Raw genomic sequence first — 55,401 nt, forward strand, 5'->3', positions numbered from 1 at the left:
CAAAGGCGAATACCATCACCGAGGGCACCTGGTCGGTGGGCACCGACATCGCCGCGGGAACCTACCGCACCACCGGCGAGGTCGGGTCGTCCTGCTACTGGGCGATCCTCGCAGGGGGCACCAACGGCTCGGACATTCTTGAAAACGATATTCCCGGCGGAGGGCGCCCCATGGTGACCCTCGCCGAGGGCCAGGACTTCAACACGAAGCGCTGTGGCTCCTGGCAGAAGCAGTAACCGCTGCCGCAGTCCGGCCCTGACCGGTCCTGCTGCGGGAACCGACGGCGGGAGGCACCTGGGGTGCCTCCCGCCGTTGTCTTTTGAGGATCCGTTGGCTTTCTGGGATCCCGTGTCGATACGGGATGTGTCGTTCATTCGGGGTTCGATGCCCGTCGGGGAGCCGTTGCCGCGGAGGGATTCTGGGGCAGCGTCCCAAGATAGGCAAGAATCGCCTCCACCCCCGCTTCGAACCCGAGGTCGGAGCGCGGTCCATCGAGGCAGGCCTGCGCAAACGCTCCATGCAGGGCGGGCTGGGAGGCGGGATCGGCAAGCCAGGCGGCCTCCGGGGACGCCGAATCCAGCGCTGAGCCGAGCATGAAGCTGTCGAGGACCGTCACCGCCACTACCACATCGTTTGCGGTGAAACCCGCCCCCACGAACAGGTCAGCGAGGTGTTCGTAGATCTCGAGGGTGGCCTTGTCCGTAACCACTTCGCCGACGAGCAGCGGTATGGCTTTCGCGTGCTGGCCCAGTGCGCTGCGGTAACTGCGGGCCCACGCCGCCGCCCGGTCCTGCCAGGCAGGGCCAGCCGTGAAGAAATCGCCTGCCGCGAGCGCATCCGATCCGATCACCGAACGGATCCCATTGATGATTTCCGAACGCCCCTGCACATGGTGGTAGATGGACGACGGGCTGACCGAAAGCCGTTGAGCCAGTCCCGGCAGGGTGAAGTCCCCGAACTCATCGACCAGCTCGAGGGCTGCCCGGTAGATCTTTTCCGGCGACAGAATCGCCTGGCGAGGACGCCCCATTTTCCCCCTGTCGTGAACCGCGCTGCGGCACTCTTGTCCTTGCCGCGGACGCGGCATACCTGTCTTCACCGTCCTGCGGCGGCTTCCGGTCGACCTTTCCGTCCGAACCTTCAGCCGGCTAGAACACGATCACGCTGCGGGCACGCTCGCCCCGGCGCATCGCCTCGAACGCGTCGTTGACGTCGTCAAGTCCGATCCGATGGGAGATGAGCCGGTCGACCGGCAGCCGTCCCGCGAGGTAGAGCTCGGCAAGGCGTGGGAAGTCCCGCCCCGGGACCGTCGAACCGTAGTTCGAGCCTATGAGCGACTTGCCGCTCTCGGCCAACGCGAGGGCGTCGATCGAGACCGGAGAATCTTCGGGGGGCAGGCCGACGATGATGGCCTTCCCGCCCGCCGCGAGCAGGGAGGGGAGGGATTCGATAGTCTCCACCCGCCCGATGGCCTCAAACGCGTAGGCGGCGCCGCCTCCCGTCAACCCGCGGATCTCCTCCGCCAGGCCGGGGGAGGGCGTGAGCGTGTGCGTGGCGCCGAAGCCTTTCGCCGCGGCGAGCTTTTCCTCGCTCAGGTCGACGGCGATGATCGGGTTCGCTCCGACGAGCTCCAGCGCCATGATGATTGAGAGCCCGACACCGCCGGATCCAACCACCACGGCGGAGGTTCCGGCCTCCACTCCCGCGTCGTTCACCACCGCCCCGAAACCCGTTGCGACCGAGCAGCCGATGAGGCTCGCGACGTCGAACGGCACGTCTCGGGGGATGCGGATGGCACCGGCCTCGGGGACCACAGCGTATTCGCTCATCGATCCGACGCTGAGGTAGGGGAATGCGTCCCCGCCGTCGATCGAGAGCGGTGTGCTTCCGTCGGGCAGCAGGCACTCCTCGGACCGGCTGCCCGTGCACACGTAGGACTTGCCCGAGACGCAGGCGGTGCAGCGCCGGCAGGGGTAGAACCAGGAGAGAATCACGTGGTCGCCCACAGCCACATCGGTGACGCCGTCGCCGATCGCCTCGACGGTGCCGGCCCCTTCATGGCCCATCACCGTGGGCGAGGGCAGCGTCCAGTCGCCGTCGAGCACGTGCCGGTCCGATCCGCAGACCCCCGAGGCGCCCATGCGCACAAGGACCGTCCCCGGGATCGGATCGGCAACGGCAACGGTCGTCAGGTCGAGGCTCCGTGAGCCGGCCCGGTGCAGTGCGGCCCGCGAGAGGCGGCTCATGCGCGCCCCTCAACCTTCTCCGCGGCGGGAGCATAGCCGCCGATGCCGCGGCGGACATAGAGGACCCGGGCGAGCACGTAGTAGACCAGCGCTCCGACGATCGCCGAGGGGAGGGATGCAGTGATGTAGCTGAAGACCGGCAGGGTGGTCAGGGTGACCGGGTTGTAAATGGCAAGGTAGAAGACGGCCCCGGCCGCGACGGCGCCGAGCCCGGCCCAGTTGATTCCTCCATGGAAGTGGTAGGCGCTGTCACCGCGGTGGCGGTAGAGGTCCTCCAGGGCGACGCGCTGGCGGCGCAGCACGAAGTAGTCGGCGATGATCGCCCCGCACATCGGGGCAAGGAAGGCGCCGCTGAGGGTCACGAAGGTCATGAACCGCAGGTACATGAAGCCAGGGAAGAACGCGAGGATGGCCGGCAGGACGAAGAACGCGGCGCAGAGCCAGGCCCACCTGACCCGCGAGAGCAGGTTGCCGCTCGCCTGCCGGATGGCAAGCACCGTCGAGTAGACGATTGAGGATGTGCTGGTGATGTTGGCGAAGGCGATGAACAGCAGGATGAACGCCCCGAGCACGGGGCCGCCGAACGGCAGCATCCACACCGTCGGATCCGAATCCCCGAGCGTCAGGGCAGCGGCCATGCCGACGATCTGCGCGATCAGGGTGGCTCCGAGCAGCCCGCCGTAGGAGGGCCACAGGGCCGCCCGCGGCGTCTTGGTCAGCCGGGCCAGCGAGCCCATCACCGGGTACCAGGAGACACCCACCCCAGCGTTGAACTCCACGGCCAGGGCGAAGTTGAGCCGTTCGTCCTCGAACGGCGCGAGCGGAGCGGCGGTGAACAGCGTGTCCCAGGAGGTGTTGATGACGAGGAAGACCATCAGGAACAGCGTCACGACGATCAGGCCCGGAGCAATGAATTTGTTGAACCGGCCGATCGTGACCGGCCCGCGGGAGAGGATCCACCAGGAGACAGCGATTGCGACAAGGGCGAAGAACGTCACCATGAGGCTTTCGGGCCCGAACTCGGTGCCGAAGGTCGAGTTCGACACCTGCGTGACGGCGCGGCCGACCATGATCGCCAGCAGCGACGACCAGCCCATTTCGGTGATCAGGATGACGGTGAAGACAAGGATGCCGACGCCCACAAGCCCGAAGACCGGACGGAGGATTGTGTACTGCTCCACCCCGTAGCGCTGGCTCGCGACGACGCTCGCAAGGATCATGAAGCCCAGGCCGATCGCGTTGCCGATGACCATAGCGGCAATGCCCTGCTGGAAGCCCACGAGCAGTGCCGTCGATCCGCCGACGAGGAACGCCCAGGTGGCGATGGCGAGGCTGATGTTGACCCCGGTGAAGTCGGCGCCGTTCCAGATCCGTTCCCTGCGGAGCAGGGGGAGCGAACCGAGCGATCCGCCGCTCTCGGTTGCGGCTTCGGGAGCACCGCGCTCGCCGCGTGCGGTGCTCACAGGGCCAGTACCAGGAAGCCGAGCAGGGTGATGCCCAGCGTCACCGCCGTGAACAGGCCGAGGTCCCGACCCGAGAGGGCCCTGCGGGAGGTGTCGCCCTGCTCGTGGGCCGAGATTTCGGTGAGCCGCCGTTTCAGCTCGGCGGCCGTCGTGGTGTCAGCAGAATCCATTGTTCCCGTTCTCCAATAATCGAATCTCATTCGGTTTTGGATCAATAGTTGTGCCTATCATGGGGGCTGTCAATGGATTTTCCGTTGAAGTTGCGCAAGAGGCGCCTCCACCGGCGGCCGCCTCGGGAGGAGGAGCCGTGCCCGGAATGGCAGTACTGCAGGCAGCGGGGGCGGTCAACGCCGTCGGCGAGAACCTGCGTCGCCTCGAGGGGTACGCGGCGCGCGCCGCGGAGCAGGGGGCGGACCTCCTGGTGACCCCCGAACTCTTCGCAACCGGCTACGCTCCCGAGCGGGTTGTCGGTTCCGACGGGCAGGGCATCCGGGCAGAACTGGCGGACATCGCCCGCCGGCACCGCATCGCGCTCGTCGGATCGACAGTCGAGGCAGCAGCGGGCGGCCCCCACATCAGCGCCTCACTGTTCGATGCGCAGGGAGCGGAGCTGACCCGGTATCGGAAGTCGCATCTGTTCGGGCCCGAGGAAAAGTCGGTCTTCACCCCGGGAAGCGACCTCCCTGAACTTGTTCCCCTGATGGGCCTCACCGTAGCCCTCGGCATCTGCTACGACATCGAGTTCCCCGAATATTCGCGAAGCGCCGCACGCCGCGGAGCCGACCTGCTGTGCATTCCCACTGCGGTTCCCGCGACGGGAGATGTCGGGGGCCGGCCGCCCGAGCACACCTACAACGCCGAGCGGATATCGACCCTGCTGGTGCCGGCGCGTGCGTTGGAGAACGGCGTCTACATCGCCTACGCCAACCACACGGCCCCCGGGTTCACGGGGCTCAGCAGCATTGCCAGCCCGTATGGAACCTTCCTTGGGCTCGCCGGGGACGGGGAGGAACTGCTCGTCGCCGAGGTTGGGAAGGCGGAGGTGGACCGCGCCCGCTCCCTCAACACCTACCTGACCTGCATGCGCCCGGCGCTCTTCGGCTGAGCCGGCGGAAGGCTCCAGCAAGCAAGGAGGGCGCACATAACGACGGCGGGCGGCCACCTCCCGGTGACCGCCCGCCGTCGTTGGTTTTCCTGCATCAGCCCGAAGGCTACTCGGCGAGTGCCTTGATGACTTCCTTGGCGACTTCCTCGCTTGACTGCGGGTTCTGACCGGTGATGAGGTTTCCGTCGCGCACCATGAAGCTGGTCCACGAATCGGCGCCCTCAACCAGGGCTCCCTTCTCGCGAAGGACGTCCTCAACGAGCCACGGCGTATTCTCGCCGGTTCCGCCCGTCAGTTCCTCCTCGTTGGTGAAGACCGTCAGCCGACGCCCGGCGAAGGCGAAGCTGCCGTCCTCGTTCACGGCGCTGAGCAGGCCGGCAGGCCCATGGCAGAAGGGCGCGATGACCTTGCCCGCATTATTCGTCTCGACCAGGATGCGGCCGAGGTCTTTATTCGCGGCGAGGTCCGCCATGGGGCCGTGGCCGCCTGGCATCACGACGCCGTCGAAGTCGGACGCCGTGACGTGCGCGAGGACCAGCGGCGAGGAAAGCTCGCTGTCGATGTCCTCGAGGTAGCCGCGGAACTCATCGGCCTTCGTCTGGCCCCCGACCTGCTTCGGATCGAGGCTCGCGGCATCGATTGTCGGCTTGACTCCGCCGGGCGAGGCGAGCTGGACCGAGTGGCCGGCTTCGCGGAGGGTGCGGTGGGCGACGACAAGCTCCTCGGCCCAGACACCTGTCGGATGCGAGGTGCCGTCCTTCATGGTGAGGGCATCGGCGGATGAAACAACCATCAGGATTCGAGCCATGGGATTGTGCTCCTTCTCGGGCGCGCCCGTGCGGGTCCGCCCTCTCTGGGATGTGATGTCCTTATAGTCAGCGACCTGGTGCGTTATTTTATGCCCCCAGGTGATGCCGGGGCTTACCGTGCGGCTTCGAGTTCGTCATAGGTGGCGTCGTCGAGGACGATGTCGAGGGCACGCATGTTCTCTTCGAGGTGGGCGATGGAGCCGGTGCCCGGGATCGGCACCATGACGGGCGAGCGGCGCAGCAGCCATGCCAGGGCCACCTGGGAGGTGCTGGCACCGAGCCGCTTTGCAGCCTCGTCAAGCGGGCCGCCCGGGCGGGCCAGCTCACCGGCGGAGATGGGGGCCCAGGGGATGAACCCGATGCCGTTCTCTGTGGCGTAGGCCAGCACGTCTTCGGAGTTGCGGTCGGTGAGGTTGTAGCGGTTCTGCACCGTGGAGACGGTGAAGTACTTTTCGGCTTCCTTGAGCTGGTCGACCGTGACCTCGGAGAGCCCGAGGGCGCGGACCTTGCCTTCCTGCTGGAGGTCGCGGAGGGTGGAGAACTGTTCTTCGACATCAACCTTCGGATCGATGCGGTGGAGCTGGAGCAGATCCAGGCTGTCCACCTTGAGCTTGCGGAGGCTCAGCTCGGTCTGCTGGCGCAGGTATTCCGCGCGCCCAACGGCCACCCACCGGGTGGGCGCGGGACGGGTGAAGCCGACCTTCGTGGCAATGCGCAGGCCATCCGGGTAGGGGTGGAGGGCCTCAACGATGATCTCTTCGCTGACGTTGGGCCCGTAGGAGTCCGCGGTGTCGATGAAGTCAACGCCCAATTCAACAGCGCGGCGGACAACCTCGATGGAGGTGCCCCGGTTGGCCGGTTCGCCCCAGACGTTCTCGCCCACGATGCGCATTGCACCGAAGCCAAGGCGGTTGACGGTGCCGAGATCCTTCAGGTTAATCGTGGGAGAGAGATGTGAAGTCGCCTGATCATTGTTGGTCATACTGCGGCAACCTACCGCTTTCCGGCGTTATTCCGATAGCCCTGGCGATACCGGTCGACGGACAGGCGGCGAGAGGCGGGTCCCGCAGGCGCGGCCCCGGCGCATCGGCACCGGGGCCGCGGATGCGGTCCAGCAGGGATCCGCTCAGCTCCGGGCGGAGCTCCGCCGGCGCCACGCGGTTGCGCCGCCAGCGAGGGTTCCGGCCGCGAGAAGCAACGCCCCGGCTGCAAGCGGCAGCGCGGCCTGCCCGTCCTCGGCCGCCTGGATTCCCTCGACGCCGGTGTCGGCGCCGCCTTCGGGAACGGCGCCTGCCATCTGCGCTGCGACAATCTCGCCGCACGCGGCGGGCAGGGTTGCAGCAAGGGGCAGCGACGGATCAAGGGTGCTCTGCTGCTGCTGCGCAGCAGCGGGAAGCCGAGCCGGGTCGACGCCGTGAACCTCGACGATGGCGGCACCTGACTGGATCGCCTGGACCGTTGCCGGGTCAAGGGTGATTGTGCGCTGGTACGTGTAGGCACCGCCGGCGGGGAGCCGGTCAAGGGCCAGCGCCGACGCCGGGCTTGTGTCACCCGAGAGCGAAAGCGTTGTGCTGATTGCGCCTTCGATCGGCTCACCTTCGGGCGAGTCGACGACACCGTCGCCGTTGGCATCAGCCTCGGGACCCGCACAGCGTCCCTGACCGCCGATGTGGATGTGCTGGGCGTGGACGAACGGCATGTCCATCAGGACGGGCGCCGCCCCGGCGATGTTCATTGTGATCGTGGCCTGGCTGCCCTGCAGCTGGATCATGGCCTGGCCCGATGTCCCGCTGTTGTTCGAGGGGGCAAGTGTTGCGGAGTAGGACGTTGCGCCGGTCTGCGCGGCAACCGGTCCGGCCGTGAGGGCCAGTGCGGTGAGCGCGAGGGTGGGGGCAACAAAAAATGCTGACGTACGCATCGATTCAACCTTCCAAACAGTAAGGAGACCTCTCTGTGGTACATCAAAATGTTATCGAGGGGCCGGATGGGCTGTCCGGCTCGAGGGCTGTTTGAAACCTGAGAAATGAGGGGTTAGCATACCCGGCTTGCCGTGGGCTCAGACTGGCCGTCGCATCACACACTCAGGTCGAGAACCGGCATCCCCTCGCGCAGCTCCTTGAGCCGCAGCGCGTGCCTGTGCAGTGCCTTGTCCTCCTCGGTGACCGGTTCGTACGCGGGCACCGGCACGGTGCGGCCCTCGCCGTCGAGCGCAACGAAAACGCTAAGGCACTGCGCGGAAAGGCCCATCACCTGATCGCGCGGGTCGGCCGAGCGCACCCTGAGCCCAATGTGCATGCTCGAGGTACCCGTCAGCAGCAGCCGGGCCTCGATCTCGAGGATGTGCCCCACCGGGATGGGCCGGTGGAAGTGGATTCCGCCCGAGTAGACGGCGACTGTGTGCTGCCTGCTCCACCCGGTCGCACAGGCGTAGGCCGTTTCGTCGATCCAGGCCATGACGGTGCCGCCGTGCGTCTTTCCGCTCCAGTTGGCGTCAGTGGGTGCCGAAAGGAACCGGAAGGTCATCTGCGGCGCGGATCCCGCCGCGGTGTAGGAGTGGCGGGCAACCTCCTCCTTGATCTGGGCGCGGATGGGAATCCGCGCATGCGCCGCCGACTGGAAGGCCTTCTCGACGTCGGTCGTCGGAAGCCACTCGGGCACCCGGCGGGGCGAGCCGGAGTCGTCAACGGCGACGAAAACAAGGAGGCACTCCGTTGCCTCGACATACTTCGCCGAGCGGGGGTTCGCCGAAAGGACACTCACGAGGATGTGCATGCTGGTGCGGCCGGTGTAGACGAGCTTGGCGTGGACCTCAATAAGGCTGCCGGCGGGGATCGGCCGGGTGAACCGGACGTCGCCGACATAGGCGGTGACGCAGTACCCGCCACTCCAGCCGACGGCACAGGCGAAGCCGGCCTTGTCGATCCATTCGAGGACGCGGCCCGCCTGAATGGTTCCACCGCTGACCGCGACATCGGTCGGGGCGGCCATGAAGCGCAGCACCATTGTGTCGCGGTTCCCTGTGGTCTCGTCCATCGAGGAAGCTCAATTCTGCTGCGGGCGGCGTGATGGTGCCCATGGTCTCACGAAGCCTGCGCTCCCGGGCGGGAGGTGACGGATTAGGTCAGTTCCTCCACCCGCCTCCGCGCCCGGTCAAGGGAGCGGCGGGCAGCTTCGGCCTCCCTCGCGGCCTCCTTCCGGCTCCGCTCAGCGTCCACGGACTCCTCCGTGATGACCTCGAGTTCGCGGCGCAGGGCGCGCAGCCGCTCCTCAAGGTCCTCGACGGAAGCCTCCAGCCCTTCGCGCCGGACCGAGACGCGGTGCGCCCGGTGCTCGGCCCGTGCCACCGTTGCCTCGGCTTCCCGGGCTTCAGCCTCGGACTCCCCAAGGGCAGCGCGTGCCTCATCGAGGAGCCGCGCTGCCCGTCCGCCCTGCTCCGCGCCGTCCTCCGGCGCCGAGGCCCGTCCCCGTGCGGCGCCGGCCGGCACGGGTGCGGCCGCATCGAACGGCCCGCCGACGGCGCCGGCGAGATCGACCGGGTCCCACCCCGACGCCTCAAGCGGGCGCAGCAGCCGACCGCTCAGCACGGCGGCCGCCGCCGCGGGATCGGTCATCGCGGCGCGGAGGGTCTTCTCGACGTCGGGGAGCGCCGCCACGCCGACCTCGTGCCCCAATTCCGCGGCAAGGTCACGGCTCTGCCGGGCCACTGCCGCCACGAGGCGTTGCCGCTGCTGGCCCAGGGCGTTCAACGTGGCGCGGTCGAGGCCCTCCTGTGCTTCCCGCAGCGCCTGGCCCAGTTCGAGGATCTGCTCAACCTCCCCCGACCGGTGGTGGACAAGCATGTTCACCAGCCAGGCCGCCGCCGATGCCTTCTTGAGCTTCCGGATCTCGGCGCCGAGGGCCTTGTCCCCGGCGCTGGCGACCGCCTTCGCCTGCTCGTCGCGGGCACCCGTGAACTCCTCAAGCGGCAGTGCGTAGAGGCTCTTGGCAGCAGAAACAAGGTCCATGGAATTGTTCGCCCCCGGTAGGAATTCAGAACGTTGAAGGCAACACTGGCAAATACCGGCGGCCGAAGCAAAGGCGTGCCCGCGGCAGCCGCTCAGGGCCGCGCCGAAGAGGGCTATCGCGCTTGGTGAAGTACTTCTATGATTGGCCTGATCCGCTGATCGCTGCGGAGCACAATGGGGGATAAGCCTTCCTGTGCATGCCTGGTCCTTTGAGAAGGGTTAGCAATGATGAACGAGGAAGACCTCCGCCGTATCCGGGTTGCCGCCGCAGACAAAGAAGCCGCGGCATTTGAATTGGACCATGCAGCCCTCAGCCTTGAAGAGGCTGTCGCAACGGCGCTGCGCCACGGCGAAAGTCCCGCCGACATAGCGGATGCGGCGGACCTTCCAGAACCGGACGTCCGGCGGATCGATCCGTTCGTGGTGAGCCCCGAGGCCTGGCCGCCCGCCTGACCCGTGCGGACCACGCCGGGCAGGAATAACTTGTTAGATGTTCTAACTATATGCTTTCCTAGTGGGGAATCCCGGGCGAAACTCCTCTGGTGACAGCCCGACGGTAAGGTATTCAACAAGTCCCGCCGCGTAGACAGAGCAAGAGACATGTACACAAACAGCAAGCTGACCGCCGAGGACCCGTTTCCCGAGGACCTGAGCGTTCTGGGCACTGAGGCAGTCGAGATGCTGAACAGCAAGGTGCACCGCGCGGTCGACGCCGAGGTTGATGAGCTGGGCATGGTTGAGCCGGAGACGGAGTTCCGGCTCGAGGAAATCAATTCGGAACTGGACCTGCGCGACCTGCAGCAGGCAGCGGAGGAACCGGAGGAAGCCGAAGCCTGAGCCGAATCCCGGAGCGGGCGCCAACGCTGCTGTAACGCAGCGCCCGCCGGTGATTCAGGCGCTTCCCGAGCCTGCCCGGGCCTCGGCAATGACACGGCTGTAGGCGATTCCGCTGTCCTTGACCGTCCTGGCCAGCGTCTCATAATCGACCCGGACGATGCCGAACCGCTTGCCATAGCCCCAGGACCACTCGAAGTTATCGAGCAGCGACCAGACGAAGTAGCCGCGCACGTCGGCCCCTTCTGAGATGGCACGGCTGACCGCATCGATATGGTCGAGGATGAACTGGGTGCGTTCGGTGTCGTGGACGGCGCCGTCGGCGCTGACCTCGTCGTCGTAGGCCGCACCGTTCTCGGTGACATACAGCGGAGGCAGGGTCTCGTATTCCTTCCCGAGGCGCACCAGCAGGTGGCGCAGCCCGTCGGGGTTAACTTCCCAGTTCATCGCGGTGCGCGGAAGGCCCCGGCTGGGAAATGCGATGTGCTCCGCGCCGATCCACGGTGAGGCCGCCGCGCGCTCGGTTCCGCCGGAGTGGCCGTCGCTGCCGGCGTCGTCGGCGTGGCCGCTGATCAGGTCGTCGTGGTAGTGGTTGACGCCCAGGAAATCGAGGGGGGCGCCGATGAGCTCGAGGTCGCCCGGCCGGATGAGCCCGGAAAGCCCGAAGGGCTCGAGGTCGCGCAGCGTGTCCTCGGGGTAGGCGCCGCGCAGGATCGGATCGAGGAAGATCCGGTTCTGCAGCGAATCGAAGAGGCGGGCCGCTTCAAGGTCCGCCGGATCGGCGGGGTCGCGCGGAATCGAATTGCTCAGGTTTAGGGTGATGCCGAGGTTCTGGGCGCCGAGGGAGCGCAGTTCCTTCACGGCCAGGCCGTGTGCGAGATGCTGGTGATGCACTGCGGCAATCGCAGCCCGCGGCTCCTGGCGGCCGGGTGCGTGGACTCCCGATCCGTAGCCCAGCAGCGAGGAGCAGAAGGGCTCGTTGAACGTCGTCCAGTGCTGCACCCTGTCGCCGAGGGCCGAGTGGACGTCGGCCGCGTAGTCGATGAAGCGGTAGGCGGTGTCGCGGTTCGCCCAGCCGCCCTTCTCTTCGAGCGCCTGGGGCAGGTCCCAGTGGGAGAGGGTCAGCCAAGGCAGGATGCCGGCCTCAAGCAGTTCATCGACAAGCCGGGAGTAGAAGTCGAGTCCGACCGGGTTAGCGGCGCGGTCACCGGGCCGCACGCGGGCCCAGCTCGTGGAGAACCGGTAGGACCCCAGGCCCAGCTCCTTCATCAGGCGCACATCTTCGGGCATGCGGTGGTAGTGGTCGACGGCCGTCTCGAGGTTGTCGCCCTTTGCGACCGCGCCCGGAACACGGGCGAAGGCGTCCCAGACCGAATCCTCCTTGCCGCCCTCGTGACCTGCCCCTTCGACCTGGGCCGCGGCTGTGGCCGAACCCCAGAGGAAGCCGGTGGGCCAGTCGGTCCGTTCGTGGTGTTCCTGCGGCATTGACCCTTCACTGCTCCTTGCATGATGTCCTGAAACGAGTTCCTTCCCGGCGGCGGCGAAAAGCACGAGCAGCGAACGAGCAGCGAGCACGGCCCCGGCGAGGATGATCGAATAGCCAACATACCGCGCCAACCGCTGCCGGCTCGGCGCCGTCTGGAGGGCGGGGTGCCCGTGTCGACCACTATGACGGGCGGCAGCTTAACGCCCCCGCTAGGCCCTGCGGCCGGTCACCGCAACTCCGAATCGTTTTGGCGCCGCCGCTCGCACCTGCCCGGGATGGCGTTTAATTGCAGGACCAGCGCGGAGGAGAAATGCAATGAACCCAGTGTGTCCGTCCTGCGGGGCTTCGATGCAGGAACTTCCCGAAAGCCAGTGGCCAGCCGCCGGCCCCGTCCCCGAAGGCGCTATCGCGCTGTACCAGTGCGAAGGGAACCACCGGGTGATCGTCGCCGAACCAGCCATCCAGGGTTAGGCGCCGCACAGGGCGGGGTGATCCGCCCCGCAATGCGCCCGCCGATGCCCGGGCCTCAACTGCGCTCGCGGATGATCCTGTCGATCTCGTCGCGCAGGGCCGTCGCCTCATCAAGGGTCAGCTCAAGTTCGGCGTCCTGCTCAACCCAGCCTATTTTGAGCACCTCGTCGCCGTCCGAACCGGAAAGTCCCACGGCCAGGGCGCGTCCCCGCGGCCGGGTGATGTCGCCGATGATCATTTCCCCGCCGTCGTCCTCAGCGACCGCCATGATGCCCGCCCTTCTGCGGCTGCGCGCCGCAATCCAGTAGGACGGGCACGAGCGCGGCGCTCGCGCCGGCCCCGTTCCGACCGGTTGCTCAGCACCATGCTACTCAGCCCGGCGACCCGCGGGGGAGTGCCGGTGATGGGGAAAAGTCGTGGCCGGGGCCGGGGGCGGAGCCTAGGATGGGAACGTGATCCGCCGACGCACCGTCGGCGGGCGCAGGCGAACAGGGGAGCACGTCATGGGCCTGGGTAACAGAATTCTCAATGCAGCCGGGCGGTTCGCGGGCCGAAGCGGAACCACCTCGGGCACGACCGGCACCCGCCGGCCACGCACCGGTGGCGTCGGCCGCACCGGAGGAACCGGCCGGGGCGGTGTGAGCAGCGGAGGCGGGCTCAGCGGAATCCTGCGCGGCGTCCTTAAGCGCCGGTAGGGTTCACCGCGTCGTCAGCGCCTCCCGGGCGGGGTGGACTTCACCCCGCCCGGGAGGAGCTGACTACCACCGCATCGGCTTCACGGCGGACGGCGCCGGCACCTCGGAGCCGCTCCTGGGAATAGCCGTCAACGTCGTACGTCTGGTGCGCTGAGGCCTTCTGCGCCGAAGCCGGACGGGAGTAGGTTGGTGAAATGCAGACACCCAGCGCAGATTCCCCGAACGCCAACCCCGTATTCGAGCCCGATGCCTGGCAGGAGCAGCCGGAGGCCGCGCTGGTCGGCCTCATCGGCCGGATCGAATCCGAAATCGCCGAGCTGCAGTTTCCGCGGTTCACCCCCGAGGACGCGCTCGCCCTCGGACTCCTGCTGGTCGAGCTTGGCAACGAGCGGAACCTGCCCATAGCCATCGATATCAGCAGGGGCGAGCACGTGGTGTTCCACGTTGCCCTGGCTGGAGCGACTCTCGACAATGACCTGTGGCTGCGGGCGAAGCGCCGCACGGCGGTGCGCTACGGCGAGCCGTCCCTGCTCGTTGGATTGCGCGCCCGCCGCAACGGCGGGCGGATCGACAACAACCCCATGTTCGACCAGGGCGTGTATGCCGCCCACGGCGGCGCCTTCCCCCTTTACGTGCGCGGGGTGGGGCCGGTGGCGACCGTGACGGTGTCGGGACTGCCCCAGATGGATGACCACGATCTGGTGGTCGAGGCGCTGAGGTCCCGGCACGCGGAACTGGACTAACGGCGCCAGGAAGGCTGGTCGGGATCCGATGGTGGCGGACGTGCCCGGGCCCGATTAGCCAGGCGCCGGGCACGGCCACCGGCAGGAACGTCGGTTCCCGGGCTCGCCGCTTCCCCCACGGAGCGGCAAGGACCTAGCCGACGACAAGCGTAAGCGTCAGTGGCACGAATAACAAACCGTCCGACCGGTTTGTCTAGGTCCCTTCGGTAGTGAGTCCGGCTAGGACATTGCTGTCCCCCAGGTGTGCCTCGGCGAGAACCCCCGGCAGGAGGATCGCCCACATCTCTTCAATGCGCCGCATCACATCCTCCCGGGCGGTGAGGATGTTCGAGACCATCTGGACGCCGGTGAATGCGGCAACAAGCAGGCGCGCGAAGACAGCTGCGTCAAGGGAGGGGCGCAGGTAGCCCTCGGTCTGCGCAGTGGCGGAGAGCCGTTCCATGCTGTTCACCCAGTCCTGGTACGGCGCCGCGACGTCGGCCCCGAACGCGGTTGCCTCAAAGGTGAGCCTGACTCCTGCCCGCACGATCGGTTCGTGGAGGAGGTCCTGTCCGAAGCCGCGGGTGATCAGGATCATCGCGACGAGCGCCGGGTGGCCCTGGCTGAGGATCGGTTCGGAGTGCTTCATTGCGAAGGCATGCTGTTCCTCGATGACGGCCTGGGCCAGCGCTTCCTTGGAGGCGAAATGGAAGTACAGTGCGCCCTTTGTCACCCCGGCCTCGTCGGCGACCCGGGCGAGCGAGGTCAGACCGTAGCCCTGAACCTCGAAGACCGACGCCGCCCCCGCGATGATCGCCTGCCGCGTTGCCCTTGCGCGTTCCTGGGTCATCGAATCCTCATGCCGGTCGCCCGGGCGGTACCGGCGGCAGGGTTTCGGGGCGGTCGGCCCATGGCGTGCTCATTCGTCGATCTTCCCAGCCGGGGACCCCGGGTGTCATGTTGGGCCGTCCTGCGAAGTGGTCCATCGAGCCAACCTGGACATTCGAAATAACGTCTTTCCCATCTGTATCACCTGTTGTGCATATACGGCTGAGGGAAATGGGGCTAGCATGCCAATAGCTATCTTGGGGAAAGGCGCAGTGTCGCGCCGCGCGGTGCCGTCTCAACGGGGCAGTGCGTGGATGGACTGCGCTTTGTAGAGGGGGACTACACAGCATGCACTTGCGCCATGGACCGCGCTTTGGCGACGGTGATCTGCCGCACGACCTTTTCATGAGGGCCCTTGAGGCCACCTCCGAACTATCCCTCATCACCGACGCGTCGGAGAAAATCCTCCACGTCACCGACTCCTTCACTCGCATCACCGGCTACACGCGCGGCGACGTCCTGGGACGCAACTGCCGCATGCTCCAGGGGCAGGGAACCGACCCCGACACGAGGGCCGCGATCCGCCTCGCCCTCGCGGCCGGCGAGGTGTTCCAGGGCGAGATCCTCAACTACCGCAAGGACGGTTCGGCGTTCTGGAACATGCTCGCCATCACCCCGCTTCGATCCAAGGGTGGCGGGGTGACCCACTACGTCAGCACCCAGCGGGACATCAACACGAGGATGGCGCTCCACGAACAACTGCGCTTCCAGGCCCTCCACGACCCGGTGACGGGACTGCCGAACCGCGTGGCGATGAACGAGCACCTCGCCGAACTCGTCGCCGGCGGCTCCCGGGCGGAGGTCACCGCCGCCGTCGGCATGATCGACCTCGACGACTTTCGTGCCGTCAACAACACCTTCGGGCATGAGGCGGGCGACCAGCTCCTCAAGGAGTGGGCGGTCCGGATGCAGGCCCAGCTGCGCGACGAGGATTTCCTCGGCCGGATGGGCGGCGACGAGTTCATCGTGGTGCTCGGTGGCATAAGCCGTGCCAGCGCCGAGGAAAGCCTGACGCGCATCCTCGAACGGCTTTCCTACGCCGTCCAGGTTCCCTTCGCAGTCGGAGACCGCAGCGTCACCGTCGGCATGAGCATGGGCCTCGCCCTGTTCCCTCAGGACGGTTTCGATACGGCCACGCTGCTCAGGAGCGCCGACGAATCGTTGTACTGGGTGAAAAAGCGCAAGCGGGAACGGAACCGCTGGTGGGCACTTGCGCCGGAGTCCGGCGCGGTGCCCGTTGGAGTTCCTGCCGGTTCGGGACCTGCCTCCGCCGCGGCAACTCCTTCGAGGACCGCCGCCGCCCCTGCTGCGCCTGAAGAGCCGGCGGCTATTCAGGACCGGGACGAGGAGGACGGCGGAGCGCTCGAGGAATACCGGGCCGCCCTCTATGGAGGCGGGCTGTGCATCAACCTGCAGCCGGTCATCGACCTGCGCGACGGGTCGGTCCACCTCTTCGAAGCCCTTGCGCGCCTCCGGCTCCCGAGCGGGCGGGTACTGCGGCCGGCGGGGTTCCTCCGCTATCTGAGCGACGCCGACCTTGATTTCGTATTCGCGACGGTCCTCGATCAATCGCTCGCCCGCCTCGCCGGCTGGGACGCCGTCGGTCTTTCCTATAACGTGTCGGTCAACCTGCCCCCGACCACCCTGCTCGACCCGGGCTCGCCGGGGCTGATCCGGGCGGCGCTGGAGCGGCACAACATCGCCCCTCACCGGCTGGGCCTTGAGCTGCTCGAATCGCAGACCCTTGAATGGGACATCCAGCGCGACGCGCTGAACCAGCTCGTTGACCTCGGGGTGGGCCTTGCCATGGACGACCTCGGCGGCGGCTACAGCAGCCTCAAACGGCTTTCCTCGCTTCCGTTCAACGCGATCAAGCTCGACCAGGACCTGCTCGCCGAGATCCGCAGGAAACCCACCGAAACCCTTGGCCTCGTCGCGACGCTGATCCAGATGGGCAGGGACTTCGGCATGAACGTGGTGGTCGAGGGCCTTGAGGATGAGGGGATCGCCGAGGCCGTCACCGTGCTGGGAGCACCGCTGGGCCAGGGCTACTACTTCGCGCGGCCGCTGCTTCCGGGCGACGCCGCGGGCTGGGTGGAAAGCTTTGAGCTTCCCGTGCGCATCGACTCCTTCAGGACCTTCCTTGGTGCCCTCGCCTACCACTGGCAGTTTGCGCGCCTCGGTTCGCCCCACCCCCGCGCACTTCCCGAATGCCCGCTGACCGTGTTCCTCTCGGGCATGCAGGTCGGGGCCAACGTGAACCGGTGGCATGCCCAGCAGCACGACGCGAAAGCGGCCTACGCCGGTGCCGGCCGGCTCCTCGTGGACTGGCTGGTGCAGCAGATCCACAGCGGCGTTGGGGAGGCCGGGCGCCTCGAGGCCGCCGCGCAGTACTCCCGCCGCTGACCCAGCGCGCCCGATAGGGCAGGATGAGGGAGGTGACTTCCAACAGCTTCAACGCCGACGAAACGCCGGGGCAGGGTGGGGAGCTTCGCCCGCCGGCCCAGGCGCGCCCGCGCCGCTTCCGCCGGCGCGCCTTCGCGAGCGGTCTCAGCGCGGCCGCCGCGTGGACCGCGCGCGGAATCGTTGTCCTTGCGGGTCTGGTCATCCTCTGGCTCGTCATCCGGGCCCTGTGGTCGGTTGTCCTGCCCGGGCTGCTGGCCCTGCTGCTCGCCTCAATCCTGTGGCCACCGAACCGGATCGCACGGCGGATCCTGCCCAACGCACTCGCCGCCCTCGTCTCCGTGCTGGGGTTCCTCGCCCTCGTCGGCGGGATAGGGCTCCTGGTGGTTCCCTCGGCCGCCTCCGGAACCCGGGAACTCATCATCCTTTCGCGCGGAACCCTTACCGACCTCAGCAAGTTCGTCGCCGGTCCGCCCCTGAACCTTGAGAATGCCGACCTGATCAACGTGTTCGACGCTGCCGTGGACCAGGCGCAGGCCCACACCGGGGAAATCATCACCGGAATCACCTCGGGGCTCGGTACCCTCACCTCCGGGGCGGTCGTGCTCCTGCTGACAATCGTCTTCGCCTTCTTCTGCCTCAAGGACGGCGACCGCTTCCTGGCATGGACAAGCAGGTGGACGAACTCACAGGCCTTCACGCATGCGGCGCACGTCTCCCGCGATTCCTGGCAGACCCTTTCCGTCTTCATCGCGGCACAGGCGGCGGTTGCGCTTGTCGACGCAGTGTTCATCGGCCTCGGCCTTTGGCTGCTCGACATCCCGCTGGCGCTGCCGCTGGCGGTCCTGATTTTCTTTGGCGCGTTCATCCCCATCGTCGGTGCCATCGCCACGGGTCTGCTCGCCACGGTTGTGGCGCTCCTCGCCCACGGCTGGGTCACCGCATTGATCGTCCTGGCGCTGGTGATTGTGGTCCAGCAACTTGAAAGCGTGCTGCTGCAGCCGATGCTGGTCGGCAGGACATTGAAGATCCATCCGGCCGTGGTGCTCGCTTCGGTGACTGCCGGCGGCACCCTCTTCGGGATCGTCGGGGCGTTCCTGGCCGTGCCAACCACTGCCGTGTGCATCGTCGTGCTGCGGTACCTGCGGGATCTGTCCCTCGAGAACCAGCCGGCCACCTCCGGCCGTGCAGACCCGCCGCCCGGGGGCGCCTCACCTGCCGGGCCCGATCCCGCCGCCGTTTAACCGTCCAGCCGGCCGTCCCGGCTCGGCGCCGCTTGGGTGCCGGTGCTGCCCGGGAACTCCCGCGCATGGCGGAGCTGCTCGTTGAGCTCGCTGATCGCCTGATGGTGTGACTCGAGGATCCAGCCCCACGAGCCGGGAGGGGCTGCGGCCGCCGCCTCGAGCAGACCGGCCCCGGGTCCCAGGCCCCACTCCTCGGCAACCCCCGCGAGCTCGATGTCCCGGGCCAGGCGGATCAGCCCAAGCGCCTCGCCTGCTTCGCCGCCTTCTGCCTGGTGCGGGGCGGGATCACCGGCCGGCCGGCCCGCGGCGCCGGACCGGTTCCGTTCCTCGGCTGCGGCGAGAAGCAGTTCAAGGGCCTGGCGCTCACGCCACAGCAGGACCGAAAGCTCGGTTGCGCCCATGGTTCAGCTTCCCTGCCGACGGCAGACGTGCCGGAGCGCGGCCAGTGCGATCAACTGCAGGACCTCCGAAGTGGCGGGACGGGTAATGCGCGGCATCGGGCCTTCCGCTGGGCGGGCGCCCGACTGCCGTGAACTATAGCAGCCGGCCGGTTGGCCGTGGGTGGGCGGCCGTATCCGGCGCGGTCCTCCCGCCGTCGTCGGCAGCGGCGTGTGCGGCGCGGTCCCGGCCTGCGGATTTCGCCTCATAGAGCGCTGCGTCGGCCCGTGCAATGACCGACTCAAGATCGGTTGTCCCCGGTCCGATCTCCGCGATGCCGTAACTCGCGGTGGGCAGCCGGAAGCGCCCCGGCAGCTGCAGAGTGTGGAGGTGGGCGCTGATCTGCGCGGTGAGGGTCTCGGCGCGGTCGGCGGCGGCGCCGGGAAGCAGCAGGACGAACTCCTCTCCGCCGTAGCGGCCAACAAGGTCCGTTGAGCGGACGGTCCGCGTGCAGGCTTCGGCGAAGGACCGGATCGCCTCGTCCCCTGCGGCATGGCCGTAGGTGTCGTTGACCGCCTTGAAGTGGTCGAGGTCGGCGAGGATGAGGGAACCGGTGGTCCCGGCCTGGCGCATCCGCTGAAGGTCGATCTCGGCAAGGTCGAGGAAACACGCACGGTTGAGCAGCCCGGTCAGGCCGTCCTGGGTGGCGCGCAGCTGCAGGGCCCGTGTCGCCTGCTCATTGCTCAGGGCCGTCATGCTGAAGGAGACAACCACAAGCAACGTCAGCGTGATGAGTGTTGTCACGGACGAGCCGAAGTACGTCTGAAAGGTCCTGCCGTCTGCGCCGTCTACAACGAATGCAACACATCGTCCCGAGTAGAAAACGGCAAGGAGGCCCGAACCGACGGCCATGGGCCGCTGGATGGGTTCCCGCGCCAGGGGAGTGCGCCACATTTCCGACGAGGCGAGCCCCATGAGCAGGGCCATGAGGCCCAGGAACACCATCCCTCCGGCCCAGTCGTTCACCGCAGGCTGGTCAAGGGCCGAAGCGACGGCGGCTCCGGCGGGTCCGGCTGCGAGCTGCCAGACCTTCGGCCGGGTTGTCCTCAGGGTGCGCGCGCCGGCCCAGACACTTGCAGCTCCGGCAACGAGCATGCTGTTCGCGGCGGGGTTGGCCCACCACTGGTGGGCCGTGCCGTCCAGGAGGTACAGGGAGGCCCCGGCGAGGAACAGGGCGATCGCCAGACACCACCACGCGCTGTACTTCGACCGGGTGCGGCGGTACGCCAGGAGGTAGAACAGGACAAGCAGGGTGAACGCGACAACGCTGAAAGTGATCCGCAGGGTGGCCGTATCGAGCATCGTTGTTTTGCCTCCCCTTGGCTTCACTTTTCGGAAGAAGCGTAACCCAAGGGTCGAGGAAGACCGGGGAGCGGCGCCGCGCGCCAGGTACGCGTGCGGGGCGGTGGATTGCGGGGAGATGACCGGGAAAATTTCCCGCGGGCGCCCGGTGGATGAAAGACTGGGCGGCGCCGTATCAACCCGCCACCCGAGGAGTTCCGTGCGACTGCGACTGCCGAGTCCCGCCACTCGAAACCGCCGATCTTCGGTATGGCTCTTCTTCGCCCTCATCCATGCCGGCTTCCTTGCCCGCCTGCTGCCCTTCATCCTCACCGGGGGAGTCCTCAGCGACATCAACTTCTACCGGGACTGGGCGTACCAGGGGTTCAATGGCGGAGCATGGGAGGGAATCGACACGGCCTGGGTCTACCCGGTCGGTGCGCTGCTTCCGATGCTCGTGGCAACCGTCTTCGGCCCGTCCCTCTACCAGCTGGCGTGGTTCGGGATGTTCGCCGCGCTCAACGCCGCGGGCACCGCGGCGCTGCTCCGCTACTCCGGCCCCCGCGGGTACACGGCCGCCTACTGGTGGCTCACCGCCACCGCCCTGCTGGGCCCGGTCGCCGTCGGCCGCCTCGACGGCCTGACCGCCCCCCTGGTGATCGTGGGCATGCTGCTCGTTGCCTCCCGCCCCTTCATTGCCTCGCTGATCCTCAGCGCGGCCACCTGGATCAAGGTCTGGCCCGCCGCCGTCGTTCTCACGGCCCTCATCGTCAGCCCGCGGCGGTGGCGGATCCTGCTCGCGGGCACCGCGCTTTCGGCCGCAATCGCGGCGCTCGTCGCCGCTGCGGGGGACCTGCGCAACATCACGGGGTTCCTTCAGGCCCAGGGCGAGCGGGGAATGCAGCTCGAGGCACCCCTGACGACGCCGGGGCTGTGGCAGGCGATCGTCGGCAGCTCGGGCGCGCACGTCTATGACAACGACGCCATCAACACGGCGGAAATCCGCGGGGCGCTCAGCGACACCGTCGCGGCGCTCATGAGCCCGCTTCTGGCCGTCGCCGTCCTGGTCATCGCCGGCCTGGTCATCGCCGCCCAGCGGCGCGGCGCACCTGTCGCGCCCCTGCTCGCCGTCGGGGCCCTGGCGCTCGTGGCGACCCTCGTGGTGTTCAACAAGGTGGGTTCACCCCAGTTCATGCTGTGGATCGCGGCGGTGATCGGGGCGGGGCTGGTCCTCGACGAGCCAAGGAACTGGCGCTACCCGGCCATCGCGATGCTCTTCACCGCCGGGCTCACAACCGTCGTCTACCCGATCTTCTACGACACCCTGCGCTTTGAACTCAATGCCGCCGTGGCCGTCCTGCTCACCCTGCGGAACCTCCTGGTGATCAGCATCTTCGCGTGGTCGGTGCGCGCGCTCTGGGGCCTGGCGCGGGCGAGCGCGGCGCAGCCGGAGCCTCGGCAGGCCGCACGCCGGGGCCTGCTTCCGGGCTAGGCGGCGCTGCGGGCCCGCCACCAGGCGATTGTGGCACGGGCCGCGTCGTCAAGCGGTGTCGGGGCAAGGCCCAGCAGGTCTTCCGTGAACCGCGAGTCCATCACGAAGGGACGCTCGAACTGGTAGAGCATCTCCGCAAGTTCGCGCATCGACGGCTGGAAGCGCCCGATGAGGCGGACCAGCCAGCCGGGAACCGCCCCGAGCCGTGGCGCGGGCACGCCGGCAGCCGCGGCGAAGGCCTCGATCATGCCGCGCTGCGTGAGCGCGGGGAGGGTGGGTGCGTGAAGGACGCTGTTCCATGCGTCCTTCCGTGATGCGGCGGTAATCATCGCCGCCGCAAGATCGGGCACGTAGGTGAAGGAGTGGGGCACATCGAGGCTGCCGATCACAGTGATGCGCCGCCCGGCGAGCACGGAGGGGACAACCCGCTCGCCCATGTGGGAGTTGAGCGCACGGGGCCCGAAGAAGTCCGAAGCGACAACGCTGACCGTCGGGGTCGCTGACGCCTCGCGGGCCTGAAGGAGCCGTGCCCGGACTCCCCGCTTTCCGGTCGACGCATTGCGCGGCCCGGATTCGGTCAACACCTCCTCCGGCCTGTCGTACGAATAGAGGCTTTCGGGGAAGACGACGACGGCGTCCTCCCTGCCCGCGGCTTCAAGCACCACCGCCTCGGCGCGGGGAAGCTCCTTCTCCCACACTGCGGCCGAGTAGGACGAGCCGTGGATGCAGTGGAAGACGGCCGAGGCTCCACCGAGGGCCGGCTCGAGCGCTGCGGGATCGGAGACGTCGACGATGAGGCGCTCGATGAGGGGGTGTTCAGGGCCGCTGCCGGAGCGCGTCAGGATCCGGACCCGCTTGCCGCTTCCGGCGAGGCGCAGCGCCACCGTCGAGCCGACGGGGCCCGCCCCGGTTACTACCTGTACTTCGGCCACGATGGGTTTCCGTTCTGGAGGAAAGGCGAGGGTACTGCCCTCCCTCAAGGATGCTCCCGCGGGATGCTCCCGTCGTCTACTTCTTCCTCCAAGTGTCCGGCCGGTACAGGGCAGGCCTACGGGTGCCTGACGCCCTCTCCGGCAAGCACGGCCCGGTACCCTTCGCGGTACGTGGGGTAGGTGAAGCCGAACCCCGTGGCGCGCAGCAGGGCGCTGCTGCAGCGTTTGTCGCCGCCGCGGGTCGTGCTCGTCGGCCCGGACGAGGGTACGGGGAGCCGCAGTTCTCCGGCGAGGAAGACAAGCACCTCTCCGAGGTCAACGGGCAGTTCATCGGTGCCCAGGTAGATGCGCGCCGGGTCGGACACCGCCGTGGCGAGGTGGACAATTGCCGCTGCCGCGTCGTCGCGGTGGATGCGGTTTGTCCACTGGACGGTCTCGGGAAGCACCGCCCTCCCGCTTCGCACCTGGTCGATCAGCCGGGTGCGTCCGGGCCCGTAGATCCCGGAGAGCCGCAGCACCAGGGCGGCGCGATGGCGTTCGAGCAGGAGCGTCTCTGCTTCCCGGAGGATTTTTCCCGTCGGGCTGCCCGGCTCCGCCGGTGAGTCCTCGGTGACCCACCCGCCGCCGAAGTCTCCGTACACGGCGGTTGAGGAGACGAAGATGATGCGTTCCGGGTTCACCCCGTCGCGCTCCAGCGCGTCGAGGACATTGGCGGTGGCATCGACATAGGCCGCCCGGTAGGCCGCCTCGGTGCGCTCGCCGGCGGCCGTCGCGATGACGACCACGCTTGTGTCCTCCGGAATCGGGGGAAGGGTTCCCGTCAGGTCGACCGCCGCCCCCTCAAGCGCTGCGGGCAGCTTCCCCGGGGAGCGCCTCCAGCCAAGCACCCGGTCCCCGGCGGAGGCGAAGCGCAGCCCGGCCTCGGTGCCGAGGTCACCGCACCCTGCAATGAGCACTGTCATTTTCCGTCTCCTATCCTTCTGCCCGGATCCGCACGGCGGTTTCGCGCAGGTAGAGATCAACCCGGGTGTAGGCGTCGCGGGTGAGGGCCTTCCACAGCTCGACGGCGAGCACGGGGTCCTCCTCCTCGATCCCGCGGATTGCGTCGGCAGTGAGCACTTTCAGCCGGACCTTCCCCAGCGCCTTCACCGTTGTCTCCTGCCGGTCGGCGCTGCCCAGGGCCAGTTCACCGAAGGTCATTCCCGCACTCAGCGTCGTCAGTTTGACGCGTCCGCCCGACGGGCCGGGGACCGAGGATTCGATCTTTCCGGAGAGGATGAAGAACACTCCGCCGAAGCGCTGGCCCACGCGGCGGATGATGTCCCGGTCGGCGTAGGTGCGGTCCTCCATCCGCCGGGCGAGGGCGTCGACGCTCTCGGCGCTGAGCGGGCTCAGGGCCGGGCAGTCGCGGATGTCGACCTCGTCGGGCAGGCAATGCTCGTCGCCGTAGAGCCGGATGAGTTCGTTCTCGCACCACTCGACGGCGGCGGTGCGCGTGTTGAAGGTCGGGACGCTGCGGTCGACGTCCTTGAAGGTCTCAGCGAGATTGCCCTCGGCGTCGATCAGGACCAGTTCCCGGTCCGCGGCCACGAGCGCCTCCCGCGCCTCGGCCAGCAGGCGCAGCGACACCCCGGCCACCTCGTCGACGCGGCGGAGGTCGAGGATCACCAGCGCGACGTCGTCGTCAAGGTTGCTCAGTTCGCGGACCATCGATTCGGTGCCGGCGAAGAGCAGGTCGCCGTTGAGTTCGATGACCCGGACGCGGTGTCCGTGTTCGCGCAGGATGTCCATCGCCTCGTCGTTGCGGCGGATGCCGGAGGGGGCCCCGGTGATGTCGTACGTGGAGCGGATGGCCGAGCGGCCGGTGCGTGCGGCGCGCACGAAGTGCAGTTCCATGTCGCGGGAGAGCCGCTGGCTTGTGGCCATGCCGCGTACGCTGCTTCCGTGCTCGTCCAGCGGCGGGGAGTACACGGCAAGGCCCACCTGCCCGGGCAGCACGGCGATCGTTCCGCCGCCGACGCCGCTCTTGGCCGGCATGCCGACCGTGCTGATCCACGATCCGGCGTCGTCGTACATGCCGCACGTGGTCATGACGGAAAGGACCCGCTCGATTTCCGTGATGTCCAGGACCTGCTTGCCGGAGAGCGGGTTGCGGCCCGCATTGGCGAGCGTTGCGGCCATGATCGAAAGGTCGAGGCAGTTGACCAGGACCGAGCACTGGCGGAAGTAGTCGGCAATCACCGGCGTGGGGTCCGACTCGATGATGTTGAAGGACCGCAGCAGGTAGGCAAGGGCGCGGTTGCGGTGGCCGTGTTCGAGCTCGGACTCGAAGATCTCCTCGTTGACGCTGAGCTGGCGTCCGGCGAAGGCCGAGTAGGTGTTGAGGATGCGCTTGAAGCGGTTGTTCCCGCCGGCGGAGCGCACGAGCGACGTCGCGGTGAGGGCTCCGGCGTTGATCATGGCGTTCGCGGGGCGGCCGGTGCCCTCGGCGAGGGAGATTTCGTTGAAGGAATCCCCGGACGGCTCGACGTCGACCTTGGCGTCGACGGCGTCGAGCCCAAGGTCGGCAAGGGCAAGCCCGTACGTGAACGGCTTGGAGATTGACTGGATGGTGAACTCGTCGCGGGTATCGCCGACCTCGTACGTGTATCCGTCGACGGTGGTGAGGCAGATCCCGAAGTTGTTGGGGTCGACGTTCGCCATGGCCGGGATGGTGCTGTACGGCTTCCCGTCCTTCAGCTCCGCGATCTCCTGGTGGATCCGTTGAAGATAGCTTTCGATCGGCGATTCCATGGTTTCAACCCTATGGCACCGGGCAGCCTGGCCTTGAACGCGCCCGTTTGCGACTGGCGCACCCGGATGCGACGGACGCACCCGATATTCCGGGTGCGCGAGTCGTTTTCCGGTGCGGTGGGCGTCCTCGGGTGGGGCGTCGGTGCTGTGGCCGGTTACCGGCCGCGTTCGGCCAGGCGTTCAAGCAGCCGCTCTTCGGCATGCTCGCCGGGCTCGATGCCCGCGGGGATGCGGAACAGGAAGAACAGTCCGAGCACCCACCACAGGCCAAAGAGGATCCACGGCGGCGGAGTGAGCGAGGCGGGCATGCCGGGCAGATAGAGGCTCAACAACCCGATGCACAGGACGACGGCGGCCCAACCGATGATCAGCCCGCCGGGGCCGTTTCCTCCGACGCGCAGCGGCCGTTCCATTCCCGGGTCCGTGCGGCGGAGAATCACGAAGACGAGCGAGACGAGGATGTACGCAAGGACGATGCTTGGCGAGCCGGAGTCGACGAGCCAGCCGAGCATCTGCTCGCCGAAGAACGGCGCGAGAAACGACAACGCTCCGATGAAGAGCAGGGCGTTGGCGGGCGTCCGGTATTTGGGGTGGAGGACGCCGAACCAGCCCGGAAGCATCCCGGAGCGGGCCATCGAGTACATGAGGCGGGAGGCGCCGAGGAGCAGTGAATTCCAGGAGGTCAGGATTCCGGCAATGCCGCCGGCGATGAGCACCTTGGCCATGAAGTCGGAGCCGAACATCGCGCCCATCGCATCTGCTGTAGCGATGTCGGCGTTGGCGAGGTCTCCGGCCGGCATTGCCGAGGATGTGGTGAGAATGGTCATGACATACCAGATCGTCGCCAGGATTACCGCGATCACGACGAGGCGGCCAATCTGGCGGGCGGGGATTTTCACCTCTTCGGCCGACTGGGGAATCACATCGAAGCCGATGAACAGGAAGGGCACCACGACGAGGACGCCGAAGAACCCGGCGAAGCCCCCGGTGAACAGGGGTTCCATGTTGGCAACAGATCCGCCGGTGAAGGATCCAAGGACGAGGATCGCTCCGATGATCAGCAGGAACAGCACAACGAAGGTCTGGGCGACACCGGCCAGTTTCACCCCGAGGATGTTCACCCCGGTGATCACCACGGCGGCAACCGCGCCGACCAGGGCCCAGGTGAGGTGGACCTGATAGCCCGCGACCTCCCAGAGCGGAATCTGGCTCAGGTTCGGGAAGAGGTACTCGGCGGTGCGTGGAAGCGCCACGGCTTCGAAGGCGACGATTGTGACGTATCCGCCGGTGATCGCCCACGACCCGATGAAGGACCAGCGCGGGCCCATGCCGCGCAGGAGGAAGTTGTGTTCGCCTCCGGCCTTGGGCATCGCGGCGGTCAGTTCGGCGTAGGTGAGACCGACAACGCCCATGATTACCCCGCCGGTCAGCATGGCAAGGACGGCCCCGAGTGTGCCTGCGGAGGTGATCCAGTCCCCGGTGAGGACAACCCAGCCGAAGCCGATCATTGCGCCGAAGCCGAGGGCCAGGGCGTCCCAGTTGCCGAGGACTTTGAGAAGTGAAGCGTCTTCTTGCCCTGCTTGAGGTGCTGCCGACATGTCCGACACCTTCCGTGCGTGGTTTCCGCTCCGCAGCCTTCGCCGAGTGGCAGGGCACCGATCCTATCGAGGGTCGGGTGCGGGCGCCATAGGCAATGCGGCACCAGCCGGGTACCTGCCGGAGAGTTCGAGCGCAGCGGAATACGACGAGCGCGCCCGAATGCGACGGGCGCATCCGGGAAACCGGGCGCGCCCGTCGCAATCGGGCGCGGCGGCCGGGACGGGATGCGGCGTCGGGGCGTTGGGGCCCGTGGCGGGTGCAGGGTGCGGCGTCGGCGCTGGGACCGCCCGCAACTTGCAGCGTCGGGCGTTGGGACGGGGTGCGGATGGCGGCACCGGCGCTGGGCCGGTCGGCGCTTGCAGCTAAACTGCTTCATCCGGCTGCATCAGACCGGAGACCCGCACAAGGAATCCACGCACACCCAATCCCAAGGAACGAAGACGGTATGGCGAAGAGCGCAACCAAGCCCCCACGCATCGACGCCCTGGTGCTTCGCGGCCTGACGGAGGTCGAGGGTGCCCTGCCCGATGCCGGGGACACCCGCGAAGCTGAGCTCTACCGGCGGACGGAGCTGGCCGGCAGGGACCTGACCGGCGTCAGCTTCAGCGAATGCGCCCTCGAAGGGGTCTCCCTGAACGACACCCAGCTGCGCGGCGCCCGATTCCGGGAATGCCGGTTCACCGAGCTGTTCGCCCCGGTCTTCATGGCTTCCCGCAGCAGCTGGCGCGACGTCGTGCTCGAGGGCACCCGCTGGGGATCCGCCGAGCTGTACGACAGCGTCCTTGAATCGGTGCGCATCAGCGGCGGCAAGCTCGACTTCGTCAACCTGCGCGGCTCGACCCTCACCGACGTCGAGATCACCGACTGCATCATCGGCGACCTCGACCTGAGCGAGGTGAAGGGGGTTCGGGTGGCACTGCGCAACTGCCGGATCGGAACGCTCACGCTCTCCGGGAGCCGGCTGCGCGACGTCGACCTCCGCACCACCGACTTCCGGGCCGTCACAGGGATCGAAGGGCTCGGCGGCGTCACAATCGACGAGTACCAGCTCGGAGTCCTCGCGCCCTTCCTCGCCGAAAGCCTTGGCCTCCGCGTCGAAGGCTAAGGTACGGAAGGCTGAGATTCGGAAGGCGCGACGTCAGCTGCCCTTCCAGAGCCGCGCATCCTCGGCGGATTGGGCGCAGCTGGCGGGACGCAGCTGACGGGGCGGAGGTGACCGGCGCACCGAGCACGGCGCGGATCGCGCCCGTGAAGGCACGGGTCAGTACCGGGGACCGCCCGGTTCGAGGTACGTCGGAGCCGGAGTCCACGGCGGCGGGAGGGCCGGGCGGGTGCGTTCGAGGCGCGCGGACATCCGCACCACCACCGCAGCGAAGATCCCCAGTGTGAGCACCGAGACGATCAGGGCCGCAGGGGAGCCCTCCTTGGCGTTGATGTCCACCAACCCCAAGGCGCCGAGCAGGAAGATGAATGAGTTGTTGATGGTGTGGGCCGCAATTGCCGCCTCAAGACCGCCCGTGCGCCAGGTGATCCATCCCGCGAAAATGGCGAACAGGGCGACGTCGGTCTGGCCCAGGGGGTCGTATCCGTGCCCAAGCACGAACAGTGGGACCGGCAGCAGAATGGCGAACGCCGGGTGGCGCAGCCAGCTGCCGATCGTCTGCATCAGGTAGCCGCGGAACACGTATTCTTCGGCTGCCGCCTGGAACGGGACCAGGAAGATGGTCAGCGCGGCCATGAGGGCGAAGCGCGACTGCGAGAACTCTGGTGTGGTCCCGGGCTGTCCCGGCAGCGGCGCAAGGAGGAACGAGAGCCCGAAACTGAGCGCGTAGATCAGCGCCGCAACCGCAAAGCAGCGTCCGAGCCAGCCCCAGCGAAGGCTTCCGCGCACCGACGAGAAGAGCCCGATCGGCCGGGGCCCGGTAATGAGGGCGGCCAGGGCAAGGGCCGGAATCATGAGGACGAGCGAGATGAGGGTAAACGCGAAAACCAGCGGGTCGTTGAGGTCGAGGGCCTCAAGCCGGTCCGCGTAGGGGGCCGGGCCCTCCGGGCGGGTGAAGGCGACAATGATGCCCACAAGGAGCACGAACAGCATGAAGAAGAGGTAGAACACGACCCCGAGCAGGCCCGTGAGCAGGGGCTTCCACCACCGGTAGCCGGCCCAGGAGCGGGTCAGGCGGTGGTAGGGGTAATCGGAAACTGGCTGCTGCATCCCTTAACCGTAGTGCCGCACCGGCTGCTCCCGCGCCGCCGCCCGGGAATCTTTGACGTAACGCACATGGCCGACGATCGTCACGATGCTCGAGAGCAGCGCGGACAGGGCAATGCCGACCCACAGATCGATCGTGAGTGCCGCGGCGCCCGCAACAGCACCCAGGAGGATCAGCACGATGGCGGCGGACCGCCGGGCCCAGTACGGGCTCTTGCCTCCGGCCAGGCGGGAATCGGAGGCCAGCCCGGTGATCGTCGATGTCACGACGACGGTGGTGATCTCGGCGACCTTCAAGCGTTTCGCCGACGCGGCCTGGATGCCCATCAGCAGTCCCAGGACCGAGGTGGTGATGCTGCCGAGGAGTTCGACGGCCTGCACATCGGTGCTTCCGACGAACACCGCGAGCCCGACGGTGCCAAGGGCCACTGCACCGAGGGTGGCGGAGGTGCGCCCGGTCCAGCCTTCGGGCGCGTGGCGCAGCACCCGGCCCGCCAGTGCCGCACCAATCATGAAGAAGATGAGCGCGAGCGCGGGCCGGAGGATGGGCAGTTCCGCCGCTCCAGCGAACGCCATGCCAAGGAGAACCACATTGCCGGTCATGTTGCCCGTGAACACGCGGTCGAGCCCCAGATAGCCCACCGCGTCGATGACACCGGTCGAGAAGGTGAGCACCAGCATCAGCACGAGGTTCAGGCGATCGGTCGACACTGCTGAACGCTTCACCAACACGGCCTCCGGCTGAATCCTTGAACGGAATGTATCCAAAGCATATCGTCGGACGAGCAATGCTCTTTTGAAACTCGAATCGGGGGTGAGCGCTTCCGGCTCCACGCAGGAAGTTGGCGAAATGCCGTACACCCCACCGCCCGCCTTCACCACCCGTCCCACCCTGCAGGGAACCTTCGGGATGAGCGCGTCAACGCACTGGCTGGCGACGGCGTCGGCCCAGGCCGTGCTTGAGCGCGGCGGCAATGCCTTCGACGCAGCGGTGGCCGGCGCCTTCGTCCTCCACGTCGTCGAACCCCACCTCAACGGGCCCGGCGGTGACATGACGGGCATCTTCGCGACGGCAGAGGCGCCGTCGTCCCCCGTGGTGCTGATGGGTCAGGGCCCTGCGCCAGCCGCGGCAACCCGCGGGCACTACCTCGCCGAAGGCCTCGAACTCGTCCCCGGCGCCGGGGCGCTGGCGGCCGCCGTGCCGGGTGCCGTCGACGCGTGGCTGGTGCTGCTTCGGGACCACGGCACCTGGGACCTGGATCAGGTGCTCGCCTTCGCGATCGGCTACGCCCGGGACGGTCACCCCGTGCTGGGGAGGGTCGGGGCAACAATCGCGGCCGTCGCCGAACTGTTCATCGAACACTGGCCCACCTCGGCCGCCCTGTGGCTGCCCCAGGGCAGGCCCCCGGCCGAGGGCGAAATCATGAAGAACGAGGCGTACGCCAGGGTGCTTGAGCGGCTTGCGGCCGCGGGCGACGGCGGAAGGCGTGATCGGATCGATGCGGCCCGCAGGCTGTGGCGGACGGGATTCGTCGCGGAAGCGGCCGTCGAGTTCCTTTCCACACCGCACCGGCATTCCTCCGGAACCGACCATGCCGGGGTGATGAGCCGTGAGGACTTCGCCGGGTTCGAGGCCGGCTTTGAAGCGGCAGTGACGTTCGATTTCCGCGGATACACGCTCGCCAAGACGGGGCCCTGGGGGCAGGGCCCGGCGCTGCTGCAGACCCTCGCGATCCTGAACGGGTTTCCGGACGAGTACCTTGACCCCTCAACAGCTCTCGGCGCCCACACGATCCTCGAAGCCCAGAAGCTCGCATACGCCGACCGGGAGGCCTACTACGGAGACGCGGAGGTCCCGCTGGAGTACCTCCTCTCCGGGGAGTACGCCTCCCAGCGCAGGGCACTGATCGGTGAGCGGGCCTCACACGAGTACCGGCCCGGAACCGTGCCCGGGCAGGTGCCGTTCACGCCGCCGCTGCGCACCTCCTACGCTCCACCCGCCGCGGGAAGGGGCGAAGGTTTCGCGGGGGCGGGGGAGCCAACCGTTTCGCGCAGCGGAGAGACCCGCGGCGACACCTGCCACATCGACGTCGTCGACCGGTGGGGCAACATGGTCTCCGCGACCCCCAGCGGCGGCTGGCTGCAGTCCTCCCCCGCCATTCCCGAGCTGGGTTTCTGCCTCGGCACGCGCCTGCAGATGACCTGGCTCGAGGACGGCGCCCCGTCGACGCTGCGACCGGGCAGGCGCCCGCGCACCACCCTGACGCCCACGCTCGTGCTCCGGGAGGGCCGTGCCGTCGCGGCGCTTGGCTCGCCCGGCGGTGACCAGCAGGACCAGTGGCAGCTGCTCTACCTGCTGCGAACGATCGTCGGCGGCTATTCGCCGCAGGAGGCGATCGACGCCCCGAGCCTCCACACCACATCGCTCCCGGGATCCTTCTGGCCGAGGACCTGGGAGCCCGGCGGCGCGGTCGTCGAGGACCGCCTCGGCGACGCGGTGATTGCCGAGCTCGAACGGCGCGGCCATGTTGTGACGCGGGCGGGAGATTGGGCCCTCGGCCGGCTGTCCTGCGTCGGCGCCGACCCGGTGACGGGGGTGCTCAGCGCAGCGGCGAACCCGCGCGGGAACCAGGGGTATGCCGCAGGACGCTGAGGCCGCCTCCACGGGCAGGGGGGCCAAGCCGCGGAGGCGGCTTCCCTCTGTGGGGAGTGGGGCCTAGAGGAAGGGCCGGAGGGGAGCGAGGATCGTTTCGCTGAACCGGGCCACGAGGTGGCGTGACTCCCATTCCTCGAGTGTCAGCAGGCGGGTGTTCGAACTGTCGATCTCGAAGATGTGTTCCATGGTGCGGGCGAGGTGAGTGTCGAAAATCTCGAGGTTGATCTCGTAGTTGCCGGTCAGGCTGAGCCGGTCGATGTTGGCCGTCCCCACTGTTGACCACTCGCCGTCGACCGTTGCGGTCTTGGCGTGGATCATTGCGTTCTGGTAGAGCAGCACCTGCGCTCCCGCACGCAGCAGGGAGGTGTAGAACCCACGGGAGAGCCAGTCGGAGAGCACATGGTTCGAGTCCTCGGGGAGGATGACGCGCACGTCGACGCCGCGCTTGCTCGCCCGCAGCAGCGCATCGAGAATCTGCTGGTCGGGGATGAAATACGCGGTGGTGATCAGGATCGAGTGCTGCGCCCGGTCGATCGCATCGAGGTACACCCCGCGGATGGGGAACACCAGGTTGGCGGGGATGTTGTTCACAGCACGGATCCGCGGCTCCCAGAACCCGGCGCTGGTGTGCGGCAGTTCGGGGCGCCGGGGGCGGGTCCGGAGGTTCCAGACGCTGATGAACGCCTGGCGCAGTTCCCACACGGACGGGCCGGTGAGCGCCAGGTGGGTGTCGCGCCACTTGGTGGCGTAGAGCGAACCGATGTTGTAACCCCCGATAAACCCGACTGTGTCATCGACGATCAGGAGCTTGCGGTGGTCGAAGCCGGTCCCGCGGATGTTCGTGAACACGATGGAGGGCCGCAGGACGGGGAAGCGGAAAACATTGACGTCGGGGTGGAACGTGTAGAAGGACGGGCGCACCACGAGGTTGGCGAACCCGTCATAGATCACGTAGACCTTCACGCCGCGGGCGGCGGCGTCGTTGAGTGCGTCCCGGAACCGTTGGCCGGTTTCGTCGCCCTTCCAGATATAGGTCTCGAGCAGGATCTGGTGCTGAGCCTTCTCGATCTCCTCGATCATCGCGTTGTAGAGGTCTTCGCCGTACGTGTAGACGGTCGTCAACGACCCGGCGATGGAGCACTCGAAGGTCCCCGGGCGCGGAAACCCTTCACGACGGCTGCGGATACGCTTTTGGAGCGCATCCATTCCCACCAGTGCGGCGATGACCGTGGCTTGGACGCCGAAGAAGGCGAGGACGGCGCGGCGGAGCGTGGTCGTGGCCAGCGCCCAGACGTGCCAGCGGGTCAACAGGTGCATGCCTAGAGCCTAACGCCCCCGCCCGCGGAGCCGCTCGCTCCGAGTCCACCGGCTGGCCTGCCGCCCGGCTCAGTGGCCCCCGACGAGCCGGGCCTCGTGGACCGCCTTCGCAACGCCCCTTGTCCAGACGAACCCGTGCCCGGGCAGCACTGTTCCCGCGCCCGTGTCGGCCAGTGCATCGAGGGACGCGAGCGCTTCCGGCGAGTTGGCCGTCGCGGCTCCCGCGATGATCTGCGGCCCCGAGTTGCCCGTGTAGGGGTCGAGGGTGACGAGGGCGTCCCCGCTGATCAGGGCATCACGGTCAGGAAAGAACAGGGAGCAGTGCCCCTCGGTGTGGCCCGGGGAAGGAACGAGGACCGGCTTTCCCGGCAGCGCCGCAGCGCTCTCCGTTGTCAGCGCCTCGGGGTTCTTCACCCCGCGCACCCAGAGCGCGCCGGCCGCCGTCATGCGCGCGAGCACCGGGACGGCCTTGGGGTACCGCAGCGGGTACCGCAGGGGAGTGCGCTCGCGCTTGTAGCGGTAGGGGTGTTCCGCGATGAAGGCGTCGCCGGGGTGCACATAGATCGGGATGCCGTAGCGCTGGCGCAGGTATTCCGCGAAGCCCACGTGGTCGAAGTGGCCGTGGGTCAGGACCACGGCGCGGACATCGGAAATGGTCCGGCCGAGCGTATCAAGCGCTCGGAAGAATATCTTCCGGGTGCCTGGGAGACCGGAGTCGACGAGCGTCAGCCCGTCGTCGCCCTCAACCAGATAACAGTTGGTGCGGGCGTGCTCTATGCGGTGGATGCCCTCCACAACGTCGCGTGTGAACATGGTTTCCTCCCTGGTGCGCGGGCTTTCCCTGCTGCACAAGCCAAGCAGGCTTACTGTTGGTGCGCAAGGAACTGAAGCTTCCCAAATCAGGGCTTGATCGTTAGGTTTGAAGTGCGTCCCGATTCGTATGTCGGGGTGGCGGCACGGGGCGGCGACAACCGCCTCAAGGGCCTGTTGCCGCGGACCTGTGGTGCCGTCGGCGGTACAGCGGCAGCCTCGGATGATCAGCGAACAAGACCAGCAGCGCCGCACCTGCGCGGCATTCCAGCAGACCAACCTCAGTCTTTACGAGTTGTGGCTGCGGTACTTCAGCGTCGGTGGAAATGCGGGCGAGGAGGAGATCGACGCCTACCTCTACTGCTCGATGCTGCTGCCCGCCTACGAGCGCGATATGCTCTCCCTCGCGGTCAACGAGTTCATCGAGGAGCAGCCGCCCCCACCGCGGGCGGTCTACAGCGACGACGAAACGGCGCCCTCCTGAACCGCGGTGGCCGAGCCGACCGGGCGGCCGCCCGGGCGCCTTGGCCGGAGCCCTGGGCGCCGGGGCCCGCTGCGACAAACACGTAGTACGACACGACTGAAAGGGCGGCAATGTCCGAGTCCAGCTCACCTTCGATCAAGCGGCTCATGACTGCCGCAGCCGATCTTGAGAACGCCGAGTTCGAGTGCGACCGGCTCGCCCTGATCTACCGGGACGTTGTGCTTGATGCATTGGCAAGCGGCGCCGACATCGCCGAGCTCGCCGCTGGAACGAACATCCCCGCCGCCGAGCTGGCACGGATCGCCGCCCTTGTCTCGCCCGAGGAGCGGCTGCGCCGAAGCTCCTCCAGCTGACGCGCCGGCCTTCCCCGGCGCCTCCACCGCCTCCGGTCCGGAACGCGGTGAAGGCGCCCGGGTTCAGCCCTTGTTGCCGGTGGTTGCGATTCCCTCAACGAAGTGCCGCTGGCCAAGGAAGAACAGGATGATCATCGGCACCGTTGTAATGACGCTGGCCGTGACGACGAGCTCCCAGTGCCAGTCTCCGCCGAAGCCGAACTGGTCGAGCAGCGCCTTGAGCCCGCGCGGCACGGTGAATGTCGAGCTGTCGCGCAGGTAGATCAGCGGGCGCATCAGGTCCGTCCATGCCGCCTGGAACTCGAAGAGCAGTGTCACGACGATCGCCGGCTTGCACAGCGGCAGTGCGATCCGGGAAAACATGTGCCAGTTGTTTGCTCCGTCCACCCTTGCCGCTTCGAAGAGCTCCCGCGGCAGGCCGAGGAAGAACTGGCGCAGCAGGAAGATATAGAAGGCGCTGCCGAACAGGTTGCCGGCCCAGAGCGGAGTCAGCGTTCCCACCTGACCGAGGCTGTTCCAGATCAGGAAGGTCGGGATCATCGTCACCGCGCCCGGGAGCATCATCGTGGCGAGTACCAGCCCGAACAGGGCGTTGCGTCCCCGGAACCGGAAAAAGGCGAACCCCCACGCCACCAGTGCGCTGGAAATCGTCACGGTCACCGCCGCGAGCACGGTGACGATGACGGTGTTCGCCATCCACAGGGCCAGGGGCGCTTCCTGCCAGACGGTCAGGTAGTTCTCGAAGGTGAACGTCTCGGGGATGAGCTTGTTGTCGAAGACGTCCGAGCGCGGCTTGAACGAGGCGCTCAGCAGCCACAGCAGCGGGTAGGTGAAGATGACCGTTGCCGCCCCGAGCGCAAGCCAGGTCAGAATCTTGGCCAGCGGATTCCGCCGTGCCCGGGCGTAGGCCGGGCGGGCGGACTCGGGTGGCCGGACGGCGGGAGGTTCACCCGACGTCGGGCCTTCGGTGTCGGCGGTGCGCGGCGGGACGACCGGGGGAAGGTGCGAGGGGCCTACCTGCAGATCAGCCATCGTTGTTTCCGCTCTCGTAGTAGACGAACCTCCGGCTGACGACAACCTGGATCAGTGTCACGATCAGCACGATCACGAACATGATCCATGCCATCGCGGAGGCGTAGCCCATGTGCAGGAACTCGAAGGCCTGCTGGAAGATGTAGATCGCGTAGAACAGTGCCGCATCGTTGCTGTAGGTCGTGTTTCCCGAACCGAAGAACGCCGTGTAGGCCTCGGTGAAGGTCTGGAAGCCGGCAATCGTGTTGATGATGACAAGGAAGAAGAGGCTGCCGCTGATCATCGGCAGCGTGATGCTCCGGGTTGCCTGGAAGCTGTTGGCGCCGTCGACCTTGGCGGAGTCGTAGAGTTCCTGCGGCACGTCGCGAAGCGCCGCGAGGAGGATGATGACTGACGAGCCCAGGGTCCACAGGCTCATGAGGATGAGTCCGGGCTTGATCCAGCTGGGGTCGGTCGTCCACGCGGGGCCGTCGATGCCGAACCAGCCGAGGAACCCGTTGACGAGCCCGTTCTGCCCGTTGAACAGCAGCAGCACCAGAATGCCGATCGCGACCGGGGGCGTCATCTTCGGCAGATAGAACACCGTGCGGAAGAAGCCCGAGGCCCTCCCTGCCCGGTTCAGCAGCAGCGCGAGCAGCAGTGAAACGATCACGTGAACGGGTACGGAGATCACCGTGTAAATGAACGTGTTCCGCAGCGACAACGCGACCTTCGGGTCCTCGACAAGCTCCGCGTAATTCTCAAGCCCGATGAAGGTGGGGCTGTTAATGACGTCGTAGTCGGTGAGCGACAGATATGCGCTGTACAGCACCGGCCAGAGGGTGAAGATCAGGAACCCGGCAATCCACGGGCTGATGAACAGGAGTGCGGCGCGGCGGGTGCGGCGGCGGTTCCGCCGCTGGCCCGGCCGCAGCACCGGCTTGTTCCGCCGGGCGGGCCCTGCCCGCCCGGCGTCCACCGAGGAGGCCACCGCTTACTCCTTGTCCCAGGAGCTCCACGCTTCATCGAGCGCGTTCTGAGCCTCCTCCTGAGCCTGGTCCAGCGCCGCCTTTGGTTCCTGCTGGCCATTGAGCACCCGGTTCACGGCGTCCTGCCAGGCCGTCTCGAATTCGGCGTCGGCGGGGTTCGCCGGGAGGGAGAAACCCGCCTCGTTGGCCTCGTAGGACGCGGTGATCGCGGCGTCCCACTTGGGGTCCTGGCCGGTCTTCACGTACTTCTCGGCGATCTGCTCGTCGGCCGCCTGGTTCCCGGTGAAAAGTCCGGTGAAGGGCTTGCCTTCGGCCTCCCGCGCCTCGGCGCGGGCCGTGGCGGCCTTCATCCAGGTGTCGGCCGCGGTCATGTGCTGGATGAAGCGGCAGGCGGCTTCGGGATTGGCGCTGCCGGTGGGGATCGCCCAGGCGGATCCGCTGGAGTAGCTCAGGGTCTTGCCCTGAGTGTCCTTCACAGTGGTGAAAGCCATCGTCGCCTCGGGGGAGACATCGTTGAGGATGTTCACGTACCACTGCTCCATCGGCATGGCGCCGAGGGTGTCGGAGGCGAACTGGTTGCCCGAGCCGAAGAAGTCGGCGGAGTCGCGGAAGGCCTTGACCGCGCTGAAACCTCCCTGCTGCTCGTACACGTCGGTGGCGAATTCGAGCGCCTCCACGACGGCGGGGTCGTTGAGCTGGGCGGTTCGGCCGTCCGCGGAGAGGATGTCGGCGCCGTTGGCCTTGGCCCAGATGGGAAGGAATTCCGGAAGCTTGGTGTCGTAGCCGATGACGCTGAGCTTGCCCTCGTTCTTTGTCACCTGTCCGGCGGCCTTCTTGATGCCCTCCCAGTCGGAGCCGTCGACGTCCTCGACCGACAGACCCGCCTCGTCAAGAAGGGAAGCGTTCGCCATGAGGATCTGCACCTGATTGAACTCGGGCACACCGTAGATCTTGTCTTCGAAGGTCACCTGGTCCATGGCGGTGGGCCGGAAGTCGTCGACCGGCATTTTCTGCGCTTCGATGCAGTCGTTAAGGGGCATGATCGCACCGCGGGACGCGAAGGTTCCGAGCTGGTCGCGGTTGGCGTAGATCAGTGCGGGGGGTTCGCCAGAGGCGACCGATGAGAGGAACTGCTGAATGTCCAGGTCGCCCTCGACGAGGCTTACCTCAACTCCTTCGAGCGCCGCTTTCGCCGACGTCAGCCGGGTCTCGGCAATCTCGTCGCTGGCTCCGAAGCCCATGATGTTGAGTTCCCCCGAGACCTCGGCGTCAGGATCGAATTCGCTCGAGCCGGTGCCCTGGTTGCCGCCGGTGCCGGTGGCGCAGGCCGACAGGGTCAGCCCAAGGACCGCCGCCATCGTGAGTGACCTTCGAGTTTTCATAGTCTCCCCTTCGTTCATCACGCACGCCCTCCCGCGAGGGCTGGGTGATGTAACCTCCGGGTCGGCGCGCGGTAGCGTGTGGAGTCAGCATAAGCACTTCTCTTGGAAAAACCTAAGGAGGCTTAGTTCCGTGCCGGTCCGCCGTCGGCGACGGCGCGCAGGGGTGCTGCGGCACGGGCTGCGGCCGGCCGCCGGGAGTGACGCAGGGCGTGACGCAGGGGATGAACGGCACGCGCGTGCACGGATGACGGTGCCGCGGTGCCCCTTCAGGACGCGCGCTTGGCCGGTGCCCTCCTGGGCAACCGGTTCGACTGGGCAACCGGTTCGACTGGGCAACCGGTTCGACTGGGCAACCGGTTCGACGAGGTCCGGCCCCTCGTCGCGCGCGAACGTTGGGCCGGACCGGTCTGGGCCGGTCTGGGCCGGACGGGTCAGTGGGACCGCGGTGGGCCCCCGGCCTACTTCTTGGGGTTGTCGAGGGCGAGGCCGAGCCCGATGCCGAGCATCCAGACGTCCTTGGCCACCGGGGTGCCCGCCTGGGTGGGGCGCACGCCGTCGGCCTCCGTCATGCCCTCCGTCCTGAGGTACATGGCGAGCATCCCAGACGCGAACCCGGTCAGAGCCAGGCCCGCGATCCTGCTCGGCACGAAGGGCACCAGCAGGAGCGCTCCGAGGGAGATCTCGACGGTGGAGAGGATCTTGCCGAACAGCACCGGATCCATACGGGAGACCTGCGGAATGGCGACCGAAGCCATCTGCTGCAGGTAGGCGGCGCTTTCCGATTCGAGCCCGCGTTTGCCGATGCCTGCGTTCAGGATGAACGCGCCCGTGGCGATCCGTGGAGGGAGGTGGCTGATCTTGATAACCATGGCTGATCCTTCTTCTCGGTGATCCAGTAATTCAGTAAGTGAATCAAGTGCATGAATCGATTGCCTACACCGAGCCTAAGGGCGGGCAGGGCCTGAATCCAGACTGCGTCGGAACGAGACGCCGATGCGCCCCACAGCCCGTTGGATGCCCGCTTTTCCGGCCTGGAACCGGAGGCAGGGGGTGCTCCGGAATTGGAAACCGCCCCTAAATCGGCCTAGGGTAGAGGCCGCCCTTTCAGAAAGAAGCGGCTGGCTCTTTGCGAATGCGCCGCAACCGAGGTGAAGAAGGGGTTCGATGTGATCGATTTTGTTTCAGGGCGGTTCGAGCAGATCTTGTACTCGAGCCTTCAGCATTTTTCCCTTGTGGTGCAGTGCCTCCTGCTGGCCACCGTCGCAGCAGTGGTTCTCGCGGCACTTGTCTACCGCAGCCGCCCGCTGACCGCCCTTGCCAACAGCGTTTCGGCAATCGGCCTCACTATTCCCGCCTTCGCGTTGATCGGGCTCCTGATCGCGCCGTTCGGTTTCGGGGTCCTTCCCGCGGTGATCGTCGTCGCCTTCTTCGCGGCGCTTCCGATCCTGCGCAACGCCGTCGTCGGTCTCACAGGCATCGACCAGTCCCTCGTTGAGGCGGCCCGCGGGATCGGCATGAGCAGGTTCCGCACCCTCACCCGCGTGGAGCTGCCGCTGGCCTGACCGGTGATCCTGACCGGGATCCGTGTCTCGGCCCAGATGGTGATGGGCATTGCCGCAATCACCGCCTACGCCTTGGGGCCGGGCCTCGGCGGGCTGATCTTCTCGGGCCTGTCCCGCCTCGGCGGTGCCAATTCCTTCGAATCGGTGGCCACCGGCGTGATCGCCGTTATCGTTCTTGCTTTTGTCCTTGATCTGCTGCTTGTCGGCCTGGGCCGGCTCACAACCCCGCGAGGTATCCGTGTCTGAAATCACAATCCCATCCGACGACGCCGGAGCCCCGCCCCGGCCGGTCACCGGAGCCGGCATCCTCCTGGACCAGGTGACCAAGCGGTACCCGGGACAGGAGAAGCCGGCCGTTGACGGCCTGACGCTCGAGATCCCCGCCGGAAAGATCGTGATGCTCGTGGGCCCGTCGGGCTGCGGCAAGACGACGACCCTGAAGATGATCAACCGCCTCATCGAACCCAGCGAAGGCAGGATCGTCCTCAACGGCGACGACGTCACGAAGATCGACGGTGACTCCCTGCGCCGGCGCATCGGATATGTGATCCAGGCCGGCGGACTGTTCCCGCACATGAGCGTCGCCGCCAACATCGGCATCGTTCCCAAGATGCTGGGCTGGAGCAAGGAACGCATCGCCGAACGCGTCGACGAGCTCCTTGAGCTCGTCTCGCTCGACCCGGCCCGCTACCGCGACCGGTTCCCCCGCGAACTCTCCGGCGGCCAGCAGCAGCGCGTCGGCGTGGCCCGCGCGCTCGCCGCCGACCCGCCCGTGCTGCTCATGGACGAGCCCTTCGGCGCCGTTGACCCAATCACCCGGCAGCGCCTGCAGGACGAGCTGCTGAACATCCAGAGCGAACTGCAGAAGACGATCGTCTGCGTGACCCACGACTTCGACGAGGCGGTGAAGCTCGGGGACTGGATCGCGATCTTCACCGAGGGCGCCCACCTTGTCCAGTACGACACCCCCGAGCGGATCCTCGCCGAGCCCGCCAACGAATTCGTTGAGAACTTCATCGGTTCAGGGGCCGGGCTCAAGCAGCTGACCCTGACGCGCGTCAACCAGGTAGAACTCGCCGAAGCGGTCACTGCCCGCCCCGGCGACCTCGCCACCGACGTCCTCTCCCGCCTCGACGAGGTCCAGCACAACCACGCCGTGATCGTCGACGCGCGGAACCGGCCCCTGCAGTGGCTCTCCCGCCGGCAGCTGAGCCGCCTCGAGCGGATCGGCCACGACCGCGACGCGCGGCTGCCGGTGGTCGGCGACCGCGCCACCCTCAACGACGCGCTCGACACGATGCTCGTCTCGAGCGTCGGTGCCTCCCTCGTGACCGGGCCGCGCGACACCTTCCTTGGGGTGATCGACGTCGACACCGTCATGGACGCCATCGGGCGGGCCCACAAGCACGCCCGCACGGCGCACGCGCAGGGCCGGCCTGTGGGAGTGAACACCGGAACCATCGAGGCAGTGCGCGCGGCAGCGGGGACGCCCGGGACTCCCACCAGCGCCCTGACGGGTGCGGAGCATGCCGGTGAGTGAAGCGATCGAGGCAACGGCCGGGCTGCCGGGGCAGGCGGCGGCGCTCAAGGCGGATGCCGCCCCTCTCTCCTGGCGCCCCCTGCTCCTTCAACTCGGCGGGATCGTGCTCGCCGCGGTGCTGCTTGCCGCCTGGCTTGCCACGGCCGACCTGAACGACACCGAACGCACGACGCTCAGCGCCACAGCCCTGGTGGGATACACCCGGGAACACCTCGCCCTGACGGGGCTTGCCGCGCTGATCGTTCTGGTCATCGCGATCCCGCTGGGAATCGTCCTGACCCGCCGGAGCCTGCGCCGGATAAACGGGCCGGTGCTGGCGCTGGCGAACGTGGGCCAGGCCGCCCCGGCGATAGGGCTGATCGTGCTCCTTGCCTTCTGGCTCGGGTTCGGTTTCCGGGCGGCCGTTGCGGCCCTGGTGCTTTACGCGGTCCTTCCCGTGCTCCGCAACACGATGGTCGGCATCAACCAGGTCGACCCCCGGCTCGTTGAAGCCGGACGCGGCATGGGCATGAGCGCCTTCGCGGTGCTGATGCGCGTTGAACTCCCGCTCGCCGTGCCGATCATGCTCGCGGGCATCAGGACGGCGCTCGTGCTGCTTGTCGGGACCGCGGCCCTTGCCACGTTCATCAACGGAGGCGGACTTGGCATCCTGATCACCACCGGCGTCAACCTCAACCTCCCGCGGGTCCTCGTCGCGGGTTCAGTGATCGTGGCGCTGCTCGCCCTGCTCGTCGACTGGGCGGGCCGGCTCGTCGAACATGTGGCACGGCCGAAAGGACTTTGACATGGTGCTGAAACCGGCAACCCCGCCCGCCCCCGGGCGGCGCCGCTTCGCCGCCGCCCTCACCGCGGCCGCGGCCCTTCTCGTCTCCGGGTGCGGACTGCAGCCGGCGACCTCCTACGTTCCCGAGGCCGGGCCAGGCTCGATCCCGGTCCTCGAGGGCGCCGAGGGCCAGCCGCTGACCGTCACCTCCAAGAACTTCACAGAGCAGCTGATCCTCGGCAAAATCTCGGTGCTCGCCGCCTCGGCGGCCGGCTTTGAGGTCACCGACCTGACCAATGTGCCGGGCAGCCAGCCCGTGCGCGAGCTGCTCCTCTCGGGAGACGCCGACGTGACGCTTGAGTACACCGGAACCGCGTGGCTGACCTACCTTGGCCAGTCCTCGGGCATCCCGGACCAGGAGGAGCAGTGGCAGGCGGTTCACGACGCCGACCTCGCGAATTCGCTGGTCTGGGGCAGGCCGGCACCGCTGAACAACACCTACGCCCTGGCGGTCCGCACCGAAGCGGTCGAGGAGCTGGGCGGGATCACCAAGCTCTCGCAGATTGCCGACCTTCCGGTCGAGGAGCGCACGTTCTGCATCGAGTCGGAGTTCAACTCGCGCTCCGACGGGATGAACCCGATGCTCAAGCACTACGGGCTGACCCGCGGCACCCCGGAGGGCGTGCCCGACAAAAACGTCGGCGTCTACGACACCGGGGCCGTCTACTCAGCCACCGACGGCGGCGACTGCAACTTCGGCGAGGTATTCTCCACCGACGGCAGGATCGACGCCCTCGACCTGACGATCCTTGAGGACGACCGCAAGTTCTTCCCCGCCTACAACGCCGCCCCGGTCTTCGGCGCCGAAATCCTGAAGGAGCACCCGGGTCTCGAAGAGGTCTTCGCGCTGATCGCCCCGGAGCTGACCGACGAAGCGATGCGGAGGATGAACCTGCTTGTCGACGTCGAAGGGCAGGACCCGGCCGACGTCGCCTTCGACTTCATGGTTGAGAAGGGCTTCATCTCGGATCCGGCCGCTGGCTGAGCCGAGGGCCCGGTTCGCCTTAAGTTTTCCGACTTGCCGCGCCGGGTTCACTTTGCCGAGGTGAACACTCTGCTTTGATTGGAACTAATTGGTTTGTCTCTGACGGTCAGCTACCGATGGGTTCCAATGAAGTACAGGACGGCGGAACATCCCCGGCCACAGCATTTCATTCTTCACCTGAGCGACACGCACCTGCTGGGAGGCGGCGGTCCGCTCTACGGGGCCGTGGACAGCGAGGCGCGCCTGCGGCGGATCTTCGAGGAGCTTGAGGCCTCCGGGGCCCGCCCGCACGCGCTCGTGTTCACCGGGGACCTGGCCGACAAGGGGGAGCCCGGGGCCTACGCCAGGCTGCGCGCGATCGTCGATCCCGCCGCGGCGCGCCTCGGGGCACGCGTCGTGTGGGCGATGGGCAACCACGACGACCGGTCCAACTTCAGGGCGGGACTGCTCAATGAGGCGCCTGGCACCGAACCCGTCGATGCGGTGCACGACCTCAACGGCCTGCGCATCATCACCCTCGACTCGACCGTCCCCGGGCACCACCACGGCGAGTTCAGCCGCTCGCAGCTGCTCTGGCTCGCCGACGAACTGCTGAAGCCGGCTCCGCACGGCACGATCCTTGCCCTTCACCACCCGCCGGTCCCCAGCGTGCAGGACCTCGCCGTCCTCGTTGAACTGCGCGGCCAGCGCGACCTCGCGGAGGTGGTCCGCGGCACCGACGTGCGCGCCATTCTCGCCGGGCACCTCCACTACTCGACAACGGCGACCTTCGCGGGGGTCCCGGTCTCGGTTGCCTCGGCCACCTGCTACACGCAGGACCTCCTCTATGACGCCGGCGGCACGAGGGGCCGCGACGGCGCCCAGGCCTACAACATGGTCCATGTGTACGAGGATACGATCGTGCACTCCGTGGTTCCGCTCGGACAGCACGCGCCGGTGGGGGAGACAGTGCCGCGGGCCGAGACCTCCCGGCGCCTCGCCGCGGCCGGGGTGCGGATCGCTGAGCCGGCCGCGGCCCGGCGGTTCACCTCCGCCTAGGCAACGGCGCCTAGTCCGGCGGGGGAACGCTGAACAACGTCCGCGGATCCTGAAGCAGCGCGGGCTGCCCGAACGCGTCCCGCCGCACCCGCCCGGTCAGGACGGCCTCCCGCTGGAGCGTGTCCTCGTGGAGGTACACCGGGCCCGCCCTCCCGGTGACCAGCACCGAAGGGTCCGGGCCAAGGATCGCCAGGGCGGCGTCGTCGCCCATTTCGTGCTCGAAGGCTTCCAGCTGGCGGGCCCACTTGCCCGCTGACCGTCCTCCCGGTGCTTCGGCGGGCATCCGCAGGACGGCCGTGCCGTCTGCCGGTTCGGCTGCTGTGCGCCACACCCACAGCCGCTCACCTTTCGGTTCAACGGGCAGGATCTCCTCGACCGGGTCGGGCCACAGGTAGGGGAGGTCCTCAGGTACCCCGGGGAACCGTGAACGGTAGATGGCGGGGGCCTTCTGGACGAGGTTCGACTGGTGGCTCAGGTGCACGCCCGGGTCGCCGAGCCACGGCGGCAGGGCAACGCCGCCCGGTGCTGCGTCGGGTGCGAATTCCAGGATGAGGGGCCCTGTCGTATCCGCATGGCCGCGCGCCACCCACTCTTCGACCATCGCCAGGCCGTAGAGCGTCAGGGCCGGTACATGGCCCATCCACATACGGATTGCGGGATGCTGGCGCCACCCGTAGTCGGGGATGACCAGGGCGCGCAGTGCCTGCAGTGTCTCGACCCTTTGCTTGCCCAGCCGCGCCTGGTCGAGCACTGCTGCGCTCGAGGCGAAGTCCGGGTACGGCAGGAACGTCTGCATGAGGCAAGTCTGACACGCGGCCGGCTGGCGCCGGGGGCCGGGCTACTTCTCCCAGGGGGCCTTTACCGGGAAGTACTTTTCGAGGAACTCGGTCACCAGGCGGGCCCGCTCGTCGGCAGGAACCTCGGGGAAGCTTCCGTCATTGAGGCAGAAGAAATCGAAGTTGCGCTTGTCGAGCATCTTGTTCAGGCTCTTCAGGCCTGAGCGGGCCGTCGTGTCGACGTACTTCACCCGTGCCATCTCCTGCGTCACGGCACGCCCGGTCAGCAGGGAGTAGTAGTGGTAGAGCGAGTTGGTCACGGAGATGTTGTCCTTGGCGCGGAAGGTTGAGGCCGCTGTGGCCTTGAACTCGGCGGCGAACTCCTCCTCCATCTCAAACAGCACGCTCTTGCGCAGCGGGGCAGCCGTGTGCTCCAGGTGCCGGGTGGTGATCCTGCCAAACCTCTCGTGAAGCAGCCTCCGGTTCACCCGGGCCGCGTTCTCGAACCCGCTGCGTTCGGCGTCGTTCTCGCCGAGGCCGATCCGGGTGTCGGCCTCAATGAACTTGGTGACCCCGCCGGGGGAGAAGAACATGTCGGGCGCGACGGGCCGGCCGAAGAACATGTCGTCGTTTGAGTAGAGGAAGTGCTCGGCGAGGTCGGGGATGTGCTGGAGCTGGGACTCGACGGCCTGGGAGTTGTGGGTCGGCAACACCGAGGGGTCGCTGAAGTGCTCCTCGGAGCGCACGAGGGTCACCGACGGGTGGTCGGCGAGCCAGGCCGGCCGCGCCGAATCGGTGGCGATGAAGATCCGGCGGACCCACGGGGCGAACATGTACACCGAACGCAGTGCGTACTTCAGTTCGTCGATCTGTCGGAAGCGTGCCTCGTGGTCGTCGCCCTCTCCCACGACGGCGCCCTGCATCCGTGCTGCGCGCGCCGCCTGGTACTCGGGGCTGCTGCCGTCGACCCAGGAAAAGACGAGATCGACGTCGAAGCCGATGTCGGAGGCATGGTCGGCGAACATGTTGTCGATGGTCGGCCACATCAGGCCGTGGCGCTCCACCGACCCGCGGACCGCCTCGGAGGCGGGAAGGGTGCGGCGGGTGAGGGAGTTCTCAACCGGAAGTTCGATCGTCTCGGCTCCGAGTTTCCACAGTTCGATCTGGACTCCGGCCGAAGGCCCGTAGGCCAGGCCGCCGATCGGTTCGATCCGCGGCCGGAACAGGCGGAAGATGCGCGCCTTGGGGCTGTGCGAAAGCGCGCCGTCGGTCACCAGGAGCGTTGTGCGGCGTTTCGTGTCGACGGTGCGCGAGTAGAACGGCTCGTTCCGGCAGGCGTGCACAAGGGCCAGGCGCAGGCGCTCGCGGTCCTTGACGTCGATGGCGATGACGGGGCGCTGATCGTTGCCCCGCACGAGGAGGAACTCAATTCCGGCCTCGTCGAGGGCCGCGCGGATGAACAGCAGGTCCTCGACCATCGCCTGGTGCGGCGTCCGGTCGGAGTTGATGAGGGTGAAGCACCGCTTGACGGTGGTGATGTCCGAGCGGTCGGTGAAGCGTTCAACAGCGGCCCGGGACGCCGACTCCAGAATCTCGGCTTCGTTCTCCGGTTCCGGAGCACCGAAATAAATGTCGTGTTGAGCAGCTGTGTCTGTAATCTGAGCCTCCGCGGGGGTCGATGAATCGTCGCTCCCATGATAGGGCCTGCGGCTGCCCCGCCCACACCGCCCGGTGTCGGCCCGCCTGTACCCGCCGGGCTGTGACCCGGCTCTAGTACTCGGTGTACATCTCGCCGACGGGCACCTCGGTCTCAAGCCGGTTGTCGGGTCCGGGAAGGGGGCACGCCCACGCTTCGTCATAGGCGCACGACGGGTTGTAGCTGAAGTTGAGGTCGAGGACCAGGCTTCCCGGCTGGCGGCCCTCGCCGAGATGGGCGCCCTTCACCGTGTCGAGCAGGTACCGGCCCGCGCCGTAGGTCCCGCCCGGGCGCCCCGCCGTCGCGTCGCGCAGGGGGAGGAAGATGCCGCCGGCGTAGGACGTGAGGCGCCACAGCGCAAGCTTCCCGACGCCCGGCAGCACAACCGTGCCGAGCCGCTCGAAGGGCACAACGCCGTCAGTGCCCGTGGCGACGTCCCGGATCTCGCCCGCGCCGTCGTCGTTCACCGCCGCCTCGAAACGGTAGGAGGGCTCGTAGGGGGCGACAGGGAGTCCCGTGAAACGCCGTTTCGCGGCCTCGTCAAGGGGAGAGGCCGGATGGTCGCGGAACAGGCGGTCGCGCCCCTCGCGCCACAGGCCGTGGGCTGCCTCGGGCGACTCCGTTGCCGCGCGCTCGCGCACGTCCTGGTACAGGTCAAAAACCGACTTCCGCCAGTCTGCGGTGGCCAGGGCGGTGGTGAGCAGTGTCATGAAAAACATGCTACGCCGCCGTGCTCCGGTGCGTCCCGGGGCGACGCCGGCCGTTGCCTGCGCGTACTGTGATTCGAGTGACCGCCGGGATCTTCGCAATCGTGCTCTCCTCGATCTTCGTCGGAGCCACTGCGCAGCGCATCGCCGGGCTTGGCTTCGCCCTGCTGATCGCGCCGTTCCTCGTCCTGATTCTGGGGCCCCACGAAGGCATCCTCCTCGTCAATATCTGCGGAGTGGTCTCCTCCTTCCTCATCATCGGACGCGTCTGGCGGGACATCGACTGGAGCATGTTCCGCTGGCTCGTTGTCCCATCGATCTTCGGCTCCATCCCGGGCTCGTTCATCGCCGTCGCCGTGCCCTCGGCCCCGCTGTCCGTCACTGTGGGGGCCATCGTGCTGACCGCGCTCACCGCTTCCCTCGTCCTGCAGCGCTCCAACGTCGTGCTGCGCGGCAACACCCCCAAGGCCGTCGCGGGCTTCACCTCCGGGCTGACCAACTCCATGGCCGGCGTCGGCGGGCCCGCGGTGAGCGCCTACGCCGTACTCTCCCGCTGGCCGCAGCGGCCTTTCGCTGCGACACTCCAGCCGTTCTTCGTCATCATCGGGCTCATTACCCTTGCCACGAAGCTGCTGCTCGATCCGGGCCAGGCTCCGGCGCTCGAGGGGTGGATGTGGGCGGCGATCTGCGCCGCCATCGTTGGCGGCATTTTCATGGGGGAGAAGCTCGGGCGGTTCGTGCGCGATGACCACGCGCGGTTCGCCGTCGTCGTCATCGCCTTCATCGGCGCCGGCCTCGCCACCGTCCGCGGGCTCATCGACCTTCTCGGCTGAGGCCCGACGGGTGCTTCGGCGGGCCCGCGGGCCGAGTCGCTGAACAACCGGGGCCGCCGCCGGTGGCACCATTGAAGGGATGAAACTTCCAACAGGGAAACCCAGCGCCCTCCCCATGCCCTTGTGGCTTCAGGGTGTCTTCGAACTGGGACAGGCGGCCGCCATCTCCGCGGCGCTTGTCCTCATTCCTGTGGCCGCCGTGTGGCTGACCGGAGGTTTCGCCGCCCGGGACGCCGTCTCGGCGGCCCAGCTGGCCGGCCAGGTCTGGCTCGTGGCCCACGGGGTTCCGCTGGTGCTGGCTCTTCCCGGGCAGCCGCCGGGAATACTCCACGTCATCCCGTTGGCCCTGACCCTCCTTCCCTTCCTGCTCGCGTGGCGGGCCGGGCGCCGGCTGGCCCGCGCGTCCTACACCGACCAGCTGTGGCAGGCCCTGGCCGGGGCGCTCGGCATCTACGCCGTCGTCGGCCTGGCCGTTGCGCACCTGTCGAGCAACGCCGAGGTGTCGGTGCCCCTGACCGCCGGTGCCCTGATCCCGCCGGTCTCGGCGGGTTTGGGAATCGTCACCGGCGCGTACCGCGAGGCCGGCGCCTGGAGCCGCCTCATCGGCGTCGACGGCGCAGCCTGGATCGCGCGGACAAGCCAGCACTCCCGGTGGGCCGGGTCCTACGTGTGGTCGGTGCTCCGTTCCGCGTTCCTTGCCCTTACCGCCGCGGCCGGCCTTGCCTCGGTGCTGCTCGCCGTGAGCATCGCCCTGCACTGGACGGAGATCGCCGCGGTCTACGAACGGCTCGACGCCGGAATCGCCGGGACTGCGGTCCTCAGCGTCGTCCAACTGGGCCTGCTGCCGAACCTTGCGCTGTGGACCTTCGCCTGGGCCTCCGGGGCGGGATTCGCCCTCGGTGCGGGCAGCTCCCTCACCCCGCTCGGGAGCACCGCCGGACCGCTTCCCGCCGTCCCGGTGTTCGGGGCGGTGCCGGCGGGCACGCTCGAGTACGGCATCGCCGCGCTCGCCCTGCCCGTCGTCGCGGGGGTGCTCGCCGGCTGGTGGTTTTTCCGCGAAGGGGAGAACCATTTCGATGAGTGGCTCAGCATCAAGATCGAAGCGCGCTGGCTCACGGCCATCGTCTCGACGCTCAGCCTTGGCATTTTCGTCGGCCTGACCGCCGGCATCGGGGCAGCGGCGCTCGCACTCCTGTCCCGGGCCTCCCTCGGGATCGGCCGGCTGACTGACCTCGGCCCTAATCCGTTGGCCGTGGCGCTGTGGCTGGGGGCCGAGGTGGCTGTCGGTGCCATCATCGGCTACGCCGCCGCTCCGCTGCTGGAGCGCGAACCGCGCCGCTAGTTCGAGGGCAAGAGCCCGTCGAGGTTGCGCAGCTCCTCTTCGCACTCCTGCTGCGCCTGGAGCGTCAGCGCCGTCGCACGGCAGTCCTCGTACCGTTCGGTCAACGGCCACAGGGCCACCGCCGCGGCTGTTCCGATCGTTAGGAAGGCCGCCGCGGCGAGCCCGACCACGAGGGTCAGGCGGACAAGCGGCGGCAGCCGGCGCCGGACGGCCGCGGTGAGGGCGATGATCCCCAGCACCAGGGCGGTGATGGCGCAGGCAAGGCCCAGCACCTTCCACGGCAGCAGGAGCGTGCTCGTCACGAACGCCGCAAAGAGTGCTCCGAGGAACCACCGCAGCAGGGTCCTGAATTTCGCCACGTCACCGTCCGCCGGGGTGCCCTGCGCGTTCGCGGGCCCCGGCGGCGGCGCGGCCGGGCCTGGGCCTCCAAGCGGCGGCCGGCGGTCGGAGGGGGCGGGTGGTGCGGGCCGCTCGGCGTCGTTCATGCTCCAACCCTAGCCGCTGCCGGTTTAACCGTCCGTGGCGGCGCCGCCTAAGGTTGTGCCATGCGCATAGTCATCCTGGTCTCGGGAAGCGGGTCGAACCTGCAGGCGGTCATCGACGCCGTCGCTTCGGGCGGCCTCGACACCGAAATCGCCGCCGTGGGCGCCGACCGTCCCGGAACCCTCGGCGTCGAACGCGCCGCGGCGGCAGGCATCAGCACGTTCGTTGTGGACTTCAAGGACTACCCCGACCGGGCCGACTGGAACACCGCCCTTGGCGCGGCGGTGGCGTCCTACGCCCCCGACTACGTCGTGTCGTCGGGATTCATGCGCATCGTCGACCAGTCGTTCCTCGACCGGTTCCCCAACCGGTACCTGAACACCCATCCGGCGCTCCTTCCCAGTTTTCCCGGCGCACACGGTGTCCGCGACGCGCTCGCGTACGGCGTGAAGGTCACCGGGTGCACCGTGATGATCGCCGACGCCGGTGTCGACACCGGCCCCATCCTCGCCCAGGCCCCGGTTGCGGTCCTGCCGGATGACACCGAGGAGACCCTCCACGAGCGGATCAAGGTCGAAGAGCGCCGCCTGCTCATCGAAACCCTCGCGTCGCTGAGCGCAGGGCTGTCCTAGATGGCCCTCGTAGCGAACGCCGTCTATGTCGACGGCCGGCGCCGGATCGACCCAGAGAACCTCGATACGGCCTTCGAAGTCATGCGGGAGACCTCGGGCATGGGTTGGATCGGACTGTACCGCCCGGATTCCTCGGAACTCCGCCGTGTCGCTGCGGAGTTCGGCCTCCACGACCTCGCTGTCGAGGATGCGACAAACGGCCACCAGCGCGCAAAGCTCGAGCGGTACGGGGAAACGCTCTTCGTGGTGCTCCGGCCGGCCCGTTACCTCGACGACGAGGAGAAGGTCGAGTTCGGGGAACTGCACGTGTTCGTCGGTCCCGACTTCGTCGTGACCGTCCGCCATGCCGAATCACCGGACCTCGGTGCGGTGCGCCAGCGGATGGAGGCGAGCCCCGACCTTCTCTCGATCGGCCCCCTCGCCGTGCTCTATGCCATCCTCGACGAAGTTGTGGATGAGTACGAGCCGGTGGTCAACGGGCTCGAGAACGACATCGACGAAATCGAGAACGAGCTGTTCGGCGGCGACCCCGACGTGTCGCGGCGGATCTACGAACTTCACCGCGAAGTCATCGAGTTCCAGCGGGCAACCCAGCCGCTGCAGGGCATGGTCGAGTCCCTGCTGCGCAGCTCCGACCTGTTCGACAGCGAGGCGGAGCTCGGCTCGAGGCTGCGCGACGTGCTCGACCACGTCATCCGGACGGTGGAACGCGTCAACACGTTCCGGGCGCTGCTGCAGAACGCGCTCACCGTTCACGCCGCGCTCGTGGGCCAGCGGCAGAACGAGGAGATGCGGAACCTCACGGAGACCTCCCTGTCGCAGAACGAGGAGGTCAAACGGATCTCCTCGTGGGCCGCGATCCTCTTCGCTCCGACCCTCGTGGCCTCGATCTATGGAATGAACTTCGACTCGATCCCCGAACTCCACTGGGCGTTCGGCTACCCGTTCGCGCTGGCGCTCATGGTCGCCATGGGCGCCGGACTGTACTGGGCGTTCAAGCGCCGGAAGTGGCTCTAGAAGCGGCCTTCGCGCGATGTGCATCACATTCGGGCCCGCCCGGACAGTTGTTGCCCCAAGCCACCGCTAGGCTGGCAGCGGCAGGATGGATGCCCGGCGCCCGGGCCCGCACGACGGGCCGGCCGCCGCCCCAGTTACTCGTTCTTGTAGGGAAATCACAGTGAGCCTCACCCGGATGACAGCCGTTGCTGCCTTCGCCGTTTTCGCACTCAGCGCCTGCGGGGCAGCCGCCGAAGCCCCGGAGGACACCTCGCCGGCACCGGCAAGCTCAACGGCGCCCGCGGTGAACATCACCCAGCCGGAAACGAACGACCTCGCCGGCGAGGCCTCGGCCGAGGGCGCACGGGCCTACCTGTTCCACTACTTCGATCTGAAGGCCTACGCGCTGCAGACCGGTGACACGAAGGCGCTGCTCGAGAACGTCGATGGTGCGTCCGAGGAGGAGGCATTCGCCGCGGAGGTCGCAAAGACCTACGCCGACGGTGGATGGATCCTCGGCGGACAGCCCAAGGTGAAGGACATCGTGCTCGCCACCGACGGGACGGACGTTGCCCCGGAGACCGAACTGACTGCGGTCATCCCGGTCAACCCCGATGCCTACACGGCGTTCGGCAAGGACGGCGAAGTGCTCGAGCACCGCCCGTTCACCGCCGACGGCACGGTCTACACCGCCGTCGTGAAGTACTCCGGGAGCGCCTGGAAGGTGGTTTCGCTGCGAGAAACCCCCGACGCCGAGCTGCCCCGGCCGTAGCTGCTTCTTCTAACGGCCGCGCGCCGGCGGGAACCTAACTGAGCTTGGCCCCGCGGGTCTCCGGGGCGTTCTTCGCCATCCAGAGCACCGCCGCGAGGACCAGGACCCCCGTCAGGGCGAAGGTCAACGGCAGGCCGAGCAGGGGCCACAGCAGCGAACCGAAGATCAGGGGCACCAGCCCCGCGCCAACCCGGGAGACCGTCGAGGCCCAGCCGAATCCGGTGCCGCGCAGCTCCGTCGGGTACAGCTCCGACACGTACGTGTAGAGCACGGGGATTGCGACCTGAATCAGGAATCCGAACGCGAGCAGCCAGAAGGTTGCCACCGCCGGGAGCCCCACGGTGAGCGCGAAGACCACGAGGACGGCGGCGGAGAGCGGCCCAGTGATGGCCAGGATCCATTTGCGGCCGATCCGCTCCACGAGCAGCGCGGCGGCGATCACGCCGAACAGGCCGATGCCCGTCATACCCGCGGTGGTCAGGAACGCCACCGACTCCTCGTACCCGGCGGCCTTCAGGATGCTCGGCATCCAGGTCAGCGCGCCGTAGTACACCAGCAGGATGCTCAGGAACAGGCTCCACGCGGTGAGGGTGATGCGCCAGTTGAACCGCCAAAGCCCGGTCAGCTGCCCGGAAATGTTGCCGAGGGAGAGCTTCGGGGTTTCCGCCGGCTCCGGAAGGCGCCAGGCGCGGACGGTCCCGCCCGTGCGCTCGACAAGTGAGTTGATGACCGCCTCGGCCTCGGCACGGCGTCCGCGCTGCACGAGGTAGAGGGGGGACTCGGGAACCGAACGCCTCACCCAGAACACAAGCAGCGCCGGAAGGACCATGACGAGCATCGTGTAGCGCCAGTCGCCGAACGCGGCGATCAGCAGGGTTGTGACGACGCCGCAGAGGAACGCCCCGATGGGCCACCAGGCATCCATCGCGGTGAGGACGCGCCCGCGCTGCCTTCGTGGAGTGAATTCACCGACGAGCGCATAGTCCACGGGGATGCACCCGCCAAGGCCGAATCCGGCAAGGAAACGGAAGAGGCAGAACCAGACCAGATCGGGGGAGAACGCCCCGAGCACCGTGAAGATCGAGAAGATGAGCAGCGTGGCCGTGAAGGCGGTCCTCCGGCCGATCAGGTCCGCGATGGAACCCCATGCGAATGCCCCGACGGCCATGCCGATGAGGTTCGAGGTGCTCACCCAGGCGGCCTCGCCGGGGGTGAGTCCCCAGTGGTCCGAAAGGAGGGGGATGAGGTAGCCGTTGAGAGTCACGTCCCAGGCGTCGAACATGAACCCGAGGCCGCCGATCAGGAAGATCTTCCCCTGCACGCGCCACCGCCACGGGAGCTCCTGGACCACCTGGTCCCCGGTGGGTAATGAAATTGAGGTGCTCACTGTGCCTTCCCGATCGAGCCTGGTGCTTGGGAAACTGTACCGTCGGGCCGCGGCGGCGCAGAAACGGGACAGTGCTCCACCCTTCACAATGCACAAATCAAGAATGCACAAATCACGGCCCCGGAGCCGCAAATGCTGTCGATTCTGCATCCTGGATGGGCCGGCAGGAGCCGTTGCGAAGTTAGCTGTGGATATCGCGGCCGGGCCAGCCGGAGGGCCGACGATGGGCGGATGGATTTTCCTTCGCAGTTCCCGGCCGGACGGCTGTGCTTCACCCTCGACGACGCCCGGCGCGCGGGCGTTGACTACCGCCGGCTTCGGCGCACCGACTTGTGGTGCCGCACCGGAGCGTCAGGACCTTCCGGAACCGGGAGGCACCCCTGCTCGACAGGGTGTCAGCACTCACCTCCCTCGCCCCAAGGACGGTCTGCAGCCACCTCACCGCCGCCGCGCTCTGGGGCCTGTTCCTTCCGTCGTGGGTGGACCCGGCGGATCCGGTCCACCTCAGCCGCCCGATAGAGCTCACGGCTCCCCGGCGTAGGGGTGTGAAGGGGCACCGGGCGCCGCTGACCGCGCGCGACGTTGAGGAGATCCGCGGCGCCTTCGTCACTTCACCGGCCTGGACGTGGACCGACTGTGCGGAGATGCTTCCCCTGGCCGACCTCGTGGCGGCGGGGGACTGCCTGCTCCGCCGGGAGGATGCACCGCAGCGCCCCGGGGAGATTGGATGGCCGGACCCGCTGTGCACAGCTGCGGATATCGCCGAGGTCATTGAGCGGTGCCCGGGAACCCGAGGGATCCGCCGGGCGCGGAAGGCGCTTGAGCTGCTGCGCGCCGGCGTCGATTCCGCGCCGGAGTCACGGCTCCGGCTGCTCATCCTCGAGGCGGGGCTTCCGGAACCGGAGGTCAACCGGTGGATCCTCGATGCCTCGGGCCGGCCCCTGTCCCGACCCGACCTGCAGTACCGGCTGCAGAGAATCGCCCTTGAGTACGAGGGCGAACACCACCTGCTTCAGCCGGGGCAGTGGAACCGGGACATTGAACGCGACGATCGGCTCCGCGCGATCGGGTGGACGGTCCTGAGGTTCACCAAGATCCACCTGCCCCCGGCCAACGTTCCGGCGTCAATGGCGAAGATCCGGAACGCGCTCGCCGCGGCCGATGCCGCTTCCCCCTCCGCCGTTCCATCGAGGGTGCAGTAATTCCCCGTCCGAAGGCGTTTCGCCCGTCCGTTCTGCGTCCTCGATGGGGGAGGGAGTAGGAATGCCGGCGGGGCGGAGGCCTGCCCGGGGCGCCTATAGAATTGGAGCGTCCCCCGCACAGCCACAGTACGGAGATCTGCGTGAGCCCCACCCATCTTGACCGTGTTCCAATCCGCCGTGCACTGATTTCGGTGTACGACAAGACCGGTCTTGAGGACCTGGCCCGCGGCCTCCACGAGGCGGGGGTGGCGCTTGTATCGACCGGCTCGACGGCGGGCCGGATCGCTGCCGCCGGAGTGCCCGTGACCGAGGTCTCCGAGGTCACCGGGTTCCCCGAGTGCCTCGACGGGCGGGTCAAGACGCTCCACCCGAAGATCCACGCAGGAATCCTTGCCGACCGGCGCCGCGACGAGCACGTCGCCCAGCTCGCAGAACTCGACGTCGAAGCCTTCGACCTCGTTGTCGTGAACCTCTACCCCTTCGTGGAGACGGTCCGCTCCGGCGCCGCCCC

The 55,401-nt window shown here is 67.8% G+C and carries 56 protein-coding genes and 1 pseudogene (2 of these 57 cut by a window edge); 26 read left to right on the plus strand and 31 right to left on the minus strand.

All coding sequences use genetic code 11. The features are described 5' to 3' along the window. Positions 1-236, plus strand: the end of a protein-coding gene (locus tag AC4D14_RS10460; protein ID WP_490902059.1) for an Rv1352/Rv1906c domain-containing protein. Its footprint begins 310 nt before the window's first position; 236 of the gene's 546 nt are visible here — the last part of the coding sequence; its start codon lies off the left edge, out of view; it ends in the stop codon at positions 234-236. Positions 237-370: 134 nt separating this feature from the next. Here the strand turns inward: AC4D14_RS10460 and AC4D14_RS10465 are convergent, their stop codons facing one another. The 4 genes from AC4D14_RS10465 to AC4D14_RS10480 all read right to left on the minus strand — a co-directional run bounded on the left by AC4D14_RS10465 (position 371) and on the right by AC4D14_RS10480 (position 3,879). After that, entirely contained in the window at positions 371-1,030 is a 660-nt protein-coding gene (locus AC4D14_RS10465; protein WP_490902061.1) for a TetR/AcrR family transcriptional regulator, read from the minus strand. 118 nt (positions 1,031-1,148) lie between these two features. Then, entirely contained in the window at positions 1,149-2,246 is a 1,098-nt protein-coding gene (locus tag AC4D14_RS10470) for an alcohol dehydrogenase catalytic domain-containing protein (protein WP_490902063.1), read from the minus strand. Then, entirely contained in the window at positions 2,243-3,709 is a 1,467-nt protein-coding gene (locus AC4D14_RS10475) for a purine-cytosine permease family protein (RefSeq protein WP_490902065.1), read from the minus strand. The genes AC4D14_RS10470 and AC4D14_RS10475 overlap by 4 nt, the downstream gene beginning before the upstream one ends. Further along, positions 3,706-3,879 (minus strand): hypothetical protein, encoded by a 174-nt coding sequence (locus AC4D14_RS10480; RefSeq protein WP_490902066.1) that lies wholly within the window; start codon positions 3,877-3,879, stop codon positions 3,706-3,708. The genes AC4D14_RS10475 and AC4D14_RS10480 overlap by 4 nt, the downstream gene beginning before the upstream one ends. A 146-nt stretch (positions 3,880-4,025) precedes the next feature. On the opposite strand from AC4D14_RS10480, the gene AC4D14_RS10485 reads away from it, so the two are divergent. Continuing rightward, the gene (locus tag AC4D14_RS10485) at positions 4,026-4,814 is read left to right on the plus strand and encodes a nitrilase-related carbon-nitrogen hydrolase (protein ID WP_490902067.1); all 789 of its coding nucleotides are present in this window, start codon (positions 4,026-4,028) and stop codon (positions 4,812-4,814) included. A gap of 106 nt (positions 4,815-4,920) precedes the next feature. Here the strand turns inward: AC4D14_RS10485 and AC4D14_RS10490 are convergent, their stop codons facing one another. The 5 genes from AC4D14_RS10490 to AC4D14_RS10510 form a co-directional block, all read right to left on the minus strand. Further along, positions 4,921-5,622, minus strand: a complete 702-nt coding sequence (locus AC4D14_RS10490) for a type 1 glutamine amidotransferase domain-containing protein (protein ID WP_490902068.1) — start codon at positions 5,620-5,622, stop codon at positions 4,921-4,923. Positions 5,623-5,735: 113 nt separating this feature from the next. Then, on the minus strand, positions 5,736-6,605 hold the full coding sequence (locus tag AC4D14_RS10495; protein WP_490902069.1) for an aldo/keto reductase: 870 nt from the start codon (positions 6,603-6,605) through the stop codon (positions 5,736-5,738). A gap of 144 nt (positions 6,606-6,749) precedes the next feature. Next, positions 6,750-7,541, minus strand: a complete 792-nt coding sequence (locus AC4D14_RS10500) for a hypothetical protein (RefSeq protein ID WP_490902070.1) — start codon at positions 7,539-7,541, stop codon at positions 6,750-6,752. 155 nt (positions 7,542-7,696) lie between these two features. After that, entirely contained in the window at positions 7,697-8,656 is a 960-nt protein-coding gene (locus AC4D14_RS10505) for an acyl-CoA thioesterase (protein ID WP_490902071.1), read from the minus strand. Positions 8,657-8,739: 83 nt separating this feature from the next. After that, on the minus strand, positions 8,740-9,627 hold the full coding sequence (locus tag AC4D14_RS10510) for a hypothetical protein (RefSeq protein ID WP_490902073.1): 888 nt from the start codon (positions 9,625-9,627) through the stop codon (positions 8,740-8,742). Between the two features lie 225 nt (positions 9,628-9,852). Between AC4D14_RS10510 and AC4D14_RS10515 the strand changes: the two genes are divergently transcribed. Both AC4D14_RS10515 and AC4D14_RS10520 read left to right on the plus strand, forming a co-directional pair. After that, positions 9,853-10,080: a hypothetical protein gene (locus AC4D14_RS10515; protein WP_490902075.1), complete on the plus strand. Its 228-nt coding sequence runs from the start codon at positions 9,853-9,855 to the stop codon at positions 10,078-10,080. 147 nt (positions 10,081-10,227) lie between these two features. Next, complete coding sequence (locus AC4D14_RS10520) at positions 10,228-10,464, plus strand: hypothetical protein (protein WP_490902077.1); 237 nt, start codon at positions 10,228-10,230, stop codon at positions 10,462-10,464. 54 nt (positions 10,465-10,518) lie between these two features. On the opposite strand, the gene AC4D14_RS10525 is transcribed toward AC4D14_RS10520, so the two are convergent. Continuing rightward, positions 10,519-11,946 carry a GH1 family beta-glucosidase gene (locus AC4D14_RS10525; protein ID WP_490902389.1) on the minus strand — a complete coding sequence of 476 codons (1,428 nt, stop codon included), beginning with the start codon at positions 11,944-11,946 and terminating at the stop codon, positions 10,519-10,521. A 316-nt stretch (positions 11,947-12,262) separates the two neighbouring features. Here AC4D14_RS10525 and AC4D14_RS10530 point away from each other — a divergent pair, with 316 nt between their 5' ends. Then, complete coding sequence (locus tag AC4D14_RS10530; RefSeq protein ID WP_490902078.1) at positions 12,263-12,418, plus strand: hypothetical protein; 156 nt, start codon at positions 12,263-12,265, stop codon at positions 12,416-12,418. Positions 12,419-12,473: 55 nt separating this feature from the next. On the opposite strand, the gene AC4D14_RS10535 is transcribed toward AC4D14_RS10530, so the two are convergent. Next, a complete protein-coding gene (locus AC4D14_RS10535; RefSeq protein WP_490902079.1) occupies positions 12,474-12,686 on the minus strand; it encodes a hypothetical protein in 213 nt (70 codons plus the stop codon). A 184-nt stretch (positions 12,687-12,870) separates the two neighbouring features. Here AC4D14_RS10535 and AC4D14_RS10540 point away from each other — a divergent pair, with 184 nt between their 5' ends. Continuing rightward, positions 12,871-13,113 (plus strand): hypothetical protein, encoded by a 243-nt coding sequence (locus tag AC4D14_RS10540; RefSeq protein WP_490902081.1) that lies wholly within the window; start codon positions 12,871-12,873, stop codon positions 13,111-13,113. A 194-nt stretch (positions 13,114-13,307) separates the two neighbouring features. Further along, positions 13,308-13,856, plus strand: a complete 549-nt coding sequence (locus AC4D14_RS10545; RefSeq protein WP_490902083.1) for a heme-degrading domain-containing protein — start codon at positions 13,308-13,310, stop codon at positions 13,854-13,856. A gap of 193 nt (positions 13,857-14,049) precedes the next feature. Here AC4D14_RS10545 and AC4D14_RS10550 read toward each other — a convergent pair whose 3' ends face one another. Beyond that, positions 14,050-14,685 carry a ScbR family autoregulator-binding transcription factor gene (locus tag AC4D14_RS10550; protein WP_490902085.1) on the minus strand — a complete coding sequence of 212 codons (636 nt, stop codon included), beginning with the start codon at positions 14,683-14,685 and terminating at the stop codon, positions 14,050-14,052. 383 nt (positions 14,686-15,068) lie between these two features. On the opposite strand from AC4D14_RS10550, the gene AC4D14_RS10555 reads away from it, so the two are divergent. Next, positions 15,069-17,129, plus strand: a complete 2,061-nt coding sequence (locus AC4D14_RS10555) for a putative bifunctional diguanylate cyclase/phosphodiesterase (protein ID WP_490902087.1) — start codon at positions 15,069-15,071, stop codon at positions 17,127-17,129. A gap of 32 nt (positions 17,130-17,161) precedes the next feature. Then, on the plus strand, positions 17,162-18,370 hold the full coding sequence (locus tag AC4D14_RS10560) for an AI-2E family transporter (protein WP_490902089.1): 1,209 nt from the start codon (positions 17,162-17,164) through the stop codon (positions 18,368-18,370). On the opposite strand, the gene AC4D14_RS10565 is transcribed toward AC4D14_RS10560, so the two are convergent. Together AC4D14_RS10565 and AC4D14_RS10570 are read right to left on the minus strand one after the other, a co-directional pair. After that, positions 18,367-18,771: a hypothetical protein gene (locus tag AC4D14_RS10565; protein WP_490902091.1), complete on the minus strand. Its 405-nt coding sequence runs from the start codon at positions 18,769-18,771 to the stop codon at positions 18,367-18,369. The two genes, AC4D14_RS10560 and AC4D14_RS10565, sit on opposite strands and share 4 nt — an antisense overlap. Before the next feature lie 133 nt (positions 18,772-18,904). Next, complete coding sequence (locus AC4D14_RS10570; RefSeq protein WP_490902093.1) at positions 18,905-20,110, minus strand: GGDEF domain-containing protein; 1,206 nt, start codon at positions 20,108-20,110, stop codon at positions 18,905-18,907. 199 nt (positions 20,111-20,309) lie between these two features. On the opposite strand from AC4D14_RS10570, the gene AC4D14_RS10575 reads away from it, so the two are divergent. Beyond that, positions 20,310-21,581, plus strand: coding sequence for a glycosyltransferase 87 family protein (locus tag AC4D14_RS10575; RefSeq protein WP_490902095.1), 1,272 nt, complete (start codon positions 20,310-20,312; stop codon positions 21,579-21,581). Here AC4D14_RS10575 and AC4D14_RS10580 read toward each other — a convergent pair. The 4 genes from AC4D14_RS10580 to AC4D14_RS10595 form a co-directional block, all read right to left on the minus strand. Continuing rightward, on the minus strand, positions 21,578-22,513 hold the full coding sequence (locus AC4D14_RS10580; protein WP_490902097.1) for an NAD-dependent epimerase/dehydratase family protein: 936 nt from the start codon (positions 22,511-22,513) through the stop codon (positions 21,578-21,580). The two genes, AC4D14_RS10575 and AC4D14_RS10580, sit on opposite strands and share 4 nt — an antisense overlap. Positions 22,514-22,629: 116 nt before the next feature. Next, complete coding sequence (locus tag AC4D14_RS10585) at positions 22,630-23,475, minus strand: NAD-dependent epimerase/dehydratase family protein (RefSeq protein ID WP_490902098.1); 846 nt, start codon at positions 23,473-23,475, stop codon at positions 22,630-22,632. 10 nt (positions 23,476-23,485) lie between these two features. After that, positions 23,486-25,306, minus strand: coding sequence for a glutaminase A (gene glsA / locus AC4D14_RS10590; protein ID WP_490902100.1), 1,821 nt, complete (start codon positions 25,304-25,306; stop codon positions 23,486-23,488). 155 nt (positions 25,307-25,461) lie between these two features. After that, positions 25,462-26,904, minus strand: a complete 1,443-nt coding sequence (locus tag AC4D14_RS10595) for an APC family permease (protein WP_490902102.1) — start codon at positions 26,902-26,904, stop codon at positions 25,462-25,464. A 446-nt stretch (positions 26,905-27,350) separates the two neighbouring features. Between AC4D14_RS10595 and AC4D14_RS10600 the strand changes: the two genes are divergently transcribed. After that, on the plus strand, positions 27,351-28,010 hold the full coding sequence (locus AC4D14_RS10600) for a pentapeptide repeat-containing protein (RefSeq protein ID WP_490902104.1): 660 nt from the start codon (positions 27,351-27,353) through the stop codon (positions 28,008-28,010). Between the two features lie 156 nt (positions 28,011-28,166). Here AC4D14_RS10600 and AC4D14_RS10605 read toward each other — a convergent pair whose 3' ends face one another. Together AC4D14_RS10605 and AC4D14_RS10610 are read right to left on the minus strand one after the other, a co-directional pair. Further along, positions 28,167-29,117, minus strand: a complete 951-nt coding sequence (locus tag AC4D14_RS10605; protein WP_490902105.1) for a CPBP family intramembrane glutamic endopeptidase — start codon at positions 29,115-29,117, stop codon at positions 28,167-28,169. Between the two features lie 3 nt (positions 29,118-29,120). Beyond that, positions 29,121-29,825, minus strand: coding sequence for a YoaK family protein (locus tag AC4D14_RS10610; RefSeq protein WP_490902107.1), 705 nt, complete (start codon positions 29,823-29,825; stop codon positions 29,121-29,123). Positions 29,826-29,964: 139 nt separating this feature from the next. Between AC4D14_RS10610 and AC4D14_RS10615 the strand changes: the two genes are divergently transcribed. Beyond that, positions 29,965-31,767 carry a gamma-glutamyltransferase family protein gene (locus AC4D14_RS10615; protein ID WP_490902110.1) on the plus strand — a complete coding sequence of 601 codons (1,803 nt, stop codon included), beginning with the start codon at positions 29,965-29,967 and terminating at the stop codon, positions 31,765-31,767. A gap of 63 nt (positions 31,768-31,830) precedes the next feature. Here the strand turns inward: AC4D14_RS10615 and AC4D14_RS10620 are convergent, their stop codons facing one another. Both AC4D14_RS10620 and AC4D14_RS10625 read right to left on the minus strand, forming a co-directional pair. After that, positions 31,831-33,087 carry a phospholipase D-like domain-containing protein gene (locus AC4D14_RS10620; protein WP_490902111.1) on the minus strand — a complete coding sequence of 419 codons (1,257 nt, stop codon included), beginning with the start codon at positions 33,085-33,087 and terminating at the stop codon, positions 31,831-31,833. 69 nt (positions 33,088-33,156) lie between these two features. Next, the gene (locus AC4D14_RS10625) at positions 33,157-33,900 is read right to left on the minus strand and encodes an MBL fold metallo-hydrolase (protein WP_490902114.1); all 744 of its coding nucleotides are present in this window, start codon (positions 33,898-33,900) and stop codon (positions 33,157-33,159) included. A 220-nt stretch (positions 33,901-34,120) separates the two neighbouring features. On the opposite strand from AC4D14_RS10625, the gene AC4D14_RS10630 reads away from it, so the two are divergent. Both AC4D14_RS10630 and AC4D14_RS10635 read left to right on the plus strand, forming a co-directional pair. Next, positions 34,121-34,381, plus strand: a complete 261-nt coding sequence (locus tag AC4D14_RS10630) for a hypothetical protein (protein WP_490902117.1) — start codon at positions 34,121-34,123, stop codon at positions 34,379-34,381. A 110-nt stretch (positions 34,382-34,491) separates the two neighbouring features. Continuing rightward, positions 34,492-34,734 carry a hypothetical protein gene (locus tag AC4D14_RS10635; protein WP_490902118.1) on the plus strand — a complete coding sequence of 81 codons (243 nt, stop codon included), beginning with the start codon at positions 34,492-34,494 and terminating at the stop codon, positions 34,732-34,734. A gap of 63 nt (positions 34,735-34,797) precedes the next feature. Here the strand turns inward: AC4D14_RS10635 and AC4D14_RS10640 are convergent, their stop codons facing one another. The 4 genes from AC4D14_RS10640 to AC4D14_RS10655 all read right to left on the minus strand — a co-directional run bounded on the left by AC4D14_RS10640 (position 34,798) and on the right by AC4D14_RS10655 (position 38,985). Further along, positions 34,798-35,766 carry a carbohydrate ABC transporter permease gene (locus AC4D14_RS10640; protein WP_490902120.1) on the minus strand — a complete coding sequence of 323 codons (969 nt, stop codon included), beginning with the start codon at positions 35,764-35,766 and terminating at the stop codon, positions 34,798-34,800. Continuing rightward, positions 35,759-36,736 (minus strand): carbohydrate ABC transporter permease, encoded by a 978-nt coding sequence (locus AC4D14_RS10645; protein WP_490902121.1) that lies wholly within the window; start codon positions 36,734-36,736, stop codon positions 35,759-35,761. The genes AC4D14_RS10640 and AC4D14_RS10645 overlap by 8 nt, the downstream gene beginning before the upstream one ends. 3 nt (positions 36,737-36,739) lie before the next feature. Further along, entirely contained in the window at positions 36,740-38,116 is a 1,377-nt protein-coding gene (locus AC4D14_RS10650; protein ID WP_490902123.1) for a type 2 periplasmic-binding domain-containing protein, read from the minus strand. Between the two features lie 458 nt (positions 38,117-38,574). Then, positions 38,575-38,985 (minus strand): hypothetical protein, encoded by a 411-nt coding sequence (locus AC4D14_RS10655; RefSeq protein WP_490902125.1) that lies wholly within the window; start codon positions 38,983-38,985, stop codon positions 38,575-38,577. 297 nt (positions 38,986-39,282) lie between these two features. Here AC4D14_RS10655 and AC4D14_RS10660 point away from each other — a divergent pair. From AC4D14_RS10660 to AC4D14_RS10680, 5 genes and pseudogenes are all read left to right on the plus strand, one after another. Further along, a pseudogene (locus AC4D14_RS10660) lies at positions 39,283-39,924 on the plus strand (ABC transporter permease). 1 nt (position 39,925) lies between these two features. Continuing rightward, complete coding sequence (locus AC4D14_RS10665; RefSeq protein WP_490902391.1) at positions 39,926-41,218, plus strand: ABC transporter ATP-binding protein; 1,293 nt, start codon at positions 39,926-39,928, stop codon at positions 41,216-41,218. Positions 41,219-41,240: 22 nt separating this feature from the next. After that, a complete protein-coding gene (locus AC4D14_RS10670; RefSeq protein ID WP_490902393.1) occupies positions 41,241-42,002 on the plus strand; it encodes an ABC transporter permease in 762 nt (253 codons plus the stop codon). Position 42,003: 1 nt separating this feature from the next. Further along, positions 42,004-43,026: a glycine betaine ABC transporter substrate-binding protein gene (locus tag AC4D14_RS10675; RefSeq protein ID WP_490902127.1), complete on the plus strand. Its 1,023-nt coding sequence runs from the start codon at positions 42,004-42,006 to the stop codon at positions 43,024-43,026. A gap of 126 nt (positions 43,027-43,152) precedes the next feature. Then, entirely contained in the window at positions 43,153-44,064 is a 912-nt protein-coding gene (locus AC4D14_RS10680; protein WP_490902128.1) for a phosphodiesterase, read from the plus strand. A gap of 10 nt (positions 44,065-44,074) precedes the next feature. On the opposite strand, the gene AC4D14_RS10685 is transcribed toward AC4D14_RS10680, so the two are convergent. The 3 genes from AC4D14_RS10685 to AC4D14_RS10695 all read right to left on the minus strand — a co-directional run bounded on the left by AC4D14_RS10685 (position 44,075) and on the right by AC4D14_RS10695 (position 47,246). Further along, complete coding sequence (locus AC4D14_RS10685; protein ID WP_490902129.1) at positions 44,075-44,860, minus strand: MSMEG_6728 family protein; 786 nt, start codon at positions 44,858-44,860, stop codon at positions 44,075-44,077. A 42-nt stretch (positions 44,861-44,902) separates the two neighbouring features. Then, a complete protein-coding gene (locus AC4D14_RS10690) occupies positions 44,903-46,432 on the minus strand; it encodes a stealth family protein (protein WP_490902395.1) in 1,530 nt (509 codons plus the stop codon). A gap of 178 nt (positions 46,433-46,610) precedes the next feature. Further along, the gene (locus AC4D14_RS10695; protein WP_490902131.1) at positions 46,611-47,246 is read right to left on the minus strand and encodes a DUF1684 domain-containing protein; all 636 of its coding nucleotides are present in this window, start codon (positions 47,244-47,246) and stop codon (positions 46,611-46,613) included. Positions 47,247-47,323: 77 nt separating this feature from the next. On the opposite strand from AC4D14_RS10695, the gene AC4D14_RS10700 reads away from it, so the two are divergent. Together AC4D14_RS10700 and AC4D14_RS10705 are read left to right on the plus strand one after the other, a co-directional pair. Further along, a complete protein-coding gene (locus AC4D14_RS10700) occupies positions 47,324-48,076 on the plus strand; it encodes a sulfite exporter TauE/SafE family protein (RefSeq protein WP_490902133.1) in 753 nt (250 codons plus the stop codon). A gap of 79 nt (positions 48,077-48,155) precedes the next feature. Further along, a complete protein-coding gene (locus AC4D14_RS10705; protein WP_490902135.1) occupies positions 48,156-49,418 on the plus strand; it encodes a cell division protein PerM in 1,263 nt (420 codons plus the stop codon). Here AC4D14_RS10705 and AC4D14_RS10710 read toward each other — a convergent pair. Beyond that, positions 49,415-49,903, minus strand: coding sequence for a hypothetical protein (locus tag AC4D14_RS10710; protein ID WP_490902137.1), 489 nt, complete (start codon positions 49,901-49,903; stop codon positions 49,415-49,417). The genes AC4D14_RS10705 and AC4D14_RS10710 overlap by 4 nt on opposite strands. A gap of 60 nt (positions 49,904-49,963) precedes the next feature. Here AC4D14_RS10710 and purN point away from each other — a divergent pair, with 60 nt between their 5' ends. The 3 genes from purN (at position 49,964) to AC4D14_RS10725 (ending at position 52,301) form a co-directional block, all read left to right on the plus strand. Next, positions 49,964-50,533: a phosphoribosylglycinamide formyltransferase gene (gene purN, locus AC4D14_RS10715; RefSeq protein WP_490902138.1), complete on the plus strand. Its 570-nt coding sequence runs from the start codon at positions 49,964-49,966 to the stop codon at positions 50,531-50,533. Then, complete coding sequence (locus AC4D14_RS10720; RefSeq protein WP_490902140.1) at positions 50,534-51,550, plus strand: magnesium and cobalt transport protein CorA; 1,017 nt, start codon at positions 50,534-50,536, stop codon at positions 51,548-51,550. A gap of 160 nt (positions 51,551-51,710) precedes the next feature. Beyond that, positions 51,711-52,301, plus strand: coding sequence for a DUF6318 family protein (locus AC4D14_RS10725; protein ID WP_490902142.1), 591 nt, complete (start codon positions 51,711-51,713; stop codon positions 52,299-52,301). 34 nt (positions 52,302-52,335) lie between these two features. Here the strand turns inward: AC4D14_RS10725 and AC4D14_RS10730 are convergent, their stop codons facing one another. Then, positions 52,336-53,688, minus strand: coding sequence for an MFS transporter (locus tag AC4D14_RS10730; protein ID WP_490902144.1), 1,353 nt, complete (start codon positions 53,686-53,688; stop codon positions 52,336-52,338). 392 nt (positions 53,689-54,080) lie between these two features. On the opposite strand from AC4D14_RS10730, the gene AC4D14_RS10735 reads away from it, so the two are divergent. Beyond that, positions 54,081-54,890 (plus strand): hypothetical protein, encoded by an 810-nt coding sequence (locus AC4D14_RS10735; protein WP_490902145.1) that lies wholly within the window; start codon positions 54,081-54,083, stop codon positions 54,888-54,890. A gap of 140 nt (positions 54,891-55,030) precedes the next feature. Then, positions 55,031-55,401 carry the 5' portion of a bifunctional phosphoribosylaminoimidazolecarboxamide formyltransferase/IMP cyclohydrolase gene (purH, locus tag AC4D14_RS10740; RefSeq protein ID WP_490902147.1) on the plus strand. 1,243 nt of this gene lie beyond the right edge of the window, so the window shows 371 of its 1,614 coding nt (coding positions 1-371); its start codon is at positions 55,031-55,033; its stop codon lies off the right edge, out of view.

The sequence above is a fragment of the Arthrobacter sp. TJ-254 genome (assembly GCF_058269175.1).

Bases quoted from the DNA above. Each gene is read 5' to 3' on its own strand.
- AC4D14_RS10465 (WP_490902061.1), bottom strand. From the start codon at position 1,030: ATGGGGCGTCCTCGCCAGGCGATTCTGTCGCCGGAAAAGATCTACCGG.
- AC4D14_RS10470 (WP_490902063.1), bottom strand. From the start codon at position 2,246: ATGAGCCGCCTCTCGCGGGCCGCACTGCACCGGGCCGGCTCACGGAGC.
- AC4D14_RS10480 (WP_490902066.1), bottom strand. From the start codon at position 3,879: ATGGATTCTGCTGACACCACGACGGCCGCCGAGCTGAAACGGCGGCTC.
- AC4D14_RS10485 (WP_490902067.1), top strand. From the start codon at position 4,026: ATGGCAGTACTGCAGGCAGCGGGGGCGGTCAACGCCGTCGGCGAGAAC.
- AC4D14_RS10490 (WP_490902068.1), bottom strand. From the start codon at position 5,622: ATGGCTCGAATCCTGATGGTTGTTTCATCCGCCGATGCCCTCACCATG.
- AC4D14_RS10495 (WP_490902069.1), bottom strand. From the start codon at position 6,605: ATGACCAACAATGATCAGGCGACTTCACATCTCTCTCCCACGATTAAC.
- AC4D14_RS10500 (WP_490902070.1), bottom strand. From the start codon at position 7,541: ATGCGTACGTCAGCATTTTTTGTTGCCCCCACCCTCGCGCTCACCGCA.
- AC4D14_RS10505 (WP_490902071.1), bottom strand. From the start codon at position 8,656: ATGGACGAGACCACAGGGAACCGCGACACAATGGTGCTGCGCTTCATG.
- AC4D14_RS10510 (WP_490902073.1), bottom strand. From the start codon at position 9,627: ATGGACCTTGTTTCTGCTGCCAAGAGCCTCTACGCACTGCCGCTTGAG.
- AC4D14_RS10515 (WP_490902075.1), top strand. From the start codon at position 9,853: ATGATGAACGAGGAAGACCTCCGCCGTATCCGGGTTGCCGCCGCAGAC.
- AC4D14_RS10520 (WP_490902077.1), top strand. From the start codon at position 10,228: ATGTACACAAACAGCAAGCTGACCGCCGAGGACCCGTTTCCCGAGGAC.
- AC4D14_RS10525 (WP_490902389.1), bottom strand. From the start codon at position 11,946: ATGCCGCAGGAACACCACGAACGGACCGACTGGCCCACCGGCTTCCTC.
- AC4D14_RS10530 (WP_490902078.1), top strand. From the start codon at position 12,263: ATGAACCCAGTGTGTCCGTCCTGCGGGGCTTCGATGCAGGAACTTCCC.
- AC4D14_RS10535 (WP_490902079.1), bottom strand. From the start codon at position 12,686: ATGGCGGTCGCTGAGGACGACGGCGGGGAAATGATCATCGGCGACATC.
- AC4D14_RS10545 (WP_490902083.1), top strand. From the start codon at position 13,308: ATGCAGACACCCAGCGCAGATTCCCCGAACGCCAACCCCGTATTCGAG.
- AC4D14_RS10550 (WP_490902085.1), bottom strand. From the start codon at position 14,685: ATGACCCAGGAACGCGCAAGGGCAACGCGGCAGGCGATCATCGCGGGG.
- AC4D14_RS10555 (WP_490902087.1), top strand. From the start codon at position 15,069: ATGAGGGCCCTTGAGGCCACCTCCGAACTATCCCTCATCACCGACGCG.
- AC4D14_RS10565 (WP_490902091.1), bottom strand. From the start codon at position 18,771: ATGGGCGCAACCGAGCTTTCGGTCCTGCTGTGGCGTGAGCGCCAGGCC.
- AC4D14_RS10570 (WP_490902093.1), bottom strand. From the start codon at position 20,110: ATGCTCGATACGGCCACCCTGCGGATCACTTTCAGCGTTGTCGCGTTC.
- AC4D14_RS10585 (WP_490902098.1), bottom strand. From the start codon at position 23,475: ATGACAGTGCTCATTGCAGGGTGCGGTGACCTCGGCACCGAGGCCGGG.
- glsA (WP_490902100.1), bottom strand. From the start codon at position 25,306: ATGGAATCGCCGATCGAAAGCTATCTTCAACGGATCCACCAGGAGATC.
- AC4D14_RS10595 (WP_490902102.1), bottom strand. From the start codon at position 26,904: ATGTCGGCAGCACCTCAAGCAGGGCAAGAAGACGCTTCACTTCTCAAA.
- AC4D14_RS10600 (WP_490902104.1), top strand. From the start codon at position 27,351: ATGGCGAAGAGCGCAACCAAGCCCCCACGCATCGACGCCCTGGTGCTT.
- AC4D14_RS10605 (WP_490902105.1), bottom strand. From the start codon at position 29,117: ATGCAGCAGCCAGTTTCCGATTACCCCTACCACCGCCTGACCCGCTCC.
- AC4D14_RS10615 (WP_490902110.1), top strand. From the start codon at position 29,965: ATGCCGTACACCCCACCGCCCGCCTTCACCACCCGTCCCACCCTGCAG.
- AC4D14_RS10620 (WP_490902111.1), bottom strand. From the start codon at position 33,087: ATGCACCTGTTGACCCGCTGGCACGTCTGGGCGCTGGCCACGACCACG.
- AC4D14_RS10625 (WP_490902114.1), bottom strand. From the start codon at position 33,900: ATGTTCACACGCGACGTTGTGGAGGGCATCCACCGCATAGAGCACGCC.
- AC4D14_RS10630 (WP_490902117.1), top strand. From the start codon at position 34,121: ATGATCAGCGAACAAGACCAGCAGCGCCGCACCTGCGCGGCATTCCAG.
- AC4D14_RS10635 (WP_490902118.1), top strand. From the start codon at position 34,492: ATGTCCGAGTCCAGCTCACCTTCGATCAAGCGGCTCATGACTGCCGCA.
- AC4D14_RS10640 (WP_490902120.1), bottom strand. From the start codon at position 35,766: ATGGCTGATCTGCAGGTAGGCCCCTCGCACCTTCCCCCGGTCGTCCCG.
- AC4D14_RS10650 (WP_490902123.1), bottom strand. From the start codon at position 38,116: ATGAAAACTCGAAGGTCACTCACGATGGCGGCGGTCCTTGGGCTGACC.
- AC4D14_RS10655 (WP_490902125.1), bottom strand. From the start codon at position 38,985: ATGGTTATCAAGATCAGCCACCTCCCTCCACGGATCGCCACGGGCGCG.
- AC4D14_RS10675 (WP_490902127.1), top strand. From the start codon at position 42,004: ATGGTGCTGAAACCGGCAACCCCGCCCGCCCCCGGGCGGCGCCGCTTC.
- AC4D14_RS10680 (WP_490902128.1), top strand. From the start codon at position 43,153: ATGAAGTACAGGACGGCGGAACATCCCCGGCCACAGCATTTCATTCTT.
- AC4D14_RS10685 (WP_490902129.1), bottom strand. From the start codon at position 44,860: ATGCAGACGTTCCTGCCGTACCCGGACTTCGCCTCGAGCGCAGCAGTG.
- AC4D14_RS10695 (WP_490902131.1), bottom strand. From the start codon at position 47,246: ATGACACTGCTCACCACCGCCCTGGCCACCGCAGACTGGCGGAAGTCG.
- AC4D14_RS10705 (WP_490902135.1), top strand. From the start codon at position 48,156: ATGAAACTTCCAACAGGGAAACCCAGCGCCCTCCCCATGCCCTTGTGG.
- AC4D14_RS10710 (WP_490902137.1), bottom strand. From the start codon at position 49,903: ATGAACGACGCCGAGCGGCCCGCACCACCCGCCCCCTCCGACCGCCGG.
- purN (WP_490902138.1), top strand. From the start codon at position 49,964: ATGCGCATAGTCATCCTGGTCTCGGGAAGCGGGTCGAACCTGCAGGCG.
- AC4D14_RS10720 (WP_490902140.1), top strand. From the start codon at position 50,534: ATGGCCCTCGTAGCGAACGCCGTCTATGTCGACGGCCGGCGCCGGATC.